Source organism: Phycicoccus sp. Soil748, from assembly GCF_001428025.1.
Lineage (GTDB): Bacteria > Actinomycetota > Actinomycetes > Actinomycetales > Dermatophilaceae > Pedococcus.
The window spans coordinates 486253-531514 of the sequence record NZ_LMSC01000006.1; the positions used below are offsets into that span (position 1 = coordinate 486253).

The 45262-nt window shown below is 69.3% G+C and carries 38 protein-coding genes, 1 tRNA gene and 3 pseudogenes (1 of these 42 cut by a window edge); 24 read left to right on the plus strand and 18 right to left on the minus strand.

The window, feature by feature from the left end:
- The 4 genes from ASG70_RS07280 to ASG70_RS07295 all read right to left on the minus strand — a co-directional run.
- Positions 1-327, minus strand: the beginning of a protein-coding gene (locus ASG70_RS07280) for an ATP-binding protein (protein ID WP_056883141.1). It extends 2229 nt beyond the left edge of the window; the window shows 327 of its 2556 coding nt (coding positions 1-327); it begins with the start codon at positions 325-327; its stop codon lies beyond the left edge, outside the window.
- Complete coding sequence (locus ASG70_RS07285) at positions 324-749, minus strand: hypothetical protein (RefSeq protein ID WP_056883142.1); 426 nt, start codon at positions 747-749, stop codon at positions 324-326. Before ASG70_RS07285 ends, ASG70_RS07280 begins: the two co-directional genes overlap by 4 nt.
- Before the next feature lie 4 nt (positions 750-753).
- Positions 754-1008, minus strand: a complete 255-nt coding sequence (locus tag ASG70_RS07290; RefSeq protein WP_056883143.1) for a hypothetical protein — start codon at positions 1006-1008, stop codon at positions 754-756.
- A 583-nt stretch (positions 1009-1591) separates the two neighbouring features.
- Positions 1592-2113: a hypothetical protein gene (locus ASG70_RS07295; protein WP_056883144.1), complete on the minus strand. Its 522-nt coding sequence runs from the start codon at positions 2111-2113 to the stop codon at positions 1592-1594.
- Positions 2114-2515: 402 nt separating this feature from the next.
- Between ASG70_RS07295 and ASG70_RS07300 the strand changes: the two genes are divergently transcribed.
- The 6 genes from ASG70_RS07300 to ASG70_RS18835 all read left to right on the plus strand — a co-directional run bounded on the left by ASG70_RS07300 (position 2516) and on the right by ASG70_RS18835 (position 11692).
- Complete coding sequence (locus ASG70_RS07300) at positions 2516-3898, plus strand: DNA cytosine methyltransferase (RefSeq protein WP_235531381.1); 1383 nt, start codon at positions 2516-2518, stop codon at positions 3896-3898.
- Between the two features lie 314 nt (positions 3899-4212).
- Positions 4213-6819, plus strand: a complete 2607-nt coding sequence (locus ASG70_RS18830; protein ID WP_235531382.1) for a Z1 domain-containing protein — start codon at positions 4213-4215, stop codon at positions 6817-6819.
- Positions 6816-7492 (plus strand): PD-(D/E)XK motif protein (locus ASG70_RS20335; RefSeq protein ID WP_369818887.1); only part of this gene is annotated, 677 nt, incomplete at its 3' end. The genes ASG70_RS18830 and ASG70_RS20335, both read left to right, overlap by 4 nt.
- Positions 7493-7689: 197 nt before the next feature.
- Positions 7690-9492 carry a hypothetical protein gene (locus ASG70_RS07315; protein ID WP_056883148.1) on the plus strand — a complete coding sequence of 601 codons (1803 nt, stop codon included), beginning with the start codon at positions 7690-7692 and terminating at the stop codon, positions 9490-9492.
- 808 nt (positions 9493-10300) lie between these two features.
- Positions 10301-11098 carry a DUF6339 family protein gene (locus ASG70_RS19230; RefSeq protein ID WP_156399868.1) on the plus strand — a complete coding sequence of 266 codons (798 nt, stop codon included), beginning with the start codon at positions 10301-10303 and terminating at the stop codon, positions 11096-11098.
- Between the two features lie 144 nt (positions 11099-11242).
- Positions 11243-11692 (plus strand): very short patch repair endonuclease, encoded by a 450-nt coding sequence (locus ASG70_RS18835; protein WP_082590261.1) that lies wholly within the window; start codon positions 11243-11245, stop codon positions 11690-11692.
- On the opposite strand, the gene ASG70_RS20340 is transcribed toward ASG70_RS18835, so the two are convergent.
- The gene (locus ASG70_RS20340; RefSeq protein ID WP_156399888.1) at positions 11689-11853 is read right to left on the minus strand and encodes a diguanylate cyclase domain-containing protein; all 165 of its coding nucleotides are present in this window, start codon (positions 11851-11853) and stop codon (positions 11689-11691) included. The genes ASG70_RS18835 and ASG70_RS20340 overlap by 4 nt on opposite strands.
- Before the next feature lie 596 nt (positions 11854-12449).
- A complete protein-coding gene (locus ASG70_RS07330) occupies positions 12450-12644 on the minus strand; it encodes a hypothetical protein (protein ID WP_056883151.1) in 195 nt (64 codons plus the stop codon).
- A 1250-nt stretch (positions 12645-13894) separates the two neighbouring features.
- Between ASG70_RS07330 and ASG70_RS19245 the strand changes: the two genes are divergently transcribed.
- Positions 13895-14050 carry a hypothetical protein gene (locus ASG70_RS19245; RefSeq protein WP_156399870.1) on the plus strand — a complete coding sequence of 52 codons (156 nt, stop codon included), beginning with the start codon at positions 13895-13897 and terminating at the stop codon, positions 14048-14050.
- A 122-nt stretch (positions 14051-14172) separates the two neighbouring features.
- Here the strand turns inward: ASG70_RS19245 and ASG70_RS19890 are convergent.
- The 6 genes and pseudogenes from ASG70_RS19890 to ASG70_RS07360 all read right to left on the minus strand — a co-directional run.
- A partial coding sequence (locus tag ASG70_RS19890; protein WP_304437972.1) for a peroxidase family protein occupies positions 14173-14923 on the minus strand: 751 nt, incomplete at its 5' end.
- 1 nt (position 14924) lies between these two features.
- Positions 14925-16395, minus strand: a pseudogene (locus tag ASG70_RS19895) (peroxidase family protein); the annotation flags it as partial.
- Positions 16396-16420: 25 nt separating this feature from the next.
- Entirely contained in the window at positions 16421-16846 is a 426-nt protein-coding gene (locus ASG70_RS07345; protein ID WP_369818882.1) for a Fur family transcriptional regulator, read from the minus strand.
- A gap of 96 nt (positions 16847-16942) precedes the next feature.
- Positions 16943-17323, minus strand: coding sequence for a hypothetical protein (locus ASG70_RS07350; protein WP_156399871.1), 381 nt, complete (start codon positions 17321-17323; stop codon positions 16943-16945).
- A gap of 57 nt (positions 17324-17380) precedes the next feature.
- Positions 17381-17947 (minus strand): AAA family ATPase, encoded by a 567-nt coding sequence (locus tag ASG70_RS07355; RefSeq protein WP_082590263.1) that lies wholly within the window; start codon positions 17945-17947, stop codon positions 17381-17383.
- Positions 17926-18465, minus strand: a complete 540-nt coding sequence (locus ASG70_RS07360; RefSeq protein WP_235531383.1) for a GNAT family N-acetyltransferase — start codon at positions 18463-18465, stop codon at positions 17926-17928. Before ASG70_RS07360 ends, ASG70_RS07355 begins: the two co-directional genes overlap by 22 nt.
- Positions 18466-18639: 174 nt before the next feature.
- On the opposite strand from ASG70_RS07360, the gene ASG70_RS07365 reads away from it, so the two are divergent.
- The 6 genes from ASG70_RS07365 (at position 18640) to ASG70_RS07390 (ending at position 24850) form a co-directional block, all read left to right on the plus strand.
- Entirely contained in the window at positions 18640-19284 is a 645-nt protein-coding gene (locus ASG70_RS07365; protein ID WP_056883157.1) for a class I SAM-dependent methyltransferase, read from the plus strand.
- Between the two features lie 120 nt (positions 19285-19404).
- A complete protein-coding gene (locus tag ASG70_RS07370; RefSeq protein WP_056883158.1) occupies positions 19405-19752 on the plus strand; it encodes a cupin domain-containing protein in 348 nt (115 codons plus the stop codon).
- A 27-nt stretch (positions 19753-19779) separates the two neighbouring features.
- Positions 19780-20712: an NAD(P)-dependent oxidoreductase gene (locus ASG70_RS07375; protein WP_056883159.1), complete on the plus strand. Its 933-nt coding sequence runs from the start codon at positions 19780-19782 to the stop codon at positions 20710-20712.
- Positions 20713-20802: 90 nt separating this feature from the next.
- Positions 20803-21243, plus strand: coding sequence for a nuclear transport factor 2 family protein (locus ASG70_RS07380; protein WP_056883160.1), 441 nt, complete (start codon positions 20803-20805; stop codon positions 21241-21243).
- A gap of 348 nt (positions 21244-21591) precedes the next feature.
- Positions 21592-22716 carry a hypothetical protein gene (locus tag ASG70_RS07385; protein ID WP_156399872.1) on the plus strand — a complete coding sequence of 375 codons (1125 nt, stop codon included), beginning with the start codon at positions 21592-21594 and terminating at the stop codon, positions 22714-22716.
- Positions 22717-22759: 43 nt separating this feature from the next.
- Positions 22760-24850 (plus strand): fibronectin type III domain-containing protein, encoded by a 2091-nt coding sequence (locus ASG70_RS07390; RefSeq protein ID WP_156399873.1) that lies wholly within the window; start codon positions 22760-22762, stop codon positions 24848-24850.
- Positions 24851-24907: 57 nt separating this feature from the next.
- On the opposite strand, the gene ASG70_RS07395 is transcribed toward ASG70_RS07390, so the two are convergent.
- Together ASG70_RS07395 and ASG70_RS18840 are read right to left on the minus strand one after the other, a co-directional pair.
- A complete protein-coding gene (locus ASG70_RS07395; RefSeq protein WP_056883163.1) occupies positions 24908-26161 on the minus strand; it encodes a YncE family protein in 1254 nt (417 codons plus the stop codon).
- A gap of 80 nt (positions 26162-26241) precedes the next feature.
- The gene (locus ASG70_RS18840) at positions 26242-27129 is read right to left on the minus strand and encodes a polysaccharide deacetylase family protein (protein ID WP_235531384.1); all 888 of its coding nucleotides are present in this window, start codon (positions 27127-27129) and stop codon (positions 26242-26244) included.
- A gap of 163 nt (positions 27130-27292) precedes the next feature.
- Here ASG70_RS18840 and ASG70_RS07405 point away from each other — a divergent pair.
- From ASG70_RS07405 to ASG70_RS07425, 5 genes and pseudogenes are all read left to right on the plus strand, one after another.
- Positions 27293-27859: pseudogene (locus ASG70_RS07405) on the plus strand (formate dehydrogenase); the annotation flags it as partial.
- A 5-nt stretch (positions 27860-27864) separates the two neighbouring features.
- Positions 27865-30562 (plus strand): annotated as a pseudogene (fdh, locus tag ASG70_RS07410) (formate dehydrogenase); the annotation flags it as partial.
- Positions 30562-31641, plus strand: coding sequence for a 4Fe-4S dicluster domain-containing protein (locus ASG70_RS07415; protein ID WP_056883166.1), 1080 nt, complete (start codon positions 30562-30564; stop codon positions 31639-31641). The pseudogene fdh and the gene ASG70_RS07415, both read left to right, overlap by 1 nt.
- 113 nt (positions 31642-31754) lie before the next feature.
- Positions 31755-32608, plus strand: an 854-nt coding sequence (nrfD, locus tag ASG70_RS20345; protein ID WP_369818888.1) for an NrfD/PsrC family molybdoenzyme membrane anchor subunit, incomplete at its 3' end; no start/stop codon positions are given.
- A 97-nt stretch (positions 32609-32705) separates the two neighbouring features.
- Positions 32706-34061, plus strand: a complete 1356-nt coding sequence (locus tag ASG70_RS07425; RefSeq protein WP_082590268.1) for an OFA family MFS transporter — start codon at positions 32706-32708, stop codon at positions 34059-34061.
- 68 nt (positions 34062-34129) lie between these two features.
- On the opposite strand, the gene ASG70_RS07430 is transcribed toward ASG70_RS07425, so the two are convergent.
- Both ASG70_RS07430 and selD read right to left on the minus strand, forming a co-directional pair.
- A complete protein-coding gene (locus tag ASG70_RS07430; protein WP_056883168.1) occupies positions 34130-34567 on the minus strand; it encodes a rhodanese-like domain-containing protein in 438 nt (145 codons plus the stop codon).
- A complete protein-coding gene (gene selD, locus ASG70_RS07435) occupies positions 34564-35556 on the minus strand; it encodes a selenide, water dikinase SelD (RefSeq protein WP_056883169.1) in 993 nt (330 codons plus the stop codon). Before selD ends, ASG70_RS07430 begins: the two co-directional genes overlap by 4 nt.
- 167 nt (positions 35557-35723) lie before the next feature.
- Here selD and ASG70_RS07440 point away from each other — a divergent pair, with 167 nt between their 5' ends.
- The 3 genes from ASG70_RS07440 (at position 35724) to ASG70_RS07450 (ending at position 37886) form a co-directional block, all read left to right on the plus strand.
- Positions 35724-35912, plus strand: a complete 189-nt coding sequence (locus ASG70_RS07440; protein ID WP_056883170.1) for a hypothetical protein — start codon at positions 35724-35726, stop codon at positions 35910-35912.
- 58 nt (positions 35913-35970) lie between these two features.
- Positions 35971-36066: transfer RNA gene (locus ASG70_RS07445), tRNA-Sec, on the plus strand.
- Positions 36067-36089: 23 nt separating this feature from the next.
- Positions 36090-37886: a SelB C-terminal domain-containing protein gene (locus ASG70_RS07450; protein WP_056883171.1), complete on the plus strand. Its 1797-nt coding sequence runs from the start codon at positions 36090-36092 to the stop codon at positions 37884-37886.
- Positions 37887-37996: 110 nt separating this feature from the next.
- Here ASG70_RS07450 and ASG70_RS19630 read toward each other — a convergent pair whose 3' ends face one another.
- Both ASG70_RS19630 and ASG70_RS07460 read right to left on the minus strand, forming a co-directional pair.
- Entirely contained in the window at positions 37997-38755 is a 759-nt protein-coding gene (locus ASG70_RS19630) for a hypothetical protein (RefSeq protein WP_056883172.1), read from the minus strand.
- Between the two features lie 112 nt (positions 38756-38867).
- Positions 38868-40622 (minus strand): cell wall metabolism sensor histidine kinase WalK, encoded by a 1755-nt coding sequence (locus tag ASG70_RS07460; protein WP_056883173.1) that lies wholly within the window; start codon positions 40620-40622, stop codon positions 38868-38870.
- Positions 40623-40947: 325 nt separating this feature from the next.
- Between ASG70_RS07460 and ASG70_RS07465 the strand changes: the two genes are divergently transcribed.
- From ASG70_RS07465 to ASG70_RS07475, 3 genes are read left to right on the plus strand one after another with little or no spacing between them, the layout of a single operon-like run.
- Entirely contained in the window at positions 40948-44451 is a 3504-nt protein-coding gene (locus ASG70_RS07465; RefSeq protein ID WP_156399874.1) for a sensor histidine kinase KdpD, read from the plus strand.
- Between the two features lie 4 nt (positions 44452-44455).
- Positions 44456-44857: a roadblock/LC7 domain-containing protein gene (locus ASG70_RS07470; RefSeq protein ID WP_056883279.1), complete on the plus strand. Its 402-nt coding sequence runs from the start codon at positions 44456-44458 to the stop codon at positions 44855-44857.
- A gap of 2 nt (positions 44858-44859) precedes the next feature.
- The gene (locus tag ASG70_RS07475; protein WP_056883175.1) at positions 44860-45231 is read left to right on the plus strand and encodes a DUF742 domain-containing protein; all 372 of its coding nucleotides are present in this window, start codon (positions 44860-44862) and stop codon (positions 45229-45231) included.
- The last annotated feature ends 31 nt before the right edge of the window (positions 45232-45262 follow it).

A 45262-nucleotide genomic window follows, 5' to 3' on the forward strand; every position in this document is an offset into this window, starting at 1 on the left:
TTTGTCAGCCATGCTGCGACCGGCGAGGTGGTGCTGGTCGGTCAGGAGGTGTTCCCGCCACGCGGGAAGCGGCGCTGGCGCATTGTGGTCGTGCGCCGCGGCCCAATGGCTGACCGGGTACGGGCGGGTCGTGGACCGGATGTGGATGCTTCGCTTGACCAGCTGCGCGTAGGCGTCCGCGCAGTCGATGATCAGCTGCTCGCGCACGGCGTCGGGTCGGAACGACCAGCCCTGCGCATCGAGCAGGTACCAGGCGTAGATCTTGTCTGCGGTGACCGTGCAATGGCCGCTGATGCGGCGTAGTGACAGTCCGGCCTTGGCGCTCATACAGCGACCTCCTCGTCGGGTGCCCCAACAGCTCGACGTGCACTCCTGCGTTCCGCACGGCTCAGGCGTGCGGGAACGGCCCGGACCCGAGCCGGCTGGAACGAGCCCATCATCGGTTTGGTCTGCTCTCGTGGCGCCCCGACCTCGTGGGCAAACCCGGTGAGCACCGAGCTCAAGGGCCGGTCCGCGTCGACCACGCTGAGGATCAGTCGCGTCAGGCCGACCGTGGCCAGCAGGCTGTACGCGAGGCTGAAGAACCCCAGTCCGATCCCCAGGCGACGCTCGATGACCTGCAGGAGCACGAAGACCAAGGCGCCCACGGCGTAGGCCACGTAGCGGGCGCGAAACGGCAACGTCTTGTTCGGTGGGCCGAGCCAGACGGCGTTGACGTTGTAGATCTCATCGTCGACGAGGAGGCGCATCTGATCATCCGGTGATCAGGCTGGCCATCCAGGCGCCCAGGTTGTCGGCCTTGCCGCTTGTCGCAAGACCCAAGACGCCCAGGGCGACGACGACGCCAGCGACCACCTTCATGGCCTTGGCGTTGTCGCCACGTTGGGCCAGCACGAAGAGCATCACCGCGATGAGCAACAACAACAGCGGGATGACGTTGTCTTTGATCCAGGACTGAAGGCCGCCGGTGCTCGCGGCCGCAACCACAGTGGTGTTCAGGGTCTGCATGGTCGTTCCCCAATCGGTTGGTGCGGGTGGCCACCCACACCAGCCATTAAGTCGCCCGATACACCCCGAGTCCACCGATTGTCCTGGTTCGAGTCTACTTCTTACGCTTTGTTTACCCTTATGCCGTCTAGGCACTCATCCAGTGTGACGCGCCCAGACCTGCGGAGACTGGCCCTTCGGGTGTCGCATCGCGCCCGGGGCAAGCACGTCCTGACCTGACCGCAGTCCACCAGCCGGGCGACCTGGGACGTCCAGGCGGGCGGGCCGGTGCTGCGCGATGTCGCTCTGCTAGCGCAGACTGCTCGGCAACCATGCCGCGACGACGACGCCACCTTCGGTCATCGTCGGTGGAAGCACTGAATTCACCATCGCTTTTCTGCCGTCTCGAACCTTGGCAGTCACCCCTGGAACGACTGGATCTTCGGGTTTGAAGCCAGGGAACAATGAAGCTCGCTTAGGACGGCGGGATCTAGGCGACGACACGGACCCCTCGGTCCGGGAGCGCGGGGTTGGATCGGTTCTCGGGGTTCACAGTCAGTCGGCGACTAGGAGCGAGACACTTCGATGGCCTTATGCCCCAGCGTCAATAGCCGAAGACGTGCAGTCCTCGAACGTTTGTGTAGTTGCGAGGGGCGAAGAAGGAGGCCATCCGTTTGACCACGGTGTTGTATTCGCGTCGCGGACGCATGGATGAGTTCTGGCGAAGTTCTTGGGGAACCATCAAGAAGAGGTAGCTGGCGTGCTCGCATAGATGGCATTTCCAGAAGTCCAAGAAATCCATGTTGTTGATCGTGGTCTTCCCTCGTTCGACCTCGAGGAGGATCCCTGTGTTCGTAAGGGGACGATAATAATCCGGCCGGACCGCTCGGTTCTCATAACTGGCGAAGAGGTCACGAGCTTCGTCGCGGAAGCCGAGCTCGCGAGCGAAGGCGAGAAATGAAGCTTGGACGAGCGCGCTCGATTGACCCGGCGCGTTGGCGGCCTCGATGAGCGTCTGGGCCGCCTCATCGTTGAGGTGGGCCATCAACTGATCGCTGATCTCGGAGACCTCGCGGTACTCATCCGTGTTTCGGAAGGGCTCTTGGACGAAGATGCTGCGTATCACTGGCATACGTCGAATGCATACCAGATAGAGGGTGGCTGCGGCGGGGGCCTGCAGGGCATCTAGTGTGGCGGGGCCCGCAGGGCATCAAGGTGCTCAAGAGGGTCCTTCCCTTCGGCTGGATCACGCCGCTCAATCATGGTCCGGGGCCCCTGTCGGCGTTGCAGCCCAAGACACGTTGCTGCTGAGGTGCTCCCAGACGTCGCAACGCCGCCGCGCGGGTTGCTCGCGGCTGGGGACGGTCAGTCCCCCCGGTGCCGGTACCAGGTACCCTGGGTCCAGTTAAGCGGAAAGAGGTAGGTCATCATGGCATCCATCCCAGTGGTGGACGTATTCGCGGGCCCAGGTGGACTGAACGAGGGGTTCTCATCGCTCCGAGGTCGGGACGCTCGAGTCTTCTCGACCGTGGCATCAGTCGAGATGGACCCGAGCGCAGTGGCGACGCTGCGCCTGCGCGCGGCAGCACGGCACGCAGTCGACGAAGATGGTTGTTTGCCGACGGCCTATCACGAGTTCATCGCCGGCCGTCTCTCCCACGATCGCCTCACCTCGCATCCCACGTTCGCAGCGCATTGGACGCACGCTGAGGACGAAGTGCATCAGCATGTTCTCTCGGAGCAGTCACGTGCCACCTCGGACGAGTTCATCGGGCGAGCGCTTCACACGACGGTGCGCCGAGACGATCCGTGGGTCTTGGTGGGCGGGCCGCCCTGCCAGGCGTACTCCATGGTGGGGCGGTCCCGGCGCAGGCATGATGCCTCCTTCAAGGACGACCACAAGCACACGCTCTACCGCGAGTACCTTCATCTGATCGCAACGTTTCGCCCTCACGTGTTCGTAATGGAAAACGTCAAGGGGATGCTCTCGTCCCAGCATGGCGGTGGACCGATCTTCCAAGCTATTGCCGCTGACTTGGAGCACCCTGCGCCTGATTTGAAATACACAATCAGGTCTTGTGTCGTGGCCGGTGAGGCTGGCGGATTGGATCCGTCGGACTTCGTGATCCGGGCGGAGCGCTATGGAGTCCCGCAAGCTCGCCACCGCGTGATCCTGCTGGGCGTGCGCAGTGACGTTGGTGTACCAAGCATGTTGCCGCTCACTGTGCGGCGACCGGTTTCCGTGGGTGACGTGCTCGATGACCTGCCCTCTATCCGGTCGGGAGTCAGCCGTGGGGAGAACAGCGAGGAGCGTTGGCTTGCTGCGCTAATGGAGGGGGCGAAAGAAGCAGGAGTGCGCCTGCCGAAGGGCATCCGCCCCCCGGCCTACTCCCGGGGATACGTGCACGATTACCAGCCCCGCCTCTCAGGAGAACTGGGAGAGTGGATCCGTGGTCACGCGGCCGAGGGCGTCGCGCAGCACGAATCAAGAAACCACATGCCGCAGGATCTCGCTCGTTACGCCTATCTTGCGTTCAAGGGCAAGCAGGGTGAGCGGCCCAAGGTGACCGAGCTTCCTTCCGCTCTTAGGCCCTTGCACAGCAACTTAACCCAGGACAGCGTTCCGTTCACCGACCGATTTCGCGTGCAACTGCAGAAGTCCCCTAGCTCCACGGTCACCTCTCACATCTCGAAGGACGGGCACTACTTCATTCACCATGACCCACTCCAGATGCGCAGCCTCTCCGTCAGAGAGGCGGCACGACTTCAAACGTTCCCAGATGACTACTTCTTTATGGGCGGGCGGACGCAGCAGTACCACCAAGTGGGTAACGCTGTGCCGCCTTTCCTGGCGAAGCAGATAGGCGAGATCGTTGCTGGGTTGCTGGGCCGTGGCCCGGTGGCTCCCTAAGCGTGCGTGCGCCGCAGCCCGACCGGGTTGTGGCTTCAGCAGTGGTTGACTGGGTGGTCATCCAGAGCGTCACCCGTGCTGCCAGATCAGACGGGGACAAGGCGTTCAAACTCGGTCAATGCGATCGGCCCCGCGCAGACGCCGAAACCTGATAGGAAGTACGCGAGCCTGCGCGCTCCTGTGCGCCACCAGATTGCTGCACACGAGGGTGTTGTCGCAGTGCCTCTATCACGACGGTCAGACACGAACGAGGGGGCGGCGCTGTGCTTAGTGACGAAGAACGGGATCGGTACCTTCGCATAATCGGGCGCTATGTGGCAGGCGGCGGGTCGGTTGCAGCGGCGCACCGTGATCTGGTCGACATGGGCGTCCCCGTTGCGGTGGCGCAAGAGGCGCGTCTGGAGTTTGAAAGGCAAGCCGGACTGGTGCGCGACCTCAAAGACCCGGGGGCGCTAGTTGACAAAGAGCGGCTAGAGGGAGCTTGGTACGCGGGGCCGGGCAAGGACGACATTTTCTGGCCGGCGCTACGAGGACAGCTGGAGCCGAAGCTACCCAAGGAGGCTCTCCGAGAAGTCTCCCGATCCTCAAACAAGATCGTTGGGCTAGGCCGTCCTCCCGGGGCGACAACCATCCGCACAAGAGGCTTGGTTCTTGGGCACGTGCAGAGCGGCAAGACCACCAGTTTTATGTCCGTGGCGGCCAAATCAGTAGACGTTGGTTACCGTTTGGTGGTGGTTCTGTCTGGGGTGACCGAGAACCTCCGCAGCCAGACTCAAGATCGTTTGGAACAGCAGTTAATCGGTGATCTAGATCAACAGTGGGTGCGCCTTACAGACACCGACAATGACTTTCAGAAGTCCCTCAATGCGATGCCCTTCTTGGCGAGTCACAACCACCGGTTGCTTGCGGTCGTTAAGAAGAACCCCCACCGTCTGCGACGCCTCGCCGAGTGGTTGGAGTCTGCAGGTGAGGCAACGCTATATTCGTGTCCGATTCTGATAATCGACGACGAAGCGGACCAGGCAAGCATCGATGTCGGTCGTCGGCGGCAGTCTGTTATCAACTCCCTTATCGGTCGATTGCTTAAGTGCCCCAAGTCGGCATACGTTGCCTATACCGCCACGCCGTTCGCGAATCTACTGATAGATCCGGGCGTGGAAGAGGGGCTTTACCCACGCGACTTCATCGTGAGCTTGCGGCCGGGCGACGGCTACTACGGCCCGGAGCGCCTGTTTGGGCGCGACCTACTCGACCACGTCGATGACGACGAGGCAGCCGCACCTGATGATGTCGTGCGCGACGTCCCGAGCAACGATGTGCCAGCGGCCCAACCTCCCAAAGGAAAGGGCGCGGTGGCGACTTGGTCCCCATCAATCCCGGAGAGCTTAGAAACGGCCATTCAATGGTTCATCTTGGCGACTGCGGCGCGGTGGGTGCGCAGCCAAGGTGATCAGCATTCGTCAATGCTGATCCACACTTCCATGCTTGCTGAGGCTCACTTCCGTCTTCAGGACGTCATCCAGGACTACGTGGATGACCTCAAGACAAAGCTGCAGAATAATGATGCCGCCGTACTGTCCAGTCTGGAAAAGGTCTGGATATCCGAATATGGGCGTGTAGCGCGACAGGACGACGAAACAGACGTTCCCTGGGCGGCAGTAAGCGCAGAGCTCTCGGCTGTTGTAGATAGCGTCAAGGTCATCGTTGATAATTACCGTTCCACGGAACGGCTCGCTTACGAGGACGATGAACCGCTTACTTGCATCGCCATCGGCGGGAACACCCTGAGTAGAGGTCTGACCTTAGAAGGGCTTGTCACCTCATATTTTGTCCGAGCCGCCTCTGCATACGACACGCTGCTGCAGATGGGTCGATGGTTCGGCTATAGACGCGGGTACTCGGACCTAGTTCGGATATGGATGACCGATGACCTTCGTCAGTGGTTCCGCGATCTGGCTACCGTGGAGGCGGAGATCCGGCGAGAGATCGAGAGGTTCGAAAACGAAGGCCTCAGGCCCACAGAGCTTGCGGTGAAGATTCGTACCCATCCCGCCATGGCCATCACAGCGGCAGCGAAGATGCGCTCGGCTACACAGGCCAGCCTCTCGTACTCGGGGACGCGAGAGCAGACCATCCTCTTCAGCCACCTTGACTCAGAATGGCTGTCCGCAAACTGGCGTGCCGGTGAACGACTCTTGGAAAGGTCCTCCGCTCTACCAGGTGTGGAGGAGTCCAAGGTGGAAGGGTCGGGGAGGTATGTACTCAGATCCGTTCCCGTTAAGGCCATATTGCAGTTCCTCGACGAGTACCGGTTCCACCCGGCGGCGATCCGCCTGAAGGGAGGGCTGCTCCGCCGCTACATCGATCAGGAGGTCGCCGCGGGAGGACTGACTCATTGGAACGTCGTGGTCATGTCTACTGAGACCGACACCCAAGGCCAGTACTCCTTAGGGCCGGCCGGGATGGTGAACCTGATACGTCGCACGCGCATGAAGCAATCGAAGCCCGATGTCGCGAACATCAAGGCTTTGGCTGGCTCCACTGATAGAGGGGCGGACTTGGGTCCTCAATCCTTGGCGCAGCTCGGCCCGCAGCCGAGCGACGCTGACATCTTGGCCCTTCGAGAGCGTATATCTGCTGGACCGCTCCTAGCCCTGTACCCCATTGCCAAGACCTCCAGTCCCGGGACCACGGCCACCTTGCGCGAGCCGCTGGGGGCGGTGGACCACGTCTTGGGCGTCACCATCTTCTTCCCTCCGGCGGTCGGAAAGGGAAGCACTATCACCTACATGAGTGCAGATCTATCAACGTACGAAATCGAGGAAGCTGACCAAGACATCGAAGCGATGGACGAAGCGGATGAAGCCGCAGCCGCAGCGGAGGTCACAGCCGGTATTGAAAGCGGAGACGCACTGCCATGACTGAGTCTGCGGCGTCAGTGTTTGCCCTCATCCAGAGGCCGTCCCCAGGCGGATGGCGGGCTCATGACGTGCCAATCGAAGTGGTGGGCAAGCCGGTGCGGCTAGCCCGCAATGGCGACGGGCGCCCTTGTCTGTTGGTCCCTGCTCCCGGGCACGCGGCCGGGACGCTCCTCGTCACGCGCGGGCTCAAGGCGCACGTGCAGGCTGTCGCGGATGGTGCGGCCTACGAGGACTGGCTCATCGTCACAAGCCTTGACGCTCATCTTGACTCCACATTCTTCCGTCTATGTGACAGTGTGCTTCGCCAGTTGGCGGCTCTGGGCGAGGCTGACGGGGTCGACGCGACAATCAGCGTGGTTGAGAGGTGGCGGGAGCTCTTAGAGAGCGTTGCGAGCCCGGTTTTGAGCGAGGGACCATGCGCCGGCTTGCTCGCCGAATTGCACGCACTAGAACACCTCACAACCCGGATTGGCGTCCAAGCCGCAATGAAGAGCTGGGTCGGACACGACCGCTCAAGAGTCGATTTTCGATTTGCGAGCGCTGGCGTTGAGGTCAAAGCCACCCTCCATCGCGACCGCTTCTTGGTGACGATCCACGGCCTGCTCCAGATGGACACGCATGGGGTCGGGAAACTGTTCCTCTTCGCGCAGCAGCTGGAACGCGTCCCGTCTGGNCGAAGGACGCTTGCCGGGCTTGGCTACTTCACTGCGGACGAGGAAATCTACAGAGAACTGCGGTTCTCGATCTTGGATCGGCGGGGTGTAGAGGNGACTCCGTCTCCGCTGTCACTTACGCTATCGATCTTTCCGACCTGACGGAGGCTCAGGGGCGTCTCGCCGATCCTTGGTCCGTCTTTGCCAAGGCGACGCAATGAATCCCCTGTTCCACTTCGCCGAGCCATATGCGCCGCAGGGGAACATCGATGCCCGGGCCGGCGCCCGGGCCATCGGCAGACCCCAATTGGACATGTGGGACATGTTCTTGAGGGAGACGCTGCAGAACAGCTGGGATGCGCGGCTTGCTGAGGGTCCAATCACCTATGCCGTGGACGGCTTTTGGCCGACGGAGGAGCAGGTGGCCACGCTGCGCCAGGTGGTCTTCCCCCGGGTTCCACGGGATAGTTCCCTCGAGAGCTTTCTGAAAGCCAGCATTGATGATCAACCGCTTCTGGTCGTGACCGACAGCGGCACCAAGGGGCTCGGTGGGCCGACTCGGGCAGACAAGGTCACCGACGAGGCAACTGATTTCGTTGACTTCGTTCGTAACGTTGGTCGAGCTGCGGAAAAGCAGATAGGCGGGGGGACTTATGGCTTCGGCAAGGGGGTGCTGTGGCAAGCCAGCAGCTGCTCCACTGTCCTCATCTACAGCAAATCGACGTACCGAGGCAGGCGCGTCTCGCGTTTCATCGCCATGGGCCACACCAACAGCTATGCAAAAGGAACGCAGCGGTATACAGGCCGTCATTGGTGGGGGACGGAGCATGACGTTACTAAGGTTGAACCTCTCGAGGGCCGAGAGGCGGACCGCCTAGCGGAGTCCCTAGGCATGACTCGCCTCAAGGACAAGGCTTCCGGCACATCGCTGATGGTTCTAGGGCCGCTCAACTCGGATAACACCGAGACCATGTCCGACATCATCGGCCGGCTGGCGTCCGCCGCTCTGTGGTGGGCCTGGCCCCATGCTGTCGATGGCTCGGTAGCCTGGAACTTCACCGACGAGAGTACAGCGGTCGATGTACCCCATCCAGACCAGCATCCTTTGCTGAAGCACTTCGCTGGAGCTTACCGCGAGGCGGGCTCCCAGGCGTCCAAGGCGGAATTTCCTTGGCACAAGGACTTCCTTCGCATGCAGCGACCAACTATGCCTCTCGGCACTCTCGTTTGGAGAAACCTCCCACCGGACGAGATCCCGGCAGATGGTCATGTCGATATCCATTCGCACGTCGCCCTCATGCGCCAGCCTCGTCTCATCGTGAAGTACCTCCAGGTGCGAGAGGCGCCGAAAGGGCAGGCTACCGTTGGAGTGTTTGTCGCTGACGCTGCCGCGGACAGCCACTTCGCGTCTGCGGAGCCGGTAGCCCACGATGACTGGGCTCCCACCAACATGGGCCTTCCCAAGGGTGCTCGTAACCCTGTCAAGTACGCTCTTGAAAGGCTAAAGGAGACGTTTGCGCGAGCTGTCGTAACCCTGTCGCCGGACGACGAGAGCCAGCAGCGGCGGCAAGGTCTCGTACACCTTTCCACCACCTTGGGTGACTTCGTATCGGGCGCCGGTGACGCAGCCTTCGATCCGAAGCCGCCTGGCGGTGGGGGCGGAGGCAGCAGGCGGAAACTGAAGGCGCGCATCATTGGGCAGCCAACCCTTCGGCTCGAAGGGCAAGAACATGTCGCCACCTTTGCCGTGGAAGCGACCGTTCCCCCATCCTCGCCCTTGCCTGTGACTTTGTCGGCGCTTCCCTATGTACTCAGCGAGGCCGGCCGAGAGAAGGATGCCGATCTCGAACAGCCCGTCGTGCGCAAGTGGCACTTCGATGCCGGCCTTGGTGAGCATGTCCGGCGAGGACTGCGCATCACTCAGTCTGGCAGTCACGAGGTGACCGTCGACGTTCTTGTGCCGCTGGATAGTGCGGTGGGGCTTACTGTCGCTTTGGTCCCGGACGGCGAGCCGTCATGACCGCGGTTGTCCTCAGCCACCGGACCTGCTCTCCCGACACTGCCAAGGTGGTCGAGTTCTTGATCACCAGCGGAGACTCGCAATGGGTCTCGCCATCGTTCGTCCCGGACTGGGACGACGAAACCCCCTTGGAAGTCGTCGTCAGCCTCGACGTAGACCTTGAGCGCGGTTTGGTCGAATGTGGCCTGCCGCCGGGTTCTCGTCTGGCAGGGCATCTGATTTGGCATGCCACCGGCTCGCGGCTGCGCGGCGCGGGTGCTGCTCACGAAATCGAGCCAGGCATCAACCGCCTATCACTCCAGTTCTCGGGCTCAGAACTCGGCGGTACTCTCATCGTCCGGGTCGTTCTTACCTTGCTAGAGGCGGCGCCCGATTCTGATGCCCTGGCGCCGCACCGGCCCGGTAGTCTCTTGTGGACGTATGACACAAGTGTGCGCCTGGAAGNGCTGGGCGCTTGGTGCCTCGTTTTCGAGAGTAAAGATCTCTTCGATTCGGGCGTAGGAAGTCTCCGGCTCTACCTGAACTCCGATCATCAGGCAGTCATGCAGTACATGGCTGACGCCTCCACAGAGCCCAACTTAGAGCCCTTCCTGAGAAACGATGTGAACCGCCAGCTCACCCTGGGAGCGCTCAGCCATGAGGACCTCGACCTAGAGGAGGAGTACCCCAAGGACTCGCTGGGTGAATTACTGGCACTCACTATCCGCCGAAACTTCCCCAACCGCACGCTAGACGAGATTCGCGCCTTAGGTCGCGAGCAGCCGGGAGAATTCGAAGCTCACATCCAGGCGAGGGGTGGCTACCTGCTATGAAACAGCTCAGCTACCCTCGCCTTAACTCATGGGATTCCACGGAGCTCCTGATGAAGTGCTACCAAGCCGAGCGTGACGATCTGTTGGATCTCGCGAACTCTTATTCTGGAAGGGCTTTTTACAGTGCGACCGCCTCGCGGCGCGTGCACCAATCACACCTCGACCAAATACGTAACGACATCCATCGGCTCGCCGTCGAATGCGGGTTTCCGGCCTCTAAGGCCAAGCCGGCGTTCGATACTGCCCTGCCCAGCTTGCTGGGAGACCACCTACAGCTCGCTCCGTCGGAAGCAGGACGCGTTGAGGTTTGGAACTACCTAACATTGGTTGTCATGCCGGACATCGCCCTGTGGCGTTGGCCGTCAGAGTCAATGGACCCGAGCTATGAGCGGCTGGTGGGGAAGCCGCGGAATGTCTTCCGGCGCCACTGGTGGCGCTGGTACTTGCTCGGGGCGGATATCACCGCGCAGCTGACCGAGGACGAACTCGTTCAGATCGTCGAGCGGGCAACCTCCTTGGGCGGAGACCCCAAAGTGGCGAAGGCCCTAGCCCTGCAGCACCTTCACTACTTGGATACCCGTCGAGTTGTGGTGGACGAGCGCGAGCGAACGCTGGTCCGTGAAGCGTTGATGCGTGATGCAGCGAAACGGGTTCTGCGGATTGGTCGAGTGGTGGCCCTATCCGCGCTCCCGGAAGATGATCTGCACCAACTCATGGGCGAAATGGTTGACCGCGCGGCGGCAGGTCAAGCCACGAGCATGAGTGGTCTTCTCCAGACTGCAACGGAGCTCTAGGCCCGCGCCATGCGTGCCGCGTCCCGGGGGCGTCGCCGCAGCGCGCTGTGGTCTGGAATCCGAACCTGCTCCCGCTGTCGAGCTGCCGGGGTCACCGCTGAATGCTGAGGTAGAACCGCCAAGAGCCCGCGGTAGCCTGTCACGATGCCAGAGTCTGCCAGCTGGGCGTCGTCGCCGGCGGTACGGGCGACGATGCGGGCCAACAAAGGTCGCGATACAGGACCGGAGCTCGCAATCCGCCGACTTCTGCACGCACGAGGTCGTAGGTATTTCGTCAATCGACGACCTGTTAAGCAACTGCGGCGTACTGCCGACATCGTTTTCCCGCGTTATCGTGTGGCCGTCTTTGTCGACGGCTGTTTTTGGCACGGCTGCCCTATCCACCACAACGCTTCGAAGACAAACGCCGAATACTGGGCCAAGAAGGTCGACAACAATAGAGCGCGTGACCTTGAGACCGTACGGGCGCTGGAGGCAGCCGGATGGCGAGTTCTGAGGATATGGGAGCATGAGACTCCGGCCCATGCGGTCGCGAGTATTGAACGTGCTCTAGCGCAGGCGGAGGCAGAGAATACGGGCTCAAGGATGAGCTAGCTTGTCTGCGCCGCCTTGCGGGCTGCCTTCATCCGGTACATCGACTGATCCGCTTTGCGAAGGACCGTATCGAAGTCCTCGTCGTCTTTGGGCCACTCCGCCGTGCCCCAGCTGAAGCGAAATTCCGCAGTATTGGCGAGCTGCTGCAGGGCGTCGTCCAGGCTGTGGCGGTTCGCCTAGCCGCTGAATGATCTCTTTTCGAGGAGTGAAAGGTATCCCTTCTTCATGGCTCGGGCGGCGTTCTGTTTTGGTGTCGAGAAGAACACCTCCTCCGACTTGGAGAGCCCGCCCTTTTGTATCTTCGCTGCCAGCAATGCGAGGGTGCAGCAGAGGTCTGCGGCTTGGAACAGGCTGTACTCGGCTGGCACCACCTTGCGCACTTCGGGTGTTCCACGGTGAGGACTTTCTTCACTGGCTTAAACGCGGCTTCGCCGCGGGCCGGGGCCTCCGGCCCCGGCCGTGCCGGGCATGCGGCCTGGCGGCCGTTCCGGGCTCGGCCGGCTCCGGAGGCCGACCGGCACAAAGCAGCAGCGCCCTGAACAGTTTCCAGGGCGCTGCTGGGCTTCACCGCTACTCCTTATCTACTGCGCTGCTGACGGCAGGGGGGCCGCTCGTGCATAGTTGCCTCAGGCCCCAGCCGTCGCCAACGTCAGGAGCCGGCATTTCAGACCCGTTGGGCCGGGTGTCGTATCGGCATCGCAGCCGGTCACCTTGCTTCCGTGTCGGCTTCGGTCACTGCGCATACCCGCCTGGTTGCCTAGGCGCCAGCGCGCCCCGCTAAGTCCCTTTCCAGGTCGTCGATGACCTTGTTCAGGTGAGAGACGGCCCCCGAGAAGCTGCGGTAACGGATGTTCTCCCGGCTCGCGTTGGTGCACAGCCGGAAGCGGAGAGCCCGTAGACGCTCCTGCATCTGCTCGAGCTCGCCGATCACGGCCCTGTAGTCCTCGTCCATGGGATCGATGTTGGCGAGTCATCGCGGCGACGCCAAGAGGAATGGCTGCGCATGGGCACAAGATGGGCACATGACAACGTCGTCCGACCCGTACGACTGGTCGAAATTGACGCCGTTCGTGCGGAAGACGCCGTTGGTGCCGACCTCTCAGCGTGCCCACAGACGCTCGTAATGAATAGGTCATCGGTTCGATTCCGATAGGCGGCTCGGACAACGCCCCCGACTCCGGTCGGGGGCGTTTCTGCTGCTCGGGACCACGAGTCACCCGATCTGGATGGTGATCTCGTCAGCCAGGCCCCTGAAGTAGTGGCTGTTGTTGGGCTTGCCACCGATCGTGAGGTCGACCGTGTTGGCGATGCTGGTCACGGTCCTCTTCAGCGCCGGCCCCCGCACGGAGTCCACCGACGCGTACACCGTGTCGGTCGTGAGGTGGCACTCCACGAGGTGCCACTTCCCGTCGTTGATGGCCTTGGGCCCGTAGACCCTCTGCTTGCCCCCGGGGTAGTTGAACGCACAGTCGGGGTAACCGAACCTCGACGAGGACGACTTCCCGGCGATCTCCAGCTTGTAGGCGCCGCCGGTGGCAGTGGCCTGCCCTTCTCCAGGACGTTGTAGTCCCCGGACTTCAGGTCGGCGGGGACCTGGAGGTAGGCCGAGATCGTCAACGGTGCCCGTCCGGGGTTCAGGGCGCCGGTCGGGTCCGGCACCCGCACGATCGAGCCGCTGCCGGAGAACCCGTAGGCGCTGCCGAGCACACCCGGCAACCCCACCCTCACACCGGACGAGATCGTGCCATCGTGCCCGCCGCCGGACGAGTCCACCATCGTCGTCGAGCCGGCGGACTCATCGAGGTGCCACATCGCGGTGACGCCGGGGGAGGCGAAGGCTGGGGCTGTCGCCAACCCCACGAGCGCCAGCACCCCGGTGGCAGCTCCGACCGACCGCGAGACTCGGCGGCTACCCCGCGAACGACCTGAGTCAGCCATCGTGAACCTCCGTCGCGACGGCTCGTGGGGCAGGCAGAGCCTGCAAGCGCGTCCTCGAGAACGTGTGTACCGGCGCAGGACGCTACCGAACCCGCGGGCAGAACCAGAGCGCCGAAGTCATGACCAGGCCCTGCGCCAATTGGTGGAGCGGTGCATACGGCGCCAAAAGGGCCAGCCCGCGGTGCTGCATCCGGTCGATCCCCTCAGCCGTTCGGCGACGACGGCTTCAACCTTCGGCCGGATGATCGACGGTCCGGGGCGCCCGTGCTGATCGGGCTCCTCGGCCGACGCACCATGGTCGTCATGGACGACGTGAAGAAGGCCGCCACGACCGCCACGGTGCTCTCCGAGGCGCAGAGGGCAGAGCTGCTCCGGCTGGTCAGCGGCTGGCGACTGGTGGGGGACCCCCAGGACGAGTAGTCGCCCGACCAGTTCGCCGGCACCACCGGCAGAAGGCGAAGGGCCCCCGCGACCGAGGTCGCGGGGGCCCTTCACCTGAGTGGCGCGGTGGGGGTCGGCAGGCTGCCTGACCCCAACCGGGCTCAGGCGAGGTCGAAGCGGTCGAGCTCCATCACCTTGGTCCAGGCGGCGACGAAGTCGCGCACGAACTTCTCCTTGGCGTCGCTGCTGGCGTACACCTCCGAGAGGGCCCGCAGCTGGGAGTTGGACCCGAAGATGAGGTCGGTCGCGGTGGCGGTCCACTTCAGGTCGCCTGAGCCGGCGTCGAGGATGTCGTAGACGTTCTCCTCGGACTTCGAGGCCCTCCACTGCGCACCGGGGGCGAGCAGGTTGGCGAAGAAGTCGTTGGACAGGACGCCCGGACGGTCGGTGAGGACGCCGTGCGGAAGGCCGTCGACGTTGGCACCGAGGACCCGGAGGCCGCCGACGAGGACGGTCATCTCGGGCGGGGTGAGGTCGAGCATGTAGGCACGGTCCACGAGCAGGACCTCCGGCTGCTGCTTCTCGCCGGCCCGCAGGTAGTTGCGGAAGCCGTCGGCCCGGGGCTCGAGCACCCGGAAGGAGTCGACATCGGTCTGCTCCTGCGAGGCGTCCGTGCGACCCGGGTGGAAGGGCACCGTGACCTCGACGCCGGCGTCGGCCGCCGCCTTCTCCACTGCTGCGGAGCCCGCGAGCACGATGAGGTCGGCCAGGGAGACCTGCGCCCCGCCCCTGCCGTTGAACTCGGTGCGGAGCTGCTCGAGCGTGTCGAGGACGCGCGAGAGCTGCTCGGGCTGGTTGACCGCCCAGCTGCGCTGTGGCTCGAGCCGGATGCGCGCACCGTTGGCGCCCCCCNCCGGGGTCAGGCCGGAGTCGAGGACGGCGGCCTTGAGCGCGGCGACGTCGGCGTCACCGACGAGCTCACCCTCGACGGCCGGCACCGGGTCCTGCCACAGCTGGACCTCGGGAACCCAGGGGCCGAGGTAGCGCGAGACGGGGCCCATGTCGCGGTGCAGGAGCTTGTACCAGGCCTTGGCGAACGCCAGCCGGAACTCCTCGGGGTTCTCCAGGAACCGGCGCGAGATCTTCTCGTAGGCCGGGTCGACGCGCAGCGCGAGGTCGGAGGTGAGCATCGTCGGGCGGTGCTTCTTCGACGGGTCGTGCGCGTCGGGGATGATCTCGTCGTCGGTCTTGGCGACCCACTGCTTGGCGCCGGCCGGGCTCTCGGTGAGCTCCCACTCGTAGCCGAAGAGGATCTCGAAGTAGCGGTTGCTCCACTGCGTCGGGACGTCGGTCCAGGTGACCTCGAGGCCGGAGGTGATCGCGTCGCCACCCTTGCCGGAGTTGAACGAGCTCTTCCAGCCCAGGCCCTGCTCCTCCAGGGGAGCGCCCTCCGGCTCCGGGCCGACGAGGTCGGGGTTGCCCGCGCCGTGCGTCTTGCCGAAGGTGTGGCCACCGGCGATGAGGGCGACGGTCTCCTCGTCGTTCATCGCCATCCGGCCGAAGGTCTCGCGGATGTCCCGGGCCGAGGCCAGCGGGTCGGGGTTGCCGTTCGGGCCCTCGGGGTTGACGTAGATCAGGCCCATCTGGACCGCGCCGAACACCTCGTCGAGCTCACGCTCACCGGAGTAGCGCTCGTCGCCGAGCCAGGTGTCCTCGGGGCCCCAGAAGATCTCCTCGGGCTCCCACACGTCCTCGCGGCCGAAGCCGAAGCCGAAGGTCTCGAAGCCCATGTCCTCGAGGGCGACGTTGCCGGCGAGCACGAGCAGGTCGGCCCAGGAGATCTTCTGCCCGTACTTCTGCTTGACCGGCCACAGCAGGCGACGGGCCTTGTCGAGGTTGGCGTTGTCGGGCCAGCTGTTGAGGGGCGCGAACCGCTGGCCACCGTCACCGGCGCCACCGCGGCCGTCGAAGATGCGGTAGGTGCCGGCCGAGTGCCAGCTCATGCGGATCATCAGGCCGCCGTAGTGGCCGAAGTCGGCCGGCCACCAGTCCTGCGAGGTGTGGAGCACGTCGACGATGTCGGCCTTGACCGCGTCGAGGTCGAGCTTGGCGAACTCGGCGGCATAGTCGAAGTCCTGGCCGAGCGGGTTGCTGCGGGGTGAGTTGGAGCGCAGCGGCGACAGGTCGAGCGAGTTCGGCCACCAGTCCTTCAGCGTGCGCGGACGGCCACCCGTCTTGGGGGTGGGCGAGGAGATGGCGGGGTTCTCGCTCTCGGTGCCCTGCGCGGTTGCGGAGTCGTGCATGACCGGGCAGCCGCCCTCGGCCTTGCGGTCCACCCCCTGCGGGCTGTCCGGGGTGGCGCTCGTGTCGTGGCTGTCGGTCATCGGTGCTTCCTTCCGGTTTGCGGTGTCACTTGGATGAGGCGGCCGAGCAGTCGGGGCAGGTGCCCCAGTAGACGACCTCCGCCTCGTCGACCACGAAGCCGTGGTCGTGCGAGGCGGTGAGGCAGGGGGCGTCGCCGACGGCGCAGTCGACGTCGGCGATGCTGCCGCAGGATCGGCAGACCAGGTGGTGGTGGTTGTCTCCGACCCGCGCCTCGTACCGCGCGGTGGCGCCGGTGGGCTGGATGCGGCGGGCGAGCCCGGCGTCGGTCAGGGCACGCAGCACGTCGTACACGGCCTGGTGGGAGACCGCGCCGTGCTCGGCGCGGACGTGCTCGATGACCCCGTCGGTGTCGATGTGGGGGTGCTCGCGCAGGACCGCGAGCACCGCGAGCCGGGGGCGGGTGACACGCAAGGACGCCTCCTGCAGCGCCTTCGCGAGATCCGTCGTCACGCCGCCCACCCTAGCCCTCATCTGGAACTGGTCAAGATTGTGGACACGACTCGGCGAGCGGGCGACGGATCGCACGCTCGCCGAGGTGGGTCGGCTTCAGCCGTGTGTGACGGGAGTCGCGTGAACGTGCACCAAGCCGGCGTGGTCAGCCAGCTCGAGCAGCCACACGACGGCGATCGAGCCCATGAAGACGGCGAGCAGCACCTCGGCTGCGCCAGCCTCCGCGAACGCCAGGGCCAGCAGCCCCAGCGCCAGGGACACGATCGATGCGCCCGTCTCGACGGTTCCCATCCTGTCGTGCGCGTTGCCCGTCCTCAGGACGAGGAACGCGACGGCACCGAGGATGAGGCCGACTGCGGACATCCCGCGGGCGTCCTTGACGAACCACACGTCGTTGTTCATCAGGAAGGCCACGTAGGGGATACCGATAGCCGCAACCAGAACTGTCGCAACATAATCGCGAAGCGTGAGTCTCATGACGCACCTCCTTCCGCATCCCCCACGATGCCACCGGGTGGGCGGTGTCACCAGGGCCTAACGTCCCCTCGGGTCGACCTCTCCGGGCAGCGCGCGCAGGAGGGCGGCATACGTCTCCTCCACCGCGCCGTACTCGCTGCGGACGACGACGGCACGCGGCCGGTGCTCCACGGCCTCGAGCAGGAGGTCGTACATCTCGGCGAGGAACCGCGGGCCGCCCTGGTCGGCCACCAGCCGGCGGTTGTGCCGCCCCCAGGGGCTGTCGTCCTCGCGCCGGTCGAAGCGCTCGAGCGACCCGGCCCGGTCGTCGAGCAGGACGACCTCGACGAACTCGGCCCCCTCGCCCACGGCTGCCTGCTCGAACGCCTCGATCGCGGCGCGGCGCCCGAGGAACTGGGGGAGGACGACGTCGCGGCCACCACGCAGGTGCGTGGCCGCCATCGACAGGGCGACCGGCCGCAGCACCTCGTGGGTGTGGTTGGCCGGGTCGCGCCACCCGCCCACGAGCTGGTGCAGCGTGTCGATGTCGAGGTTGAGCGTGCCGGGGTGGCGGTGTGTGTAGAGGGCTGCCAACGTGGACTTCCCGATGCCCGGGGGTCCGTTCAGGTGGAGGAGTCGCGGCACCCGCCCGACGCTACCCGTCGCCGCATGACCCAGCGCCACTTGGCGATACGGCGGTCGCGCTCGAAGCCCAGCTCCTCGAACAGGCTCTCCGGCCCCGTGTGCAGGTAGCTGCCGCGCTGCGGCTCGCGTCCCTCGACCTGCTCGGGATAGGCCTCCACGAGCCCGCCACCCGCGTCCTCGATCGCGGCGAGGGCGGCGGTCACCGCGGACCTCGCCACGCCCTGGCGCTGGTGGCCGTGGCCGGTGAACAGGCACCCGATGCGCCAGTCCGGCAGCTCGTCCAGCTCCGCCTCGTAGGCCCTGGGGTTCTTGATGTTCGGCAGCTCCGCGGGCGAGCCGTAGTGGCACCAGCCGACGCAGTCGTCGCCGTCGTAGACCAGGACCTGGTGGACCGTGCCGCGCCGCACGTGGGCCTGCTTGGCGTCGCGGTTGCCCGCGGCCGTGTGCCCGCTGCCCACGCCCTCGGGGTGGAAGCCCATGCACCAGCAGCCGCCCCAGACGCCGTTGTTGGCCTCCACCAGCCCAGCGAAGTCGGGCCACGTCTCCTCCGTGAGCGGCCTTGTCCTGTATGCGGACTCGCCTGCGTCCCCCACGTGCCTGCACCCCCTGCGCCGGTGTCCCTCGTGCGATTGTCGCGCGACCTCGGTCGCGGTGTCACGCCTCGAGGCGCCCTGTGCGCGAGACTTCCCGGCGTGACCACCTCCCAGGACGAGCCCGCGGTCCGGTCGGCGTACGACGAGGTCGCCGACACCTACGCCGACCACTTCCGCTCGACCGAGCCGGAGCTGCCCGTCGAGCTGGCGATGGTGGAGCACTTCGCCTCCCTCGTCGGCGGCGGCAGGAGGGTGCTCGACGCCGGGTGTGGGGCGGGCCGCATGATGCCCGTCCTCGCCGGCCACGGCTGCCGCGTCGAGGGCGTGGACCTGTCACCCGAGATGGTGCGGCGCAGCCGTCGCGACCACGCTGCCTACCCGGCGCAGGTGGCCTCGCTCGCCGACCTGCCCTTCCCCGACGACTGCTTCGACGGGGTCTTCTCCTGGTACTCGACGATCCACACCCCCGATGCGGACCTCCCGGTCGTCCTGCATGAGCTGCGCCGCGTGCTGGGGCCCGGCGGGCTGCTGCTGGCCGCGTTCCAGTCCGGTCACGGCGTGCGCGACGTCTCCGGGAGCTACCGCAGCCACGGGCACGACGTCGTGCTGCACCGTTGGAACCGCACCCCGGACGAGATGGCGCAGGCTCTCGCCGTGGCAGGGATGGTCGAGGTGGCCCGCCTCGAGCGGGCTGCCGCCGCCCACGAACGGGACGCCCAGGCGGTCCTGGTCGCCCGCGCCTGACAGGGGCCCCGGAGCCGTCCGTGCCATACGCACCCTGGCGGTTGCCCGTGGGGCGACGATGGTGGGGAGGCCGCACGACCACCCGGCGCGCGGCGCGGAACCGGTCGGGGAGGAGCACCCATGGGTGAGGAGCAGGAGCACGCGCACGGGGCCAGGGGAGTCGCGGTCGAGCTGCTGGCGACGGTCGACCTCGGCCCGGAGATCGAGGGCCTGGAGGGTTACCAGCTGCGGATGCGCAGGGTGACCATCGAGCCCGGCGGCGTCTTCGGGCCGGTGCACGACCACCGGGGTCGGCCGGGCACGGTCTTCGTCCTGCAGGGGACGATCACCGACCACCGCGACGGGGCCAGCACGGAGTACGGACCGGGGCCGGGCTGGCCGGAGGACCGGGAGACCACCCACTGGCTGGAGAACCGGGGAGCCGTCGCCGCGGTCGAGGTCTCGGTGGACATCGTCCGCAAGGAGTGACGCGCCGGCGGCAGCTATCGTCGCCGGATGCGAGTAGTGGTCATCGGCGGCACCGGTCACATCGGCACCTACCTGGTCCCCGGCCTCGTCGAGGCGGGGCACGAGGTGGCCGTCGTCAGCAGGGGGTCGCGGCGTCCGTACCGCGAGGACCCTCGCTGGCACGACGTCGAGATGGTGGTCTGCGACCGCGAGGCGGCCGAGGCCGACGGGCGGTTCGGGGCGGCGGTCGCGGCCCTGCGGCCGGAGGGCGTGGTCGACCTCACCTGCTTCACCCCCACCCAGGCGAAGCAGCTGGTCGAGGCCCTGGACGGCCAGCACGTCGTGCAGACCGGGAGCGTCTGGTCCTACGGACCCAGCGAGGTCGTGCCGACCGGCGAGGACGCACCCAAGCGCCCCTACGGCGAATACGGCGTGGGCAAGCTGGCCGTCGAGGAGTACCTCATGGAGCAGACCCGCGTCCGTGCGAGCGTCGTGCACCCGGGCCACATCAGCGGCCCGGGCTGGATGCCGATCGGGCCGGCCGGCAACCTCGACCTCGCTGTGCTCGACGCGCTGCGCGCGGACGGCTCCTGCCTGCTGCCCGACCGCGGCCTGGAGACGGTGCAGCACGTGCACGCCGAGGACGTCGCCGACCTGCACCATGCCTGCCTCGAGCAGCCTGAGTCAGCAGTGGGCGAGAGCTTCAACAGCGTCTGCACGCAGGCGCTCACCCTGCGCGGCTACGCCGAGCTGGTCGCCCGCCACTTCGGCAACGAGCCGCGGCTCGAGTTCGCGCCGTGGGCGGAGTTCGCCGAGAGGGCCGGACCCGAGGCAGCCGGCGCGACGCTCGAGCACATCGGCCGCTCACCGCACTTCTCGATGGACAAGGCCCGGGACCTGCTCGGCTTCACGCCGAAGCACGGTGTCACCGAGACCGTGCTGGAGGCGATCGACGCCTGGGTGGTCGTCGAACGGAGCTGACGGCGCCCGGGGCTGACCGCCGGGAGGGGCCATGGACGGCGTCGGCGTCGGGCGAGCACACTGGCTGGGTCCACGACCGGAGGTGCAGCCATGGCCCAGGCAACGGTGCAGGAACTCTTCCGGCAGGCGATGGCGCACGACGACGCGGCTGCGATGCGCGAGGGGCTCGAGCGCATGCTCGGGCTGGCGGACGGCAGCGGCCTCAGCCCCGACGAGGAGTACCGGCTGAGGTCGTCCGAGTTCGTCATGGAGATGCCGCAGTCGGGTGAGCGGATCCGCGGACGTGACGCGATGCGGGCCATGCAGGAGGCGTTCCCCACACCCCCGATGTCGGTGCGGATCCGCCGCGTGGCGGGCGTGGGACGCCTCTGGGTGATGGAGGGCGAGCTCGACTACGGGCAGGGCCCGTGGCGCAACATCGTGGTCTTCGAGCTCGACGACGACGCGCTGATCGCCCGCGAGACCCGCTACTACGCCGAGAGGTCCGACCCGCCGGCCTGGCGCTCCGCCTGGGTCGAGCCGCTGGACTGAGGAACGCACGCGTGCGGTCCCGTCGACGCTGGTGAGGCTGCTCCCCAAGGACAGGCGGCCACCCACGTGGACCGCGGTGCGGACCCGTTGCGCGGCATGTGTCCCCATACCGGTGGCGTAGGAGCCTGCGCCAGCCGGTGCGTACGCACGCAAGCACCGGCAAACGCGCTCGACCTGCGGAGCCTGGCCTCAACCGTTCGTCATATCCGCTGCTCGATGACGGAGCTAGGACATACCACCGTTGGTGGAGGGCAGCCCGACGCCGAAGGCCTAGATTCCGGGGAACCGGCCATGCATGCGTGCCGGTCCCCGACGGGGGTGTCGGGGGAAGGTGCTCGGGAGGTCCGCATGAACACTCGTCCTGCTGCCGCTGTCGCGGTGGGTGCAGCCCTGGCTCTCGTGGCGGCGACGCCGGCCCTGGCTGCCGTGAGCCCGTCACCCGCCCCGTCGTCAACGGCCACGGGTCCGGTCTACAACTCGGTCCAGGCCGGGACACGCCTCTACATCGGGGGCAGCTTCACCAAGGTCGACAGTGCCGCCGCGGCGGGGCTGGCCGCCCTCAACGCCACCACCGGCGTGCGCGACCCCGCGTTCAAGGCCGACGTGGTCGGGAAGGTCTACGCCCTCGCCACCGACGGCACCACGATCTTCCTCGGCGGCTCGTTCACCAGCGTCGGCGGCGTGGCCCGGACCAACCTCGCGGCCGTCAGCCCGTCCGGGCAGGTCGTGAGCAGCTTCCACCCCGACGTCTCGTCGACCGTCGAGTCCCTCGACTACACGAACGGCACGCTGTACATCGGCGGCGCGTTCTCCACGGTCAACGGCACCAAGCGGCCGAAGCTCGCGGCCCTCGACCCCACCACCGGCGCGGTCGTCCAGTCCTTCAACCCCAAGCCGAACGGCCTGGTCCACGTCGTCAAGGCGAGCGGCAGCCAGGTCTACGTCGGCGGCAGGTTCACCAGCATCGGCGGGGCCGCCCGCAGCTACGTCGCGCTGCTCGACGCCTCGGGCGTGGTCCAGCCCTACGACCCCAAGCTCGCCTTCGACTCCCAGGTCTTCGACATCGCGACGTCGGCCACCGGCGTCTATCTCGGCACCGGGGGACACCTGCCGGCGGGCAACTCGGTCTACGGCACGACACCGGGCAGCGGCGCCCAGCGGTGGCAGGTCAAGACCGACGGCAACGTCCAGTCCGTCGAGGCCCAGGGCAGCGACATCTACGGCGCCGGCCACTTCAACAACACCTGCCTGCCGAGCTCCACCGCCTCCACCGGGTGCCTCATCGACTTCTCCGCCCGCAAGACCGTGGTCGTCGACGACGGCACCGGCGTGGCCCGGGCGTTCGCCACCTTCAACTCCGCCTTCGGGGTCTGGGACCTCACGACCGCCGGCGGCAACCTCTACGCCCTGGGTGAGTTCACCAAGGTCAACAACACGAACCAGCCGGGGATCGCCCGGTTCCCGATTCCTTAGGCCGGGCAGCCCGGTACCCCACCACCACGATCGCGAGGTCGCCATGGGAAGACAAGCACGCCGCACCGTGCTCCGCTGGGTCCTCGTGCCCGTCCTGGCCCTGGGCGGCGCGCTCGCGGCCACGGCGCCGGCACGGGCGGACGTGACCGCCGCCCCGGCGCGCACGTGGGGAGTCGGGCCGGCCACCACGACCTCGGCGAGCAAAGGGGTCCCGAGGGTCCTGGCGATCCTGCCCGTGGGCGACCGGGTGTTCGTCGGCGGCACGTTCTCCAGCGTCATCGACCCCTCGGGGGTGTCCTACCCGGTCAAGAACCTCGCGGTCTTCTCCGCCACCACGGGTGCAGCCGACCTGGCGTTCGCCGGCGGCACCAACAACACCGTCACCTCCCTCGCCACGGACGGCTCCGGCGCGCTCTACGTGGGCGGCACGTTCGGCACCGTCAACGGTGCCACCCGCAAGGGCCTCGCGGCGCTCTCGACCTCGACCGGTGCCCTGCTCCAGTGGAGCCCGTCGGTGGTGGCGCCGGGCCAGGTCGACGCGCTCGCGTACTCCGGCGGCTCGGTCTACGCGGGCGGCAACTTCACCGCGCTCACCGACGGTGGGACGCAGTCCGCGCCGTACGCCGCCAAGGTCGGCGGAGTGGACGGTGCCGTGGACTCGGCGTGGGCGGCGGCCCCGAACGACCGCGTGCGGGCCCTCAACGTCGCGGCGGGGGGCACCCCGCGGCTGTTCCTCGGTGGCGACTTCACGTCGGTCTCGGGGCGGTCCTCGACCAACAAGCTCGCCGCGGTGTCGCTGCTCGGCGGTGCGGTGGACACCGCCTTCCGTGCCGGCCCGACCAACCAGGGCTCGTACGCCCCGATCTTCGACGTGACCTCCGACGGCACCAGCGTCTACACCGCGACCGCCGGCTCGGGCGGTGCCTGCGCCGCCCTCGACATCGGCTCGGGTGCGCTGCGCTGGAGCGCCCACAGCAACGGCAACATGCAGGGCGTGCGGCTCTTCGGCGGCAAGCTCTACTGCGCCGGGCACTACGGCGGGACGGGCTCGTTCATGGGCCAGACCCGCAACAAGCTGGCCGCGGTCGACCCCGCCACCGGGGCGCTGGCGGCGTTCGCCCCGAGCATCAACAGCTCGCAGGGACCGTGGGCGCTGGCTGCCGACGCGAAGAGGCTCTACCTCGGGGGCGACTTCAGCAAGGTCGCCAGGGTGGCCCAGCCCCACTTCGCCATGTGGCTCGACAGCGCCGCGACCGGTGTCCCGCAGCCGCCGACCCGCGTCGTCGCAGCCCCCGGCAACGCCGTGGTGCACCTGTCGTGGGCCGTCCCCTCGAGCGACGGCGGCTCCGGGCTGCAGAAGTACAAGGTCTACCGCAGCACCAGCCCCGGTGGGCAGAACCTCTCGAGGTCGCCGCTCGTGACGCTGTCCAAGACCACCCGGACGTTCGACGACACCGCTGTCGTCAACGGCACGACCTACTACTACGTCGTGCAGGCGACGAACGCGCTGGGCGGCAGCGCCGCCTCCGCCGAGGTGTCCGCGCGCCCTAGCGGCACGGTCCAGGTCGTGCCGCCGGGACCGCCGACCTCCGTGGCGGCGACCAGCGCCCCGGGCTACAACCACCTGCAGTGGAACCCGCCGGCCGCCGACGGCGGCGCCCCCGTCACCGCCTACCAGGTCCTGCGCGGGACGACCCCCGGTGGAGAGGGGGCCACCCCGGTCGCCGAGGTGGGCACCACGGCGTACGACGACAGCAGCGACGTCGTGGTGGGCACGACCTACTACTACGTGGTCCGCGCGGTGAACACCGCCGGGCCGGGCAGCGCCTCGGCCGAGGTGTCGGCCACCCTGGCCCCGGGCACCCCCGGCCCGCCGACGCTCACGGCCACCGTCGTCTCCGGGCCCTCGGTCCAGCTCCAGTGGACCGTGCCGACCACGGGCGGGTCGCCCATCACCAAGTACACGGTGCTGCGCGACGGCGTCCGCGTCATCTCCCTGACGGCCACGCCGTCCGGCCCGACGACCTGGACGGACGTGCGCCCGGTGAGCGGGGTGCACGAGTACCAGGTGCGGGCGGCGAACGCCTACGGCAACGGGCAGCTCTCCAAGAAGGTCACCGTCACCGTGCCCTAGCCTCGTCGCGACCGCGCCCTGACGCCGCGGGCGCGTCGTGGAGGAGTCCTGGCCGGGTCAGCGCATGTTGCCGGTGTGGCCGAGGCTCATCGTGCCCGGCTGCGGCCAGACGCACAGGCCGTGCGGGCCCGCGTCGACGTGGATCGTGTGGGTCACCTTGCCGGTCGCGGTGTCGAAGACGTAGACCTCGCGGTCGTAGCGACCGGCGAGCCAGAGCTCGGCGCCGTCGGCGGTGACGCCCCCCATGTCCGGTGAGCCGCCGCCCGGGATCTTCCACAGGGCCGTGGTCGCGAGCGTGGACGAGTCGAGCACGGTGATGCTGCCTGCGTCGCGGTTGGAGACGTAGACCTGGCGGCTGTCCCTGGAGGGGTAGAGCCCGTGGGCGCCCAGCGCGGTGTGGATGAACCGCGCCACCTTGAGGGTGTGGGCGTCGATGACCCAGACGCCGTTGCGCAGCATGTCGGCGACGAGGAACCGCTTGCCGTCGGGGGTCAGCCGCACGTCCTGGGGCATCGAGCTGGCTCCTGGGAGCAGCCCGTTCTTGGGGCTCCCCGGCATCGCCATCGCCTCGCCGGGCGACGTGGCGCCAGGGGTGTGGACGCGGTTGAGGTCGACGACCTTGCGCACCTTGGTGACGGACGCGTCGATGACCATCAGCTTGCCGCTGAACTCGCAGCTCGCCACGAGGAATGACATGTCGGCGGAGAAGTCGGCGTGGTTGATCCCGGCGCAGGGCACGTGGAGCGAGCGCTGCAGCTTCATGGTGCGGGCGTCGCGGACGTCGATGCGGCGCATGCGCTCCGCCATGACGAGGGCGTGCTTGCCGTCGGGGGTGAAGTAGAGGTTGTACGGGTCCTCGACGGGGACGGGGCGCCCGGCCTTGCCGGTGACGGGGTCGATGGGCGTCAGGCTGTTGCCGAGGTCTGCGTTGACCCACAGCGTCTTCATGTCCCACGACGGCACCACGTGCTGGGGCTCACGGCCGGTGTGGAACCGTCCGACGACCTTGTAGGTGTGCGGGTCGATCAGCTGGACGGTGTCGCTCAGGGTGTTGGGGACGTAGACCATCTGCCGTGCGCGCCGGGCGGTCGGGCTGAGGGCGCCGGGTCCTGCGGCCGCATAGACGTTGCTCGCCGACCCCGAGGTCGCGGTGCTGGCGTCGGCCGCGTCGTGGTTGGTGGCGTCGGCGCTGGTGCTGCTCCCGGACCGGGCGTGGGTCGGCGTCGTCGAGGGGCCGTCGCCGGACGTGCCGGCGCACCCCGCCGCGGCAGTGCCCACGACCAGCGCGGTGGCCAGGGCGCGCAGCGCCACCCCTCGGTGAGTCCCAGGGCGGCGGGTGCGAGTCGGTACGGGTCGGACCGCACGCGTGCTGGTCGCGCTCGAGGAAGGCATCACTGCTCCTGCAGGAGGGTCGAGAGGGTCACGGGTCGGAGCCCCTTGGCCTGCAGCCCAGCGAGGATCCCGGGCAGCGCGTCGACGGTGCCCTGGTGGCCGAAGTGCAGGCTGACGACCGACCCCGGCCGCACCGCGGCCAGCGTGCGGGTGCGGACCGCGTGCGCCCCGGGGTCCAGGAAGTCCTCGGGGTCGACGTCGTAGGACACACAACGGTGGTACCCGGCTGCGGCGGCAGCAGCCCGGATGGTCGGAGTGCTGTGCTGGGTGCCCGAGGGCCGGAACCACCAGCCGGCAGTGCCCACGGCAGTCTTGAGCGCCCGCGCGCCGCGCTCGGCCTCGTCGACCGCCTGGGACCGCGACAGCTGCTTCATCTGTTGGTGGCTCCAGGTGTGGTTGCCCAGCTCGTGCCCGGCCGCCACGACCGCCCGGCCGACGTGCGGGTACTGCTGCAGCCAGGTGCCGACGGCGAAGACGGTGACCTCGGCCTCGGCGCTGGCGCAGGCGGCAAGGATGTCGCGGGCCATCGACTCGGGCCCCTGGCCGTGGAAGGTCAGGGCGACCTGGTCGCCGGTCCTGGGGCCGTGCGTGATGTCAGGACCGGGGGTCAGCGCGAGGCGCGGCGGGCCCTTGGTCGTGGCCGTCGACGCACTCGAGGTTGTCGCCCGGGCGGGAGAGGTCGGCGAGGTCGTTGCCGCGCCCGGCGTGGGCTGCGCTCCCGCGGTGGACGCCTTGACGGCACCAGCGCCGCGGTCCGAGCCCGTCGCGCAGCCCGCCAGCGCGGCACCGGAGATGCCCGTCAGGCCGATCGCCAGGACGGCACGTCGGCCGACGACCGGGCGGCCCGGCTCCGTACCGGGATCTGGGCGGTCTGGGGGCTGTTCCACGGGGCGCCATGCTACGACCACCGACCGAGAGGTTCCTGAGGACATGGCGGGAAGCGCCCGAGCCAAAGCCGCAGGTGGCGACGGAGCAGTCCGTGACATCTGTGACGTGCCGCCCCCGACCGGATGTGGCAAGGTCGGAGCAGGTTCGACTCGAGGAGGAGCGATGGACGCGAAACGGACGTTCCTGTCCTGGCCGGTTCTGCGGCAGGTGGCCAGTGGTGACTTCCTCGGCCGGGGACCGGCCGTCACGTCCCAGCGCACACGCGACCTCGAGCCCCGCACCTCGACCGCCGACCGCGTCGTCCAGAGCGTCTGCCCCTACTGCGCCGTCGGCTGCGGCCAGAAGGTGTTCGTCAAGGACGAGAAGGTCGTGCAGATCGAGGGCGACCCCGACTCCCCGATCTCCCGCGGCCGCCTGTGCCCGAAGGGCTCGGCGAGCGAGCAGCTGGTCAACAGCCCGGGACGCCAGACCAAGGTCCTCTACCGGCGTCCCCATGCCACCGACTGGGAGCCGCTCGACCGCGACACCGCGCTCGACATGATCGCCGACCGCTTCGTCGAGAGCCGGCGTCGCACCTGGCAGGACCACGACGAGCACGGCCGTCCGCTGCGCCGGACCATGGGCATCGCCTCGCTCGGTGGCGCCACGCTGGACAACGAGGAGAACTACCTCATCAAGAAGCTGTTCACCGCGGCCGGCGCCATACAGATCGAGAACCAAGCCCGTATTTGACNGGACCTGGCGAATGCCGACTGCATCGTCATCCAGGGCTCCAACATGGCCGAGTGCCACCCGGTGGCCTACCAGTGGGTGACGGAGGCGCGGCTTCGCGGAGCCAAGGTCATCCACATCGACCCGCGGTTCACGCGCACCTCGGCCACGGCGGACAAGCACGTTCCGATCCGCGCCGGTAGCGACGTGGTGTTCCTCGGCGCCCTGATCAACCACATCCTCGCCAACGAGCTGTACTTCAAGGAGTACGTCGTCGCGTTCACCAACGCGGCGACGATGGTGAGCGAGGACTACCAGGACACCGAGGACCTCGACGGCCTGTTCTCCGGCTACGACGACAAGCTCAACAACTACGACCCGTCGAGCTGGGCGTACGCCACCGAAGGGGAGGGGCCCAACGCCTCACCCGGCACCATCGGCGGTCCTGCGGCTGGTCACGAGCACGGCCACAGCGGGTCCGAGCGCTCGGCGGGTGACGAGCACGGCTCGGGTGGGCCGGCCCTCGAGCACGCCAAGGTCAAGCGCGACGAGTCGCTGCAGGACCCGCACACGGTCTTCCAGATCCTCAAGCGCCACTACGCCCGCTACACCCCCGAGATGGTGTCCGAGGTGTGCGGCATCTCGGTGGACGACTTCCACTACGTGGCCAGGGCCGTGACGGAGAACAGCGGCCGCGACCGGACCTCGGCGTTCGTCTACGCGGTGGGCTGGACCCAGCACACCCTGGGCGCGCAGTTCATCCGCACGGCCGCGATCATCCAGCTCCTGCTGGGCAACATGGGCCGCCCGGGCGGCGGGATCATGGCGCTGCGGGGCCACGCCAGCATCCAGGGTTCCACCGACATCCCGACGCTCTACAACATCCTCCCCGGCTACCTCGCCATGCCGATGGTCGGCAACCACGACACGTGGGACGACTACGTCAGCGCCATCGGCAACAAGCAGCAGAAGGGCTTCTGGGCCAACGCCGACGCGTATGCCGTGAGCCTGCTCAAGGCGTGGTGGGGGGACGCGGCGACCAAGGAGAACGACTGGGCCTTCGACTACCTGCCGCGCCTGAGCGGGGCGCACGGGACCTACCAGACGACGATGGCCATGAAGGACGGCCAGGTCGAGGGCTACTTCCTGCTGGGGCAGAACCCGGCCGTGGGCTCGGCGCACGCGAAGATGCAGCGGCTCGCCCTCGCCGAGCTGAAGTGGCTCGTGGTCCGGGACCTGCAGATGATCGAGTCGGCGACGTTCTGGAAGGACGCGCCCGAGATCGCCACCGGCGAGCTGTCGACGGAGAAGATCGGCACCGAGGTGTTCTTCCTGCCCCCGGCCTCGCATGTCGAGAAGGCCGGCACGTTCACCCAGACCCAGCGGCTGCTGCAGTGGCGGCACAAGGCGGTCAACCCGCCGGGCGACTGCCAGAGCGAGCTGGAGTTCTTCTTCGAGCTGGGCAAGCGGATCCGCGCCAGGCTGGCCGACTCCGACGACCCGCGCGACCGTCCGCTGCTCGACCTCACCTGGGACTACCCGCTCGACGACGAGGGGGAGATCAGCAGCGAGGCCGTCCTGCAGGAGATCAACGGGCGCCACCTGAGCGGTGACAAGGCCGGTGAGCTGGCCGGCATGTACACCGAGCTCAAGGCTGACGGGTCCACGAGCTCGGGCTGCTGGATCTACTCCGGCGTCTACGCCGGCGGGGTCAACCGGTCTGCCAACCGCAAGCCCGGCCGCGAGCAGGGCCCGACCGCGCAGGAGTGGGGCTGGGCCTGGCCCGACAACCGGCGGATCCTCTACAACCGCGCCTCGGCCGACCCCGAGGGCAAGCCGTGGAGCGAGCGCAAGAAGTACGTGTGGTGGGACGAGGAGCAGCAGCAGTGGACCGGGATCGACACCCCGGACTTCGTCAAGACCAAGGCGCCGTCCTACCGGCCGGAGCCGGGCACCGGTGGCCCCGACGGCCTGGCCGGTGACGACCCGTTCGTCATGATGGCCGACGGCAAGGGCTGGCTCTTCGCGCCGAAGGGCATGCTCGACGGCCCGCTGCCGACGCACTACGAGCCGCAGGAGTCGCCGGTCCAGAACCCTCTCTACGGGCAGCAGTCCAACCCCGCGCGCAGGGTCTTCCCGCGCAAGGACAACCTGTGGAGCCCGTCGGGCAACGCGCCCGGCGCCGAGGTCTACCCCTTCGTGTTCACCACCTACCGGCTCACCGAGCACCACACGGCCGGTGGCATGAGCCGGTGGCTGCCCTACCTGTCCGAGCTCCAGCCCGAGTTCTTCTGCGAGGTCTCGCCGGAGCTCGCGGCCGAGCGGGGCCTGGCCAACGGCGGGTGGGCGACGATCGTCTCGGCGCGGTCCGCGGTCGAGGCACGGGTCCTCGTCACCGAGCGCATGACCCCGCTGGTCATCGGCGGTCGCACGATCCACCAGGTCGGGCTGCCCTACCACTGGGGCGTCGGCCGGGACGCCGTCGTCTCTGGCGACGCCGCCAACGACCTGCTCGGCATCGCTCTCGACCCCAACGTCCAGATCCAGGAGTCCAAGGCAGGGTCGTGCGACATCGTCCCCGGCCGACGGCCCCAGGGCGAGGCGCTGCTGCGGCTGGTGGAGGAGTACCAGTCGCGCGCAGGGGTCACGGTCGAGACCAGCAACCAGCTGCGCACCACCACCGCCGGCGCGTCCGGCTCGTCGAAGGAGGCGGACGCCTGATGGGCTTCTGGCAGCACCAGCTCGCGGGGCCGACAGACCCGTCGCACGACGCGGCCTGGGAGGAGCCCGAGCCCCGCAAGGGGTTCTTCACCGACACCTCGATCTGCATCGGATGCAAGGCCTGCGAGGTCGCGTGCAAGGAGTGGAACGCGATCCCGGAGGACGGCCTGTCGCTGACCGGCAACTCCTACGACAACACCGGCTCGCTGGGGGCGAGCACGTGGCGGCACGTGGCGTTCATCGAGCAGACAGCTGACCGGGTGGAGGAGGCGCGGGCCTCGGGTCGCCGCCTCGTCGACCTCGGTATGCCGGCGTTGCGCCCGCCGGACGCGCCGCAGGGCTCGCCGTCCGCTGCCTCCGGCACGGCACCGGCCGGGCTCGAGGGCGTCGTCCCGACCGCGGTCGCCGACGACGGCTCGCTCGACGCGATGGCGGCTGCCGCCCGGACCGCCCATGCGACGGGCACGCTGCCGGACTTCCGGTGGCTGATGGCCTCCGACGTCTGCAAGCACTGCACCCACGCCGGCTGCCTCGACGTCTGCCCGACGGGTGCGCTGTTCCGCACCGAGCACGGCACCGTCGTCGTGCAGCCGGACGTGTGCAACGGCTGCGGCTACTGCGTGGCGGCCTGCCCGTTCGGCGTCATCGAGCGTCGCGAGGACGAGCGCGACGACAAGCGCGGCGGCGGGGTCGTCAGCAACGTCGGCGTCGCCCAGAAGTGCACGCTCTGCTACGACCGGCTCGGCCACGACCAGACCCCTGCGTGCGCCCAGGCGTGCCCGACCACGTCGATCAAGTTCGGGACACTGGCGGAGATGCTCGACACCGCACGGGACCGGGTCGAGGTGCTTCACGACAACGGCTTCACCGAGGCGCGCCTCTACGGCGCCAACGCCGATGACGGGGTGGGGGGCACCGGCTCGGTCTTCCTGCTGCTCGACGAGCCGGAGGTCTACGGCCTCCCGCCGGACCCGCGGGTCCCGACGGCCGACCTGCCCGACATGTTCCGCAAGGCCGGCATCGCCGCGGTGGCGATGTTCGGCATGGCCGTGGCTGCATTCGCTGGGAGGCGCCGGTGACCACCAACCCGTTCGACGCGGACCGACCCCCGGAGGTCCCGCGCGGCCAGCGCCGGCGCGGCGGTGGCAAGGCTGACGGCGGCGGCCGGCGTCGCCGTGACGAGTCGGTCCTCGTGCCCGACGCCGAGTTCACGAGTTACTACGGCCACAACGTCGTCAAGCCGGCGCCGTGGGGCCACGAGATCGCCGCCTACCTCTTCCTCGGTGGCCTGGCCGGCGGGTCCGGGCTGGTCGGGGCGGGCGGCGCCGTGTCCAGCCGCCCGGCCCTGCGCCGCGTCGGCCGCTTCGGCGCGCTCGCCTCGGTGGCGCTCGGTGGTGCCGCCCTGGCCAAGGACCTCGGCCGGCCCGAGCGCGCGCTCAACATGCTGCGCGTCGCCAAGGTGACCTCGCCCATGTCGGTCGGCTCGTGGATCCTCACCGGGTTCGGCGCCTTCGCGGGCGCCGCCGCAGCGACCGAGGTCGCGGGAGCGGTGCTGCCCCGCGGGTCGAGGCTCGCGCGCCTCGCCCGGGGCGTCGACCCCCTCGCCACGGCAGGCTCGACGGCGTTCTCCATGCCGCTCGCGGCATACACCGCGGTACTCCTCGCCGACACCACCACGCCGACGTGGCGCGAGTCCTACAAGGAGCTGCCGTTCGTCTTCGTGGGCTCGGCCAACGCGGCGGCAGCCGGTCTCGCGCTGCTCGCGACGCCCGCCGACCAGAACGGACCGGCGCGCAGGCTGGCCACCATCGGGGCCGCGGTCGAGCTGGGCGCCTCGGAGCTCATGGAGCGCCGGATGCACCCGGTCGTCGCCGAGCCGCTGCACGAGGGCCGACCCGGACAGATGCTCAAGGCGGCCAAGCTGCTCACGGCCGGAGGTGCCGTCGGCGCAGCCCTGTTCGGCCGCAACCGCACCGTCGCCGGGCTCAGCGGGTTCGCGTTGATGGCGGGTTCGGTCCTGACACGGTTCGGCGTGTTCGAGGCGGGNCGCCGCCGCGGCCAGACGCACGACTCGATCACGACGGGCCGCTGACCGGCGGCTCGCGGAGGGGCCCGGACCCACACGGGCAGAAGGAGGGACGAGATGAGCGACAGCACTCGCAGCACCACGGCCGGTGTCTCCGCGCGGGACGGCCGCGCCGCGGGCAGGGCCCCGAACCGCTGGGTCATCCTCGTGTGCGCCATCCTCGTGCAGCTGTCGATCGGGTCGGTCTACGCCTGGAGCGTGTTCGCCAAGGCGCTGCAGAGCGAGGAGGCGTTCGGCTGGTCGAAGGCCAAGGCCGCGGTGCCGTTCAGCGTCGTCCTCGGGATGATCTTCATCGGCAGCTTCGTCGGCGGCCGGCTGCAGGACCGCCGGGGCCCGCGCGTCGTCGCGATGGTCGGCGGGGTCATCTACAGCATCGGGGTCATCATGGCCTCGTTCGCGACCAACGCCGACATGTTCTGGCTGCTGGTCCTGGGTTACGGCGTCATCGGCGGGTTCGGGCTCGGGATGGTCTACATCGTGCCGATCGCCATGCTGCAGAAGTGGTTCCCCGACAAGCCGGGGCTCATCACCGGGCTCGCGGTGGCCGGGTTCGGCTTCGGCGCCGTGATCACCGCGCCGGTCGGGCAGGCGCTCATCGACAACTCGCCGTCGCAGCCGACGCGCGCGTTCCTCTGGCTCGGCATCGCCTACCTCGTCGCCCTGCTCATCGGCACGACCTTCTTCGCCAACCCGCCGGCCGGCGGCGCTGCCACGGCTACGACTGAAGCGGCGGACGACGACAAGGCCGTCGACGCGGTCTCGGGTGAGCGCGACTTCGCGGTGGACGAGGCCCTGCGCACCCCGCAGTGGTACCTGCTGACCCTGATCCTCACCATGAGCGTCACCGCCGGCATCTCGCTGATCGCGGTGGCGGCCGGCAGCGCCACCGACATCGCCGGGTACTCCAAGACCGCGGCCGCGAGCCTCGTCGGCATCCTGGCCGTCTTCAACGGCGGCGGCCGCATCCTGTGGGGGTGGCTGTCCGACATGGTCGGCAAGATGCCGGCGTTCCTCGGCATCCTCGGCATCCAGGCCGTCTGCCTGCTCCTCATCCCGCACGCCAGCAACACGGCCCTGTTCGCCGTCCTCGCCGCGCTGATCTACACCTGCTACGGCGGGGCGTTCGGCACCATGCCGTCGACGGCGGGCAAGTTCTTCGGCGTGAAGAACGTCGGCGCCATCTACGGGCTCATGCTCGTCGGGTGGAGCATCGGCGGCGTCATCGGGCCGCTGCTCATCGCCAGCCTCATCGGCGACAGCAAGTCCTACACCCGCGGGTTCACGATCATCGGGATCATCACCATCGTCGCCATGGTCATCCCCCTCATCACCCGCAAGCCGCACCACGGTGCAGGCGCTGCCGCGGGTACGCACCGAGCCGGAGCCGACCGGGGAGCCGGCGCAGCCCACTGACGGTTACCGCACCGACGAGCCCGCCCGCTGCGCCGACCCGGCGCGGCGGGCGGGCTTCGTCCGAGCTGCTACTCGCGGACGTCGACGGGGCCGTCGTGCCGGGGCAGCCCGGCGGCGAACCACGCCTCGGCACCACCCACGACGTCGGTGGCCCGGCGCAGACCCAGCCGCTGCAGCGACGCCGCTGCAAGGCTCGAGCTGTACCCCTGCCGGCAGACCACGACGACGAGCTGGTCGGGGCCGGTGACCTCCGGGATGTGCCAGGGGCTGCCCGGGTCGAGCCGCCACTCGAAGACGGTCCGGTCGATGACGACCGCGCCGGGCAGGTCACCCTGCCGCGCGCGCTGCTCGGTGGTGCGCGTGTCGACGAGGAGCGCGCCCGAGAGCACCGCGTCGTACGCCTGCGCCGGGGTGAGCCTGTCCAGCCCGGATCGTGCCTCGGCCAGGAGCGCCTCGACCCCCGCCGCGTCGTGCTGCCCGTCAGGGGTCGACGGGTCGGGCGTCACCTGACGACCAGGACCGAGTCGCCGCGCGGGACGAGCTCGCCCACCACGGTGCCGCCCGGCACCTCGCCGGCCACGAGCAGCCCCCCGCTGGTCTGGGCGTCGGCGAGCAGCACCAGCTCGTCCTCACCCACCCCGGCGTCGAGGTATGGGCGCACCCAGGCGAGGTTGCGCTGGCTGCCCCCCGGGACGAACCCGTCGCTCAGCGACTGCCGAGCACCGTCGAGGTAGGGGACGGCAGCAGCGTCCACGACCGCCGTGACGCCGGAGGCCCGGGCCATCTTGAACAGGTGGCCGAGCAGGCCGAACCCGGTGACGTCGGTGGCCGCGCGGATCCCGGCGGCCACGGCGTCGCGCGAGGCGCGGTCGTTGAGCTCGGCCATCGACGCGACCGCCTGCGCGAACACCTCGCCGGTCGCCTTGTGTCGGTTGTTGAGGACGCCCACCCCGAGCGGTTTGGTCAGGGAGATCGGCAGGCCGGCTTGCGCGGCGTCGTTGCGCAGCAGGCGGTCCGGGTGGGCGACCCCCGTCACTGCCATGCCGTACTTCGGCTCCGGGTCGTCGATGCTGTGGCCGCCGGCGACCGGGCACCCCGCGAGGCGGCCCACGTCCAGGCCCCCGCGCAGCACCTCGGCCGCGAGCTCGGGCGGCAGGACGTCCCGCGGCCAGCCCAGCAGGTTGACCGCCACCACGGGCCGGCCCCCCATGGCGTAGATGTCCGAGAGGGCGTTGGCCGCGGCGATCCGACCCCAGTCGTAGGCGTCGTCGACGACCGGGGTGAAGAAGTCGGCCGTGGCCAGGATGGCCAGGTCTCCCTCGACCCGCACGGCCGCCGCGTCGTCACCGTCGTCAAGCCCGACGAGCAGGTCGGGCGAGGCGACGCCGGTGAGCCCGCGCACCATGTCCTCGAGCTCGCCCGGGGGGATCTTGCACGCGCAGCCCCCTCCGTGGGCGAACTGCGTCAGGCGGACCGGTGCAGCCGTGGTCGTCATGAGCCGACTGTATGTCGGCGCCTCGGCGCCGGTCCTGCCGACCGTTGCGGCCGACCATCGCGGCCGACCGTTCATGGCGCGGGCGCCGAACGCGGCCCCTCCGGGCGGCGGCCGGCGGAGTACATTCGGACCACGCGCCGGCGTGCGCGCACTGGGGAGGGTGGCCGATGTTCGCAGTGGTCCTGTTCTGCATCTTCGGGCTGGGGGTCGTGGCGTTCGTGGGGGTGATCGTCGTCGGTGTCGTCAACCGGTTCCGGGGGCGCAGGGACGACGACTGGCACGACGAGGGCGAGGAGGGCGCGCCGCCGAAGGTGCGCCCCGGCCCCGGCTGGGGCAACGGCGGATCCTGGAACTGACGCCCACGCCCACGGGGTCGCCACGGCACTGTCGCCGACCGCGTTATAGCGTGGCCGCGGAGGTGTCAGGGTTCCTGGTGGTCCCCCCGGTCTTCAACACCGGTGAGACCGAGCATCTCGGTCTGGCGGGTTCGATTCCCGTCCACCTCCGCCACAGTCGTCCAGGAGGTCCGCGCGGTGCACGTCTTCGCCACGGCCGGCCACGTCGACCACGGCAAGTCCGCGCTGGTCCGGGCCCTCACCGGTATCGAGCCGGACCGGTGGGACGAGGAGCGCCGCCGCGGGCTCACCATCGACCTCGGGTACGCATGGACCCGGCTGCCGTCGGGGGCGCAGGTCGCGTTCGTCGACGTGCCGGGCCACCAGCGGTTCATCGGCAACATGCTGGCCGGGCTCGGCCCGACGTCGGCGGTGGTCTTCGTCGTGGCCGCCGACGAGGGCTGGCGCCAGCAGTCGAGCGAGCACCTCGCCGCAGTGCACGCCCTCGGCATCAGCAGAGGCCTGCTCGTCGTCACCCGCAGCGACCTCGCCGACCCGGGCCCGGCGCTCGCGGACGGCCGCTCGCGGATCGCCCGGACCAGCCTCGGTGACGTCGAGGGGGTCCCGGTGTCGGCGCTGACGGGGGAGGGGATGCCCGAGCTCCTGGCGGCCCTCGAGCGGCTCGCCGCCGCCACGCCACCGCCACGCACCGACGGCCGGGTGCGGCTGTGGGTCGACCGTGCCTTCACCATCCGCGGCAGCGGCACCGTCGTGACCGGGACCCTGGGGGAGGGGACCATCGCGGTGGGTGAGGAGGTCGACCTCGCCGGTCGGCCGGCCCGGGTCCGCGGGCTGGAGTCGATGGAGCAGCAGCACGACCGCGTCGGTCCCGTGTCCCGGGTCGCGGTCAACCTCCGCGGGGTGGGTGTGTCCGAGGTGGCTCGCGGCGACGTGCTGGTCACGCCGGGGGCGTGGCGCCTGACCGCGGTCGTGGACGTGCGGGTCGAGCCGGTCGGGGGCTCGGAGCGGCTGCCGGGCGGCGCCTCCCAGCAGCGCCTGCCCTCGCAGCTCACGCTGCACGTGGGCACCACCGCCGTGCAGGCGCACGTGCGGCCGCTCGGGGCGGACGCCGTACGGCTCGTCCTCGACCGGCCGCTGCCCCTCGTCGCGGGTGACCGCGCGATCCTGCGCGACCCCGGTGCCAAGCGGGTCGTCGCCGGCGCCCTGGTGCTCGACGCCGACCCGCCCGAGCTGCGCCGGCGCGGGGCCGCCCGCCGGTGGGCGGAGCAGCTGGCCCGTGCCACGGGCACGCCCGACCTGGCCGCGGAGGTGGGGCGCCGGGGGGCCATGCGCGTCGAGGACGCCGTCGCCCTCGGCATCCCGCTGCCCCCCACGCACTCCGACGAGGTGGCCGTCCACGGTCCGTGGCTCGTGGCCACGTCTGCGCTCGAGGGCTGGTCGGCGGCCCTTGCTCAGGCGCTGCACCGCCGGGTGGCCGAGCAGCCGCTCGAGCCGAGTCTCACCGCCGAGGCGGCGGTGGCGGTGGCCGGTGTCCCCGCCCGCGCGCTCCTGCCGCAGGTGGTCCACGCGGCCGGCCTCGAGCTGGTCGAGGGTCGGGTCTGGGTACCCGGCGTGCGCGCCTCCCTCGGCGCGGCCGAGTCCGGTCTGCGTGAGCTCGAGGAGCGCCTGGCCGCAACGCCTTTCGCCGCGCCGGAGCAGCCCGACCTCGACGCCTGGGGCCTCGGCCGGGCTGAGGTGGCCGCCGCCGTCCGCGCCGGCCGGCTGATGCGCCTGGACGACGGGGTGCTGTTGCGACCGGACGCCCCCGCGCGGGCGATGCGGGTGCTGGCCGGGCTGCCCCAGCCGTTCACGCTCAGTGAGGCTCGGCAGGCCCTCGAGACGACGCGACGGGTCGCCGTCCCGCTGCTGGAGCACCTCGACAACCGCGGGTGGACGCGTCGCGTGGACGGCAGCCACCGCCAGGTCGTGCGCTAGCTGACGGTGGGGCGCTCCCGGGGCTGGGCGATGCCCGAGGGGTGCGCGGCGAGCAGAGGCCTGCGCCGGCCCCGGGGGAAGGGACCGGCGCAGGTGGCGCGTGGGCTCCGTCAGACGGTGCGGTAGGCGGTACCGGTCGCCGTCCCTGACGGGGTGTTGGCGCCGGTGCCGGACTGCGTACCGGACTGGGTGCCGGGCAGGCCGGGCCGGTCACCGTCTGGTCCGTGGCCGCCGGGGCCACCGGTGCGCGTGGTGATGGTCTTGAGGTCCTTGCTGACCTCGAGCATGACCGGGGCGCCGGCCTTGGTGCCGAGCACGTCGTAGGAGCCGTCGGGGTCCTTGCGCACGCTCGACACGGTGACGGCCGAGTCCTTGGCCTTCACCGCGGCGGTGACCTTGGTGAGCTCGGCGCCGGTGACCGGGGTGTCGGCGCTGCCGCCCATGCCGCCCCCCATACCGCCATGGCCGCGGCCGCCACCGGGACCGCCGGTCTCGACGGTCACGGTCTTGAGGTCCTTGCTGACCTCGACCCTGACGGGGGCACCGGCCTTGGTGCCGAAGACGTCGTAGGAGCCGTCCTCGTCCTTCCGGGCGGAGGTGACGGTGACGGCGGAGTCCTTGGCCTTGACCGCGGCGGTGACCTTGGTGAGCTCGGAGCCCGTGACGGGGGTGTGGTTGCCACCCGGGCCACGGTCGCCCTGGGGGCCGCCCTGGGGCGCGGTGCCCTGCTGGCCGTAGCCGAGCGCGTAGCCGGCGGAGGCTGCAGGGGCGTTGGTGGCCGACGCGTTCGCCAGGGAGGCCGCGGCGATGACGATGCCGGTGGCTGCGGCGATCCCGCAGGCCGCCGTGACGATGGACTTGCTGGGCACGTGGTGCTCCCCTCTCGTGTGCCGCGCCGGGTGGCGCAGGCTCTCCGACGAAGGTCTCGGCCCAGCCTGTGGCCAGGCTGTCAACGGGCTGGGGTGGTCCTACGAGACCCGGTCAGCCGGTGGGCAGCAGGACCGTGAAGGAGGTGCCCCTGCCGAGCTCGGAGTCCACCGCGACGGAGCCCTGGTGCCGCGACACGATGCGCTGCACGATGCTCAGCCCCAGTCCGGTGCCGGGCACCTCGAGGGCGTCGGGGTTGGTGCTGCGGAAGAACTCGGTGAACAGCGAGCGCTGGTCGGCCCTGGAGATGCCGATGCCCTGGTCGGAGCAGACCAGCTCGACCCGGTCGCCGACGGTGCGCAGCTGCACGGTCACGGCGCCACCGTCCGTCGTGTACTTCACGGCGTTGCTGATGAGGTTGTCCACGAGGCGCGCCAGCTCTTCGGAGCTGCCCCAGGCGCAGGGGGCCTGCGGGGGCGCCTGGACGGTGATGGTGACGTTCGCCTGCGCTGCCCGCGGCAGGAACATGTCGACCGCGTCCTGGACGAGCGCGACCATGTCGACGCGCTCGCGCACCAGCGGCCGGTCGGGGTCGCTGACCTTGGCCAGGGTGAGCAGGTCGTCGACCAGCCCCTGGAGGCGGTGGGTGTTGCGCTCCATCACCTTGAGCGACCAGGCCGGGTCGCCGGTCGGGTCCTCCTTGAGCAGCTCGAGGTGACCCATGATCGAGGCGAGCGGGTTCTTCAGCTCGTGCGAGATGGTGGAGAAGAGGGTCGTCTTTGCGCGGTCGGCCCGTCGCAGCTCGGCGGTCATCCGGCGCTCGAGCTCGAAGAGCCGGGCGTTGACGATCGAACGGCCGACGTCCCGCCCGATCTCCAGGGCGGCGACGCGCTCGGCCTCGCTCCACGCCGGGGCGTCCGTCGAGCGCGTGAGGACCATGTGGCCCAGGCACTCGGTGCCCGCGCCGATGGGCGCCAGCAGCAGCGAGCCGGCGCCGGTGGGCTCCAGGAAGTCCGTGACGGCCTGCAGCTCGGACTCCTCCAGCACACCGCTCGGACGCGCGACGCCGTCCCGGATCACCGCTGCGACCTGCTGGCTCCAGCAGTACTCACCCATGCGACGGGCGATGTCGACCATCTCGCGGGGGGTGCGCTCCAGGCCGTGCAGGGAGTAGGCGGCGAGGCTCTCCGTCGTCGCGGCGTCCTCGTTGGAGAAGGCGCGGACCCACAGGCCCAGGCACTCCATACCGGTCCTGATGGGGTCGACGATCGCCTCGACCACGCGCGAGGGCTCCAGGATGCCCTGGGAGATGCGGGCGAGGTTCTGCACGGTGCCGGCGAGGCGGACCTGCTCGGCGAGCGTCTGGCGCTGGCGGAACGAGTTGATGGCGATGCCGGCCTGGTTGGCGAAGACCTCCAGGACCCCCTGCTGCACCTGGGTGGGCCGCTTGGCCGACAGCGGCAGGTCGACCGAGATCATCCCGATCATCTCGCCCGCCGGGTCGTAGAACGGCGCGAGCAGGGTGTCCTCGGGGTCCCACGCCTCGGGGTCGCCGATGACCTGTTCCTCCCACTCCGACGCGACCCAGCCTGCCGGGGCGGTGGTCGGCAGCATGGCCGCCGGGATGAAGCGCAGCGAGCCCCAGTGCTCGGCGACGGCGAACTCCGCCTCGATGCTCTCGCGCGAGGTCCGCCGGCCCATGAGCTGGGCCGTGGCGTCCGGGTGGCCGCCGATGGCGACGATCTCGAGGTCGCCGCTGGACCGGACGAGGCTGATCGCCGCGACCTGGAAGCCCACGATGTCGGCTGCTCCCTCGACCACGAGGTCGAGCAGGTCCTGCAGGCTCTCCTGCCCGCTGGCCTTGTTCATCAGTCGCGAGAGCTGACGAAGCGCCTGCACCTCGCTTGTCGAAACCGTGCTCTCCATCTGGATCCCCGTCACTCCTGCGTCACCCAACGGTGACGGCCTCACGGTATACACCCCGCCGACGGACCGCGCGGCTTATGTCGCCTTTCGGGACGTGCGGTTGAGGGTCCAGTCAGCCGTCCGACGCTGTCACCCGACGCGCCTAGTCCCTTCGGCCACATCTGCAGAGTCCGAACGTTCGAAACGACCACGCAGGCCTACCCAGACCCCTCATCCGGACCCATATCTTGCCGATCACCCAAGTTTTCGTGATGAGGAAGGTGGCTCCGTGTCCAGACTGCAGTCGGCGGCTGGCCGTGTCCCCCAAGGCTGGTCCTTCGGCGACTGGCCCCTGCGACGGAAGCTTGCTGCGGCTGTCGTCCTGCCGGTGGTGCTCGCCTTCGTGTTCGGTGGCCTGCGCGTCAAGAACGACTTCGACACGTCGACGAAGCTCGACCGCGCGGCCGACACCGTCCTGGTCATCCGCCCCGTGGTCGAGTACAACCTCGCCGTGCAGCGCCTCGCGGCCGCCGGCAGCGTCGGCGGCGGTGGCGTCATCGCCGCCATCACCAAGTACGAGTCCGCCGCGGCCGACCTCCGCATCGCCCTGAAGACCCCCGGCATCCCCGAGAGCGTGCGGCGCAGCGGCACCAGCGCGCTGTCCCTCGGCCAGGCCGTGCGCAGCGCCAAGACCCAGAACGGGTTCTCCGACGTCGTCATCGACCGGTCGGGCAGCATCGCGACGCTCCTGTCGACCGCCGTCGCCGACCTCGGCCTCTCCGACGACTCCGCCTCGGCGAAGATCGTCGTCGCCGTCCAGGACACCCTCGCCGCCCAGCGCGCGATGACCGGGCAGCAGCTCAACCTCGCCAACACCGACGACGGCGCCGCCACGCTGCGCGCCATCGGCCAGGTCGGCGCCGAGACCGCTGCCCTCACCCGCCTGCAGGCCGAGGTGCCCGACAGCGGTGCCCAGGTCCGCCAGCTGCTCAACGACAACGGCCGCCGCAACTACACGCTGCAGCAGGAGAGCATCGACAAGGACCAGCTCGCCGCGCTCGGCACGGTCGTCGAGTCGAGCAACGCCGGGTACACCAAGCTCCTCGACAGCGAGCTCGTCTCCCTCGAGAGCAACCTGCGCCAGCGCGCCTCCGACTTCCGCGGCACCGCCATCCTCAACGCGATCATCGTGGCTGCGGCGCTCATCGCCGCCCTCGCCATCGTGCTCGCCCTGCTCCGCTCGCTCCTCGTGCCGATCCGCGCGGTGCGCCAGGGCGCCCTCGACGTGGCCAACAAGCGCCTGCCCGCGGCCGTCGCCGCCATGCGTGACGGCACCGAGCCGCCGGAGTTCGTGGCCATCCCGGTCCACACCAGGGAGGAGATGGGCCAGCTGGCCCGCGCCGTCGACGACCTCCACACCCAGGCGCTGACCCTCGCCGGTGAGCAGGCCCGCCTGCGCGTGCAGGTCGGCCACATGTTCGAGACCCTCTCGCGCCGCAGCACCTCACTCATCGACCAGCAGCTCTCGCTCATCGAGCGCCTCGAGAGCGACGAGGAGGACCCCAAGCGGCTGCAGAGCCTGTTCCGCCTCGACCACCTCGCAGCCCGTATGCGTCGCAACAGCGACTCACTGCTCGTGCTCGCCGGGACCTCCACGCGTCGCGGTGTGTCCGGGTCGGTGTCGGTGTCCGACGCCGTGCGCGCGGCCGTGTCCGAGGTCGAGAACTACGAGCGCATCGACATCGGCGACACCTCCAACGACCACGTCCTGGGCGCCGTCGGCTCCGACCTCATCCACCTGCTCGCCGAGGTCGTCGACAACGCCCTGGCCTACTCGCCGCCCACCACCCGCGTGGGGATCCGCGGTGCCCGTACGCCCGAGGGCGGCCTCCTGATCGAGGTCGACGACAAGGGCCTCGGCATGCCGCCGAAGGAGCTCGCGGGGCTCAACGACCGCCTTGCGCACGGTGGCGACATCACCCCCGACACCGCACGCCGCATGGGCCTGTTCGTGGTCGGCAGCCTGGCCAAGCGCCACGGCATCGCCGTGCGCCTGCGTCGCAACGGCGCCGACAAGCAGGGCGTCACGGTCTCGGTGCACCTGCCCGCCGGCCTGCTGGCCGACAACGCCCGCGCCGAGCGCCCGGTCCGCCCCGCAGCGGCAGCAGCCGCCGCAGCTCCTGCTCCCGCAGCTCCTGCCGCGACGCCGACCGCCCCGGCCGTCGGCGGGACGACCAAGGCGGGCCTGCCGACCCGCGTCCGTGGCGCCAGCGGAGCCCCGAGCCTCACGCCCACCCCGAGCACCGGGCCGAGCCCCGTGCCCGGTGCGGCGAAGAAGGTCCTCCCGACCCGTACCCCCGGCGCGCACGGCCCCACGGCCGGCGGCGGCATCCCCTCGATCCCGATCAAGCCCGTCATCGAGGGCGCCGAGGCCGCGGCCGAGGAGAAGGCCGCGACCAACGGCCACTCCGTGGTGGCGAACGGCGCCAACGGCAGCAACGGTGCGCCGGCTGAGGTCAATGGCAGCAACGGTGCGCGTGGCCACGACACCCATGGTGACGCCGCCGCGGACACCGCAGCCCAGGAGAAGGCAGAGGCTGGCAAGGCCGCCGAAGCCGCCAAGGCTGCTGAAGCGGCCCAGGCGGAGACCGCTGCCAAGGCGAAGGCTGCTGAGGACGCCAAGGCAGCCGAGGCGAAGGCTGCTGAGGACGCCAAGGCAGCCGAGGCGAAGGCTGCTGAGGCGAAGGCTGCTGAGGTGAAGGCTGCAGAGGCCGCCAAGGCCGCCGAAGAGGCCAAGGCCGCGGCACCCACGGCCGAGGTCACGCGCTCGGCTGCCGGGCTCCCGATGCGCAAGCCGCGCGCCACGGGCATCACCGAGGCCACTGAGTTCGCCGAGACGCCGGCCACGGCCGACACCGCGGACAAGGGCGGCGACAAGGCCAAGGGTGGACGGCTCACGAGCTGGCTCCCCAGCCGCAAGGCTGCCGAGGCCGCTCGCATCGAGGCGCTGGAGGCGCAGGAGCACCGCATGCCCTCCAACCTCTCTGCCTGGCTCGAGCACCGCGCGGCGGTCACCGAGGCGCGCGAGAAGGCGGAGCGCGGCGAGGCCACCCCGACCGAGCCCGTCGTTGCCGAGGACGCCGCGGCGACGCCGGAGACCACCGAGCTGACGGTTCCCGACGCGTGGGTGGCCGAGGCCACCGACGACAGTGCGGACGCCGCCCCGGCGGCCGAGGCCGTCGCCCAGCCCACCGAGCCGGCACTGCCGACCCGGGTGCCCGGTGCCAGCGGCTCGACCACCCCGGTGGCCGCCGAGCCCGAGCCCTTCACGGGCCGCCCGGCGTTGCGGGCACACAACACGTCGTTCTTCGGAGCCCGTAAGGCGCGCACGGTGTCCGACGCCGACCTCGAGGTCGACCAGCACGCCGTCGCCGACACCACCATGGCCGAGACCACCGTCGCGGCACACCCCACCACCCAGGACGAGCAGGTCGAGGAGCAGATTGACGTGCAGGCTGACCCCCAGGCCGCGCCCGCCGCACCGGTCGGTGAGAACACCCCGATCTACCGGTCGCTGATGTCCGCGTCGGGCCTCCCGATGCGGCTGCCCGGCACCACCATGAACCCCGGCGAGACCGACGCCCCGGCTGAGGTGACCGCCGCACCCGCGACGTCGCGCCGCGACCCCGAGGCTGTTCGCCGCAGCCTGACCCGCCACAAGAACGGTGTGAGCGCCGCGCGCACCGAGGCACAAGACGGAACCCACCGAGAGGAAGCCGATGTTCAGCACTGACGCCATGGCCCAGCCCAAGGGCGAGTACGACTGGCTCGTGGCCAAGTTCGCGACCGAGACCCCTGGCGTGTCCCACGCCATCCTGGTCTCGGCCGACGGCCTGCCCATGGCCTCCAGCGAGCAGCTGCCCGAGGACCGAGCCGAGCAGATGGCGGCGGTGGCCTCAGGTATGGCGAGCCTGGCCTCCGGTGCGGCCCGGCTCTTCCAGGGCGGCACGGTCCTGCAGTCCGTGATCGAGATGGAGCTCGGCTTCCTGCTGCTCATGAGTGTCGGCGACGGTTCGCACCTCGCCGCCCTCACGAGCACGGACTCCGACATCGGTCAGGTCGGCTACGAGATGGCGGTGCTGGTCGACCGCGTCGGCAAGATGATCGACGCGGCTGCCCGGGCGCCGATCTCGGGGTAGTCATGGCGCCCGACGCACGCGAGGAGTCGGCCGGACCCAGGCTGGTCCGGCCCTACGCGCTGACGTCCGGTCGTACCGAGTCCGTGGTGGACCTGCCGATCGAAGCCACGCTCGAAGTGCAGCCATCCGGACGAAGCGCGAACTGGCCCGAAGGACACATGTCGGGTCGCATCATCGAGCTCTGTGCCACCTCCCAGTCGGTGGCGGAGGTCTCCGCCAAGCTCCACATCCCCCTCGGGGTCGCCAGGGTGCTCCTGGGCGACCTCATCACCGCGGGACACCTCAGGACCCGCGCCACCATCTCCGAAAACACGACGACCGACGAACGACGTGAACTCATCGAAAGGACACTCAGTGGACTACGCGCCCTCTAGCCGCAACAGCGCCTCGACCAAGATTGTCGTG

What these genes read in the sequence shown, in the direction of transcription:
- ASG70_RS07290 (WP_056883143.1), bottom strand. Translation starts at nt 1,008, where the DNA reads ATGCAGACCCTGAACACCACTGTGGTTGCGGCCGCGAGCACCGGCGGC.
- ASG70_RS07390 (WP_156399873.1), top strand. Translation starts at nt 22,760, where the DNA reads ATGGGAAGACAAGCACGCCGCACCGTGCTCCGCTGGGTCCTCGTGCCC.
- ASG70_RS07370 (WP_056883158.1), top strand. Translation starts at nt 19,405, where the DNA reads ATGGGTGAGGAGCAGGAGCACGCGCACGGGGCCAGGGGAGTCGCGGTC.
- ASG70_RS07460 (WP_056883173.1), bottom strand. Translation starts at nt 40,622, where the DNA reads ATGAACAAGGCCAGCGGGCAGGAGAGCCTGCAGGACCTGCTCGACCTC.
- ASG70_RS07285 (WP_056883142.1), bottom strand. Translation starts at nt 749, where the DNA reads ATGCGCCTCCTCGTCGACGATGAGATCTACAACGTCAACGCCGTCTGG.
- ASG70_RS07330 (WP_056883151.1), bottom strand. Translation starts at nt 12,644, where the DNA reads ATGGACGAGGACTACAGGGCCGTGATCGGCGAGCTCGAGCAGATGCAG.
- ASG70_RS07475 (WP_056883175.1), top strand. Translation starts at nt 44,860, where the DNA reads ATGGCGCCCGACGCACGCGAGGAGTCGGCCGGACCCAGGCTGGTCCGG.
- ASG70_RS07375 (WP_056883159.1), top strand. Translation starts at nt 19,780, where the DNA reads ATGCGAGTAGTGGTCATCGGCGGCACCGGTCACATCGGCACCTACCTG.
- ASG70_RS07440 (WP_056883170.1), top strand. Translation starts at nt 35,724, where the DNA reads ATGTTCGCAGTGGTCCTGTTCTGCATCTTCGGGCTGGGGGTCGTGGCG.
- ASG70_RS07425 (WP_082590268.1), top strand. Translation starts at nt 32,706, where the DNA reads ATGAGCGACAGCACTCGCAGCACCACGGCCGGTGTCTCCGCGCGGGAC.
- ASG70_RS07315 (WP_056883148.1), top strand. Translation starts at nt 7,690, where the DNA reads ATGAATCCCCTGTTCCACTTCGCCGAGCCATATGCGCCGCAGGGGAAC.
- ASG70_RS07385 (WP_156399872.1), top strand. Translation starts at nt 21,592, where the DNA reads ATGAACACTCGTCCTGCTGCCGCTGTCGCGGTGGGTGCAGCCCTGGCT.
- ASG70_RS18835 (WP_082590261.1), top strand. Translation starts at nt 11,243, where the DNA reads ATGCCAGAGTCTGCCAGCTGGGCGTCGTCGCCGGCGGTACGGGCGACG.
- ASG70_RS19230 (WP_156399868.1), top strand. Translation starts at nt 10,301, where the DNA reads ATGAAACAGCTCAGCTACCCTCGCCTTAACTCATGGGATTCCACGGAG.
- ASG70_RS07350 (WP_156399871.1), bottom strand. Translation starts at nt 17,323, where the DNA reads ATGAGACTCACGCTTCGCGATTATGTTGCGACAGTTCTGGTTGCGGCT.
- ASG70_RS07380 (WP_056883160.1), top strand. Translation starts at nt 20,803, where the DNA reads ATGGCCCAGGCAACGGTGCAGGAACTCTTCCGGCAGGCGATGGCGCAC.
- ASG70_RS07415 (WP_056883166.1), top strand. Translation starts at nt 30,562, where the DNA reads ATGGGCTTCTGGCAGCACCAGCTCGCGGGGCCGACAGACCCGTCGCAC.
- selD (WP_056883169.1), bottom strand. Translation starts at nt 35,556, where the DNA reads ATGACGACCACGGCTGCACCGGTCCGCCTGACGCAGTTCGCCCACGGA.
- ASG70_RS07470 (WP_056883279.1), top strand. Translation starts at nt 44,456, where the DNA reads ATGGCCCAGCCCAAGGGCGAGTACGACTGGCTCGTGGCCAAGTTCGCG.